The sequence below is a fragment of the Pseudomonas sp. NPDC077451 genome (assembly GCF_044543345.1).
Lineage (GTDB): Bacteria > Pseudomonadota > Gammaproteobacteria > Pseudomonadales > Pseudomonadaceae > Stutzerimonas.
Genome location: NZ_JBITVX010000014.1, coordinates 54,893 through 111,367, shown reverse-complemented (window position 1 = coordinate 111,367; position 56,475 = coordinate 54,893). Strand labels below are relative to the sequence as shown.

Here is a 56,475-nt window from a genome sequence, read left to right as displayed (position 1 = left end):
GCAAAAAAAGGCGCCCTGATGGGCGCCTGAAACACATCTTCAAACCAAGGGAGCAAAACTAAAGAAGATGTGGTGTTGCTCATGGTGTTTCACAAGATCGAGAGCGGGTACTCGGCTATGAATCGGACCTCATCGAGGTCGGACTCGAAAGCAGTCGCCCGCGTGGTAGCCTGGCGCACCCGCAGAGACAAATCCTTGAGAGAGCCAGTCTGTACAACGTAGCGGGCTTCGACGTCGCGTTCCCAGCGGTTCTGTCCCGTCAGCGGCGCACCGTTATCGTCTTGGCGCATGTACACCTCGTTCGCATTGCTGTAATCGGCGCCCCAACCGCGGGCGTAGCGGGTCATGAAAGTAAGCCCGGGTATGCCGTATTCCGCCATGTTCAGGTCGTAGCGCAGCATCCAGGACTGCTCTTTAGGTGAGTTGAAATCACTGTACTGGATGGAATTGTTCAGGTAGATCGAGTCCGCCTGGCGCAAGTAGTCAAAGTCGTTGTTACCGTTGTTTCGCTGATACGACGCCGTGACAGTGTGCGCGCCGAAGGCGACACCCAGGCTTGAGCTCCAGATGTTGTTGTCGAACTCGCCCAGTAATTCGCGGCCTTCGTCGGTTGCCTTGTAGTAGTTGAAACTGCCCAGCAACGCGACGACATCGGAAAGCGGATAGGTGGCCGATAGACCGAAGTAATGTTGGTTCCAGGCATCCTTGAGGCGGCTGGTATACAGGCTAAAACTGAGATTTTCGTTTACGCTATAGTCACCGCCTGCGTAGCCGAGCCAAGGGGCGTCGACGGCACCGCCATAAAACGTGACGAAGTCATCGTTCGTGTTGCTGGTATTGGGCTGGCTCATCGCGTGCAGGCGGCCGCCCTGGAGGGTGAGGTCGTCCAGCGAGTTGTTCACAACGGTGACACCCTTGAAAGACTCCGGCAGCAGCCGTGCGTCACCAAAGTGCACGACGGGAGTAGCGGGAAATACATCGCCTGCCTTGATCTCGGTGTCCAGCAAGCGTGCTTTCACCGCGCCCCCCACCCGTGTGAAGTCATCCTCAGGATCGCCGGCGCTGTCGTGGGGAAGCAGGTCGATGCTGCCGCCCGCACCGGAGCGCCCCGAACCGGAGTCGAGTTTGAGTCCGAGCATGGCGAAGGCGTCGACGCCAATCCCTACCGAGCCTTGGGTATATCCGGACTCGAAGAAGGCCATCAATCCGTGGGCCCATTCCTCGGAGTAGCCATTGCCGGTGGCACTCTCACCGTCGCGAAAATCTCGATTGAAATAATAGTTGCGATTTATCAGCGATAGCGTGCTGCCTTCGATGAAGCCGTCCGCTGTTTCCGATTGGGCTAAGACCGGGGCGCTGCCCAATGCCAGTGAAAGGGCTGTCAGTGAAAAAACGGCCTTTTTGCTCATGATGATGCTCCTTGTGTACGGCAGATCAGTGCTTGAATGACGCCTTTCGCCTTTTTGTTTTTTAGCGCTTGGCCATGTTCTCCCCCCCCGGATGACAGCAGGATTAGCGGTAAATGACTATTTTGTAATCTGAGGAATGGCATCGCTCACTCTCTCGATTACAGATTTGTAATGTTTCGGTCACTCGATCGTTATCCACTCTTCTATAAAGTCACCACCCCATAGCGTCAGCTATCTTGCCGGCTTGGCAAGGCTGATAAAAAACGCTTATGTGTATTTGTTTAAACCTAAGGCGAATCACTATCGGAGTAGAGGCGCATGTGTTTAGCGTCTTGGCGGGGGTAGTTCTTATGATGGGATTCGACATCTAAACCAGGAAGTCATCGTTTTGTCTTGGATGAGAAAAATAGTTTTGCTGATGTTGCTAGCCTTGTTTCCATTGCAATCATCATGGGCAGTTGTTAGCACGAGCTGCAGTCATGAGGATGGTTCGGCAGCAAATCATTTTGGACATCACGAACATCCGCACGAGTCTCTGGGTACTGACGAGGAAGGATCGTCAAAAGCCGCAAAAAAAATCAGTTTGGATGGAGACTGTGTCTTTCATGGCGACCATATCAAGCCGCTTATAACGAAAGGGATTTCTCCTGGTTCGGTATTATCAATAAGCTTGAAACCGTTTTTTTCTGCTAGCTACGCATCGGCTGAAGCCGGGCGTCCTGAAAAACCTAATTGGCGCATCGGTGCAAAGCCGGTGAGACGCCAGATTAACCAGTAGGACGCCATTTATCTGTATCTGAGGTCTCACCGAACCTTCCCTTTTCTAGGAGATTTCGGTGCGAAAAGTTATTTTACCGCTGGGGTTGACGATGTTGTCGTGCAACCTCGCCTTTGCGCAGCCTTTAGAGTTGCCGACCTTCACACAGACCTTACCTGCCAGTGTGGCAAATACCTTCCCCGTTGAGTCTGTCGACTCCATAAGCTTTCTACGCGCCTTGGAGCTCGCTAGCTCTGCAAGCCCTGAATTGGCTGCTGCAAGACGTGAGCTGGCTGCTTCTCGCGCATTGATTAGCCAAGCCGGAGCGCGTCCGAATCCAATATTGTCCGCTAGCCAGGAGGGAATCCGAGGTGATGCCCCCGAGACGACGCTTGAGCTGAGCCAAGAAATAGAGCTGGGTGGTAAACGTTCGGCTCGTATTGAGGCAGCGCAACGCGCCATGGACGTAGCGGCCGCCGACCTACAGGACGCTCAAGCTCGACTGAGGGGGGCAGTGATGGGCGCATACTACGATGTGCTTACTGCTCAAGAACGGCTGGAGCTCGCTCAGGCTGCTTCAAAGCTTGCGAAGCAAGCAGTGAACGTGGCCAATCGGCGTGTGAGGGCCGGCATGGTTTCTCCCGTAGAGGAAACCCGGGCGCGGGTTGCGGCTACTGGAGTGCAAGTGGAGCTTGCCCAGGCCACAGCTGAACTCGAAGCTGCGCGCACTCGTCTGGCGGCCAACTGGGGAAACCCACAGCCACGCTTTGAGCGAGTACTAGAGCCGGCAGAGGCAGTACCTCCGCTTCCCGAACTAGCTGAGCTTTATAGCCGCTTGAGCGATTCCGCTCAACTAACCCGCGCGCGTCGGGAAGCAGAAAGACGTCGGGCTGCGTTGGAGCTGGAAAGGACGAATCGCTTTTCTAACGTGACGGTTAGCGTAGGTGCCCAACGCTCAGATGAATATAACGGCACGCTGGGACTGGTGAGTATCTCGATGCCCCTGCCGTTGTTTGATCGAAACCAAGGCAACATCGGAGCAGCGCAGGAACGGGCCTACCAGGCGCAGGACGAGCTCAACGCCGTCCATATACGCCTGAAAAGCGAACTTTCCCAAGCGCACATGCGGCTGCGCACTGCCCGCCAGCAGTTTGAACTGTTGCGCAACGACATGCTCCCCAGTGCCCAAAGCGCTTATGAAGCTGCCAGCAAGGGGTTCGAACTTGGAAAGTTCACGTTCCTTGACGTACTGGATGCTCAACGCACGCTTTTCCAAGCCCGATCTCAGTATCTGTCTGCGCTATCACAAGCTAACCAGGCGGCGGCAGAAATCTCGCGAATTGTCGGCGATGGGTCGGCCGTTATCACCTCGGCCACTCAGCCATAAGGAATCCATATGAAAAGTAAATCGAACACATCTTCCTTGGCTGTTCACAAAAAACAGATTTTTTGGATCGTCGTCATATTAGGCGTGGCACTGGTGCTTGGTGGATTACTTCTTAGCAGTAGTCCTGCCGTGCCCAATGCGAGCGACGCGCATGGCGAGCATGGTGGCGCTTCGGAGCATGAAGATGAAGGGCATTCGGATGAGAATACCGAAGCCGAAGGAGGTCATGGCCATGATGAAGAAGGCGCCGATAGCGATCACGAGGTCGGTGCGGCAGAGAAAGATGAGCATGACGATGGCCCTGAGGGAGCGGCGCACGCTGAAGCAGCAGAGGTTGAACTCTCTGAGACCCAAATCCTAGCCGCGGGCATCTCGCTAGCAACCGCTCAGCCTGCGCAGATAAAAAGCGCAATCGAGCTGCCTGGCGAAATTACATTCAACCAAGACCGCACAGCGCAAGTTGTGCCTCGTCTCTCAGGTGTCGTTGAAGCGGTCAAAGTCGATTTGGGCGAACAGGTGAAACAGGGGCAAGTGCTTGCTGTGATCGCGAGTACCGACCTGTCGGAACGTAGAAGCGAGTTCTACGCGGCACAAAAACGTCTTGCATTGGCTCAGAAAACCTATCGACGCGAAAAGGAGCTGTGGGAAGAGCGTATTTCTGCAGAACAGGATTATTTACAGGCACAACAGGCTCTACGGGAAGCAGAGCTGACGGTTGCGAATGCAAAAGCACAGCTACAAGCGCTTGGTAGTGATGCTGGCAAGCCAGACGCATTGAGCCGCTACGAACTCAGGGCGCCGTTCGATGGGATGATCGTTGAGAAGGACATCACGCTCGGTGAGTCAGTCAATACCGACGACCAGATATTCATCATTTCCGATCTCTCTACCGTTTGGGCAGATATCAGCGTTCCTGCCAATGCACTCAGCGCGGTACGAGTCGGCAGCAACGCGGTTATCGAAGCCACAGCATTCGAGTCCAGTGCCAATGGCACCGTTTCTTATGTCGGCTCACTTGTTGGTCAGCAAAGCCGCGCCGCTACCGCCCGGGTCACGCTTCCGAACCCGGAAGGTGTTTGGCGTCCCGGCCTGTTCGTCAAAGTGCGGGTAGGCTCTGGCGGAGTGTCCGTGCCGGTTGCAGTCAAGCCCGATGCGATCCACACGTTGGAAGATAATCCGGTGGTGTTTGTACGGACCGACCATGGCTTTGCTGCTCAGCCAATCGTGACTGGTCGCGGCGATAGTGAAGCGGTTGAAATCAAGGAAGGTCTTCAGGCCGGAGTGCGCTATGCCTTGGCCAACAGTTTCATCATTAAGTCCGAGCTTGGCAAAGCCAGCGCCTCGCATGCTCACTGATACGGAGTTATAGACTGTGTTCGAACGTATCATTCGCTTTTCTATAGAGCATCGCTGGCTGGTTTTGCTAGCCGTGCTTGGCATGGCAGCGTTAGGAGCTTACAGCTACCAAAAGCTGCCTATCGATGCTGTCCCTGATATCACCAACGTACAGGTGCAAATCAACACTGCGGCCCCAGGTTATTCCCCGCTGGAAGTGGAGCAGCGCATTACCTACCCGCTCGAGACGGTAATGGCCGGGTTGCCCAAGCTCGAGCAGACCCGTTCCTTGTCTCGATATGGACTTTCTCAGATCACAGTTATTTTTGAGGAAGGCACTGACATCTATTTTGCCCGCCAACTTGTGAATGAGCGCTTGGGAGGGGCCAAAGATCAGCTTCCGGAAGGCGTCACTCCAACACTTGGCCCTATTTCCACTGGGCTTGGCGAAATCTATTTTTGGACGGTTGAAGCTGAGGACGGTGCCACCAAATCGGACGGTACGCCTTATACCTCTGCTGACTTGCGTGAGATTCAAGATTGGATCATCAAACCGCAAGTCCGCAATGTACCAGGCGTAACTGAGATCAATACGATCGGAGGATATGCAAAGGAATATCAGATCGCCCCCAATCCAGACACTTTGCGGTCGTTTGGACTGACATTACAAGATCTGATCGAAGCGGTTGAGCAAAACAATAACAATCTAGGTGCCGGATATATTGAAAAACGCGGCGAGCAGTATCTTGTTCGTGCTCCAGGACAAATGCAATCAGTAGAGGACATCCGCAATACCCTTATTAGCAACGTTGACGGTACCCCAGTACGTATCCGCGACGTTGCGACGGTAGAGGTTGGAAAGGAGCTCCGTACTGGCGCAGCCACCGAGAATGGCCGCGAAGTGGTTCTAGGTACGGCTTTCATGCTTATCGGTGAAAATAGCCGGGTAGTTTCTAGGGCTGTCGATGACAAGATGAAAGAGATAAACCTTTCGCTTCCAGAGGGCGTAAAGGCGATTACTGTCTACGATCGAACTGTACTCGTAGACAAAGCTATATCCACCGTTAAGAAGAACCTCACTGAGGGTGCCATTCTTGTTGTGGTTATACTTTTTCTCTTCTTGGGCAATATCCGTGCGGCGATCCTAACCGCACTTGTTATACCGCTGGCGATGCTCTTTACGTTCACCGGCATGGTAGCCAACGAGGTCAGCGCCAACCTGATGAGCTTAGGCGCATTGGATTTCGGCATCATTATCGATGGTGCCGTGGTGATTGTTGAGAACTGCGTGCGTCGACTTGCTCACGCTCAGTCCCATCACGGGCGGGCATTAACGCTGTCCGAACGGCTTCATGAAGTGTTCGCTGCGGCAAAGGAAGTGCGTCGGCCTCTACTCTATGGGCAGCTGATCATTATGATCGTATATCTGCCGATATTCGCCCTTACAGGGGTAGAAGGTAAGATGTTCACGCCCATGGCGTTTACCGTAGTGACAGCGCTATTCGGGGCGATGATTCTCTCGGTGACGTTCGTCCCGGCAGCCGTTGCGCTCTTTATCGGCAAGCGTGTTACAGAGAAGGAAAACTTTCTAATCCGCAATGCTAAACGGGCCTACGCACCTGCATTCGATGCGGTGATGTCCAACAAGCCAGTAGTGCTCACCTTTGCCGTTGTTGCAGTTGTACTTTCCGGCCTCGTAGGGGCACGTATGGGCAGTGAATTCGTGCCTAGCCTCAACGAGGGGGACTTCGCTATCCAAGCCCTTCGTGTACCGGCTACCAGCCTTAGTCAGTCTGTCGAGATGCAGCAGCAGCTGGAGCGAAAGCTCATGGATGAGTTTCCGGAGATCGAGCGGATTTTTGCGCGCACAGGCACTGCGGAGGTGGCATCCGATGCCATGCCTCCAAACATCTCTGACGGGTACGTCATGCTGAAGCCACAAGAGCAGTGGCCGGATCCAGGCAAGTCGCGCGACGAACTCTTAAGCGAGGTCCAAGCATCCGCCGCTGAGTTACCGGGCAATAACTACGAGTTTTCCCAGCCTATTCAGCTGCGTTTCAACGAGTTGATTTCCGGTGTTCGTGCCGCTGTAGCCGTGAAAATCTATGGTGATGACATGGAGGTTCTTAACAGCACGGCGGCGGAAGTGTCCGAGGTGCTAGGACAAGTACCAGGCGCCTCCGAGGTTACGGTCGAGCAAACGACTGGCCTTCCTATGCTCACGATTGATATCGATCGCGATCAAATCGCACGATACGGCCTGAGTTTAGATACCGTCCAGCAAGCGGTTGCAGTAGCCATCGGGGGCCGAGAGGCAGGCACCTTGTTTCAAGGAGACCGGCGTTTCGATATCGTAGTTCGTTTACCGGACGAGATACGAAGCGATCTCGCCGCAATTGAGAGGCTCCCAATTGCCCTTCCAAGGGAATTAAACAGCGCCATAAGTTATATCCCCCTCGGCGAGGTGGCCACTCTGGATTTGGCCCCCGGTCCGAATCAGATCAGTAGAGAGGAAGGGAAACGGCGAATTGTCGTTAGTGCAAACGTCCGTGGTCGGGACATTGGATCATTCGTATCTGAGGCAGAACAGAAAATCCAGGCCCAAGTAGATATCCCGGCAGGTTATTGGATCGACTGGGGCGGTACCTTCGAGCAGCTTGAATCGGCAACGAAGCGGCTGCAGATCGTCGTCCCCGTGGCGCTGCTCCTGGTGTTCATTCTGCTTTTCATGATGTTCAACAATGTCAAAGACGGCTTATTGGTCTTTACAGGGATTCCATTTGCGCTCACCGGAGGCATTGTTGCGCTGTGGCTGAGAGATATCCCGTTGTCCATTTCAGCAGGAGTTGGCTTTATTGCTCTGTCAGGCGTCGCCGTTCTAAATGGCCTGGTAATGATCTCCTTCATCCGTAGCCTACGGGAGCAAGGTTTACCTCTGGACACCGCGATCCGCGAGGGAGCTCTGACCCGGCTACGGCCGGTATTGATGACAGCCTTGGTGGCTTCACTCGGGTTCGTTCCGATGGCCTTGAATGTGGGTACCGGTGCAGAGGTACAACGTCCCCTTGCGACAGTGGTAATCGGAGGGATTCTCTCCTCAACGGTGCTAACGCTATTAGTGCTACCGTTGCTCTACCAGCTGGCTCATCGGCGCGAAGACGAATTGGAGGAGCAAGAAATTGCGCTAGCCGCTGACAGAACTAGCTAGAAAATCGAGTGGCGGCACACAACGCCCCGTTCTTGCTAGCTAGCGAGAACGGGGCGTGTTGGTTTCGGAGTGCTAAGATTCAGCTGCGGCGCAGCGGGCAGCAAAGCCTTTATAGCGTAGGTCTAATGCATCTAAGCGGTGAATAGAAAGGGTGCTCAGCGCTTAGTGCGTATGACTCCGCGCTACATACGCCTCCTCGGCTGATGGCTTTCACCCACGGTGAGCTGACGAAAAAAGATTATGCAAGCAGCGGCTGAGCTGCCCCGGGCGGCAGCACGGGCGATAGCTACGAAAACGCCCTGGCTGGACCGATCAGCGGGCTTTACAAGGCCGAGCTGACACCTTCAATCATGGACGAACCGCGAGGCCGTTGAGAGGGCGACCCTGACATGGATGCGTTGTACGCCACCAGCGTCTGTTCAGCCCAATCGGATATGCTCTTGCGAACGCTAATAACAAACAGATCAGGCGATAGCGGCCTGACTTAACGAAACGGCCTATAAAGGCCAGGGCGATTCGCTGGTAGCGATTTTGCGTGCAAGTGATGGACACAAAAAAGCGCCCCGAAGGGCGCTTAGAGTACAACTGCTACCAACGGAGCTTGGAAGCTGGCGGCGGCGGATATCGTTCGGATATTAAGTGGTTAGTCAGCTTTGGTTTCTTTTTTGATTTCCATGTTGTTCTGATCCTGGCGAATATCATTAACCTTCAACTCGCCTGCTTTTTTTTCGGCGGATTCGGTTCCGTGAATTCGCTTTTGATCTGCTCGGAATTTTTCATTAAATTTAATCGAGCGGTCGTAGCCATCTTCTGCATAAGACAATGCGGAGCCGAATATTACCGATCCAACAACAATAGCTTTCAACAGATTCATAGGGCAGTCCTCGCTAAATTCAAAGGTGTCTTGCTGAGCTTTATCGGTGAGCTCTACAGGTTCGAATGAATTTTGCGTGACTGAAGCTAACAGCAGCATGAGCGAAGCATTACATTATTGAAATGTAATGCTCCCATTGTGCAGTGACATGATCGCCTTGCTTCGTCATTTCAGCACCGAGGCGCACCAATCTGCAAGGGGCTTGAGCCTACGGCAAGAATGGTCGGAAGATTACATTATTGTCATCTTCAGGGCATGGCACCGCATAATCCATATCATTAGCGAGCAACGTCGTTTAGCGTCTGAGAGAGATCGACCTGTTATCGGCAAGTTAAAGACGATAACGCACGAACTTGCTCGAGAGTGGTCGCATTTTCTGTCAGTGTGGCTTGGAGGGCCCGATGGTATAGGCGCTAGTATTTTTATTATCTCTTATGGGCGGTCGTTTGGCTCCCCTATTTTTCTTACGCTAGTTTTTAAGGAGCGGTAAAAATATGGCTCACGAACATAACCATAACACCGAAGCCATGGGTGATAAGCGTTTAATCGCAGCTATTGGCGTTAATACTGCATTAACTCTGGCACAAGTTGTTGGCGGAATACTTTCTGGAAGTTTATCGCTCATAGCTGATGCGCTACATAACTTGAGCGATGCCGCATCACTGGTTATTGCGCTCATCGCACGTAAGATCGGCCGCAAACCGCCAGATGCTTTTAAAACCTTTGGCTACCGACGCAGTGAAACCATAGCGGCTTTGATTAACTTGGTCACGCTGATTATCGTTGGTCTCTACCTCATCTACGAAGCTATAGGTCGGTTTTTTGCCCCGCAGCCCATTGAAGGATGGACAGTGGTCGTGGTGGCGGGAATAGCCTTGATTGTAGATATCGCTACGGCTTTGCTGACCTACACAATGTCTAAGGACAGCATGAATATAAAGGCGGCATTCTTGCACAACGTGTCGGATGCGCTGGCCTCCGTCGGCGTCATTATTGCCGGAACATTAATCCTCCTGTATGGCTGGTATTGGACAGATACTCTCCTGACACTGATGATTGCTGGGTACGTGCTCTGGCAGGGCTTTAGCATGCTGCCTAAAACCATTCACTTGTTAATGGAGGGCGCACCAGAAGGAGTTTCCATCGCCGATATAATCAACGTCATGGAACAAGTAGACGATGTTGAAAGTGTGCACCACGTGCATGTTTGGGAAATCGCGGAACACACAACTGCATTGGAAGCCCACGTTGTCATAAATAAGGCTAATCTGCCTGATATCGAACGGGTGAAGACCGATTTAAAACGAGTACTCCATGAGCAATTCAAAGTCAGCCACTCGACACTTGAAATGGAGCTAGACGGCAGTGTTTGTATCGACACCAGGCAGGCCGACAGTCATCGCAGCGAAGCATAAGCCTGCTTTGCGCTCAACGCTGTTGCTAGGTAGTTAGCTCGATATCAACGGAGTGAACTTGCGACATCACTATTGGCGCTATGTCCTCTACCAGAGACATGTTAGCGGCATGTGGCCAAATCAGCTCTCACGAGGAGATTAGGCTAGGTCGTGGCTCCTTCGGCGGGCTGCAGCGACGAGCAAGCCCCGCCAGTCGCTACCGCCGCGGACGCTCAGAGCCAGCGGCGAACTCGTGCACGGTAGCGGGCAAATGATTCGCCGAACAATGCTTCCAGCGCCCACTCTTCAGCTGCGATCTGGAAACGGTTCATGTACAGCACGAAAGCAACCACGCCCAGCAGTGTTAGAGGTGAGGCCAAGGCCAGCGCCCAAGCCGCCAGAATAATGGCGAAGCCTAAGTACATGGGGTTGCGGCTGTAATGGTAGATGCCAGCCTCCACCAATGCCGAAGCCTGCTGCGGCTGCAATGGATTGACAGTAGTACGTGCGCGGCGAAACGACAGTACGCCGGCGAAACACACGCCGAGCCCCAGGAACAGTACCGGCAAAGCGAAGGTCAGACACGCGGTCCATGCCAGTTCGATGCTCGGCAATCTGGATCCCGACAACCCCATCAGCAGAGCGATCAGGCCCGCTACGAGCAGCGGTGGCACGCGGTTCTCCAGCGCGCTCATAGTGTCATTCCCGTGCCTTGGCCACTTCGCTGCTCACTAATCGGCGCAGCGGCTCCGGGCCGAACTCGCTGAGCGCACGACCATTTACAAAAAAGGTCGGGGTGCCACGAATCCCAACGGCCTTGACGTCCTGCATGTCCGTTTCAAGCACGGCGTTGACGCTAGGCGTATGCATGTCCTGGCGGGCCTGCTCCAAGTTCAAACCGACGCGCTCGGCAGCAGCCCATGCCTGCGTGACTTTGGGGTCGTCGTGCCAACCGGGCTGGGCCTCCAGCACGGCCTCCAGCACTTTTTCATGAAGATTTTGCTTACGCGCCGCCTCCAGCATCCGTGATACCTCTTCGGAGCCCTGATGGAATAGCACATAGCGCAGCACCAAACGCACATCTTCCGGGTTCTCGGCGAGTATCTGCTTCACATAGGGATGGAATGCGCGGCATGCTTCGCAGGAAGGATCGAAGAATTCGACGATGGTCACTGGAGCCTGCGCCGGACCAAATACTGGTGAGTGGAAGCGAACCAGTTGGCCGCCGTTCTGTTTGGGTTGTGTCCCGGTCTCTTGGGCGGTCGAACCGGGAGCCTGGGCCTGTTGAGGCGACTGCGACGGGGAATAGAAGAATGCGGCGGCAGCAAACACGGCCAGGACCACGACACTGGTGATCAAGACCACGGAACGGCGATTCATGAGGTGGTTCTCCGACGGATGAGAATGAGCAGGATGGCGATAAGGATAAAAGCGAACAAGGCAAGTGCCGGCAGGGGCACCACGCCGAAGAGGGTCATTCCGGCGCCTGAGCAGGATGGACCAGTGGCCGTGCAGGGCTGGATCGGCTGTGGAATCAGCCCTGCATAGAGCAGCGTGTGAACAAATGCCAGTGCCGCACCGATAGCGGTCAGCGGCAGGGCATAGCGCCAGACAGTAAAATCCGAGCGGTAGCAGGCGATGGCCAGGATCACCGCCAGCGGAAACATAAAGGCGCGCTGGAACCAGCACAAAACACAGGGTGGCTGGCCCATCACCTCGCCAATGAACAGCGCGGATAGGGTCGATACCAGTGCGACCAGCCAGGTTAGCAGTAGTAGATTCCAGGCCATGCCTGACGGTTGAGGCTTCATTGCGGTTAACTCCTGGCGATGGCGAGCACTTGCCTCAGACCCGCCATCCAGTTATTTCGAAACATCATGCATCCTCTTATCGGCAGGACTTGTTAGGACCGTTGCGGACTTCGCCCAACGGCAAAGCGAAAAGCAACCAGCCTCAACGCTGGGTTAAATCCGATGCCAGTGGGAGAATGTCGCCCTTGCGCAACAAGGGAAGATATCAGATGTCGCGGGACTGGCTGGAAGAACACCAGATAGCATTTTATTTCGCGGCGGTGGTGGCCGCTGCCATTGCAGGCCTGAGCTCTGCGCAATTCACCGGACTGACGGCCATGGCCATCACACCGGCGATTGCCGTGCTGATGTATGCCATGTTTCTGCAGATTCCTTTTTTGGAGCTGCGAGAAGCTTTTGCCAACCGCCGCTTCGTCGGTGCCTTGTTGCTGGCCAACTTCCTATTGGTGCCATTGATGGTGTGGCTGGTGACGTGGCCGCTCTCATCGAACAAGGCCTTGTTGGTCGGCGCGCTGCTTGTCCTGCTGACGCCTTGTATCGATTACGTGGTGGTCTTCACCCACCTGGGCAAAGGGGACTCTCGTCTGGTGCTCGCGGCGACGCCATTGCTGCTGTTGCTCCAGCTTCTGCTGCTGCCCCTCTACTTGCGGCTAATCCTTGGCCCCGAAGCCGGCACAGTGATCGAGCTGTGGCCCTTCGCAGAAGCCTTCCTGTTACTGATCGTCCTACCCTTGGTAGCGGCTGTGCTCACCGAATTTGGCGGACGCCGATCTCTGCTGCTTCGCGCATGGAGCGCAGGTTGGGCCTGGCTGCCAGTGCCTGCAATGGCCCTGGTTCTAATCGTGGTGGTGGGTTCGCAGATCGCGGCTGTCGTGTACCAACTCGACATCCTGGCGCCGTTGCTTCCGGTATACGGAGCGTTTCTACTACTCGCTCCGGCCCTCGGCGTACTCAGCTCCCGGCTATTTGGCTTGGAGGCTTCTGCCGCACGGGCAGTGGCCTTTAGCTCAGGCACTCGCAACTCGCTTGTAGTGCTTCCCCTGGCCCTAGCGCTCCCGGAGTCCATTCGCGCGCTGGCCGCGGCGGCTGTGATTACTCAGACACTCGTAGAACTGATTGGTGAATTGATCTACTTACGGGCGATTCCAGCCATGGTCAGAAACAGTTGAGCCTCGTCGAAATCGGCGAGAGCGCTCATGCCTCGTGCTGTGGAGCAAGATTGATCAGCGGCGCAATGATGAGCTGAGCGGAGCGCGCCCAAGAAACCAGTGCCTCAAGATCCATCTGTAGAGATTGGGCTTCTGTCCAGATACAAGCACTCTCGGCAGGCACCGTAAGAGCGATGCCCTCAACTATCGTCAGAGCCATCGCATGCAATCTCAGTAGCTCGTCGCGAATGGAGGTGATTCCACCAAGTTCCACCAAGCAGACGTCCAAGCGATCAACCAGCCGGAGCAGTTGAGAGGTGTCGAAGCTGTCGCGCAGGTTTTCCAACGCCACGGCGTCCACTTCGCCGTACGGTGTAAGGCGGAAGGATGCGGGAGGAATGTTGATCATGGCGTTTTCTCGGTATCTAGCTGGCTAGGTCTGATCACCCGCAGCGAGCCGGCAGCTTGTTGGAACACCGAGTCCTTGATCCAGGGCTCCGGTGGCCGGTTTAGCTTGAGGTTGAATTCGCCGAAGCGCTTGAGGTTGCTGGTCAGGTAGAGTGGTTGGGCCCCCTTCAGCATACATAGCGGAACTGGTGTAGACGACTAGCCCTGAGCTAGGCCTTGGGCTTTCAAGCAGCTCCAATGATCGGCACTGAAGTGCTAGGGAGCGGATTACTTCTAAAATTCTGGCTAACACGCTCACACTTAAAAACGCTTCTGGATATGCTGGAAAAAGGCAAGCCAAGCAGGCGAAAAATTGACACTAACTACTTTCAATACAATGGTTATTTCTTGGGATATAACTCTTCTAAAGATAATGCCGGTAAATACGGATTTGAAGAAAGCCCTGCTGAAATCAAGCAAAAAGTGAAAGAGCTTTTACTAATCTAGCTCGGTCGAACAAACTAGGTCTATTGCTCGTTGAGTGATCGTCTCTGAGCATTTTAACTGCTGCCGTTGCTGGCAGCCATGAGTCAAAAATTGCACTCAACGACAGGCAGCTTTTGGCCGGTTGTAGCCGGTCAGACGTCTAGCTCGGTCTGTTACATCAGCGTAGGTTCTGAACCCTTTCGAGATGAAACGCATGGTAAAGATAGCCGGTGCAGGCAGCAGATCTACGATCTGCCTTCCACCGCGCGGAAGGTCAGCTTGCGAAGTATTTATTCCTTTACCTCACCACCCGAGGTGCGTAGTGATCGCTTAGTGCGGCCTCGTACCGCCCTAAGCAAATTTCGCAAATTTATTTAGGTAAATTACTCAGAACCCAGACGTTGAGAGCTTGCCGCAGTTCTTCATTCATATTTGAGTATGCCTGCTGCAGCATAGCTATTAGTCTTTCTTTATCAGACATTTTGGGTAGCCAATCATCAATGCATAGATGATCCACATTACGCCCAATGCGGATTGCAGCGATAACTAGGTCCGCTACAGCTCGTGTGTGGTTTGCAGAGTATGCCGCATCGCCTACGAATTCTATATCCAAGCTCTTTAACAGCTTAGAGCATTCGAACACACCGACATCACCTAGAAAGGCTGTCGTATCTATTTCGCAACCCAAGCCACATATGAAGCCAGTTGAACGTCTAGACCTCTGTACAAAGAAAGTTTGTAGGAAGTGCCAGTCCCCAGTTCCTGCGGCAGACGGAAGGTTTAGAGCGGCAATCCCACTGAGATACCTGTTCCGCGTGGTTTGAGGGATAACAATGCTAGACATAAGATCGAATCCATCACTAGCGTCATGTTCTGATCAATGAAGCCTTGCGCATGGCGGTCACGGCGGGTTTGATCCCGTAGAACAGTCCGGCCACCACCGGCACATCCCCAAAAGCGATGTAGACCCATGACAGAGCGATCAGGATAAACAGCGAGGGCAGTACAAACAGTACCCCAGCAATCACGCCGCCCCAGGTACGGTGCATCAGCCAGCCGATATAGGTGGCCAACTGCTGGGCTTCCGGCCCCGGCAGCAACATGCAGTAGTTCAGTGCATGCAGAAAACGCCGCTCAGAGATCCAGCGCCGACGCTCCACCAGCTCCTGGTGCATGATCGAGATCTGCCCAGCCGGGCCGCCGAAGCTGATAAAGCCAAGTTTTAGCCAGAACAGAAAAGCCTGGAGCAGGCTGACAGGTTCAGCACGCGGCAGATCCTGCTCTGCAGGCGACAGTGTGGTCTCATTCATCAGCGGTCTCGTCTTTTACAAATGCCGCCAGCAACCCATCGAAGATACCGCATGCGGCCGTTAGCAGGCGGTCATCGTTAAGGATGGTTTCGCGCCGCCCGGCCAGTACACGTTCGATGCTGGCAGCCTCGGAGGGTTGAACACCACCAACATCCAGGTAATGCACCAAGGCCGCGACGCGGGCGTTAATGCCATCTAGGAAGTGAACGGAGGCTGCTTTTTCGCGGCTTTGTTCCTCCATCTCCGCAACATGAGAAGCATCACAATCAGCGCTACGAGGCGTAGCTGATCAATCCAGTCCCTTTATGCGAATCCATGTCGACGCACTGCCTTATAACGCATACGCGGAAATGCCGCCTTCCTAACAGCAAGTCGCCCTTAAGTGCCCGGCAAGCTTACAAAAATGTAATCAGCGCATCAGCTTTAGGTCAGGACGCTTTTCATATGGTGGCTGTCAGACTCAGCAAGACTGGAAGAATACTCCGTAACCGTCGGTGTACTTGCCACGTTCGCTGCTAACTAACTCATCCAAGGAGCTCGCATGTCCTCCTCGCATTGCCACCATCAGCCTGACCAAACGAAAGGATCAGCACCGCTCACAGACCCGGTCTGCGGGATGAAGGTGAAAGAGAACAGCGAGCATGAGCAGGATTACCAAGGAACCACTTACCGCTTCTGCAGCCAGGGGTGCCGGACCAAGTTCCGTTCTGACCCTGCTAGATATCTTGCTGCACAGCAGGCTCATGGGTCATCGCCTCAGGCATCCACGCCGCCCGCACAGAAGGCATCCGCCGGTGATGCAACGACCGAGTACACCTGCCCGATGCACCCTGAGATCCGCCAAATGGGTCCAGGTGATTGCCCTATCTGCGGGATGTCATTGGAACCTCTGATCCCTGAACTCGACGAGGAGGAGAATCCCGAACTCAAGGACTTCTCGAAGCGATTCTGGTGGTCTCTGCCCCTGACCGTAGCAGTAACCCTGTTGGCAATGGCGGGACATGCGATACCGCTGTTTCACGGCGCTAGCCAGAACTGGGTTGAACTAGCCCTTACGACCCCGGTTGTCTTGTGGGCAGGTTGGCCATTTTTCGTGCGCGGTTTCGCATCAGTTAAGCATCGCAGCCCAAACATGTGGACGTTGATCGGGCTTGGCACAGGGGCTGCGTATATTTACAGCATCGTAGCAACCGTCTTACCGAGCATATTTCCAGAGTCATTCACTGTGGGCGGCCGGATAGGCGTTTACTACGAAGCCGCAGCGGTCATCATTTCACTGACGCTTTTAGGTCAGCTGCTCGAACTGAAGGCCCGCTCTCAGACATCTTCCGCAATCAAGTCCCTGCTTGGCTTATCACCCAAAACAGCTCGCCGTATCGCCAAGGATGGTTCCGAGGAGGACATCCCGCTCACACATGTTCACGAGGGCGACCATCTGCGCGTTCGTCCTGGTGAAAAGGTACCCGTTGATGGAGAGGTATTAGAGGGCGAGAGCGCCGTCGACGAGTCCATGCTTACGGGCGAGCCCGTCCCAGTGACGAAGCGAGCAGGCGATGCGCTCATCGGCGCGACGATGAACACGAGCGGCTCGCTTGTCATGCGAGCCACCAGGGTTGGCTCCGGGACTATGCTTTCACAAATCGTCCAGATGGTTGCGAATGCGCAACGCTCCAAAGCACCCATGCAGCGAATGGCGGACACGGTTGCGGGTTATTTCGTGCTGACGGTCATTGGTATCGCCTTGCTGACATTCTTTGCATGGGGCCTGTTTGGACCCGAGCAGGGCTGGGTATTCGGCCTGATCAATGCAGTTGCGGTTCTGATCATTGCTTGCCCTTGCGCACTTGGCCTTGCAACGCCTATGTCGATCATGGTTGCCACAGGCAAAGCGGCTGGAAGCGGAGTGCTTTTCAGAGACGCAGGCGCCATCGAGAACGTCCGTAAGGTAGACACGCTGATTGTCGATAAAACAGGAACCTTGACCGAGGGCCGACCTGTCTTCGATCGGGCCATAGGCGTCACGCCGTTTGACTCGCAGGAAGTCATCCGTTTGTCTGCCAGCTTGGATCAAGGTAGTGAGCATCCCCTAGCCCACGCGATCGTAGACCATGCCAGAAGCGAAGGTATCCAGCTGGCGAAGCCAGAGACCTTCGAGTCAGGGTCAGGTATCGGAGTCCGTGGTCTGGTGGAAGGCAAGCAGCTACAACTAGGCAACACCGCGCTTATGGAAGATGCGGGTGTGAGCGTCGAGCCGTTGAGAGATCAGGCAGAAAAAATGCGCGAGAGCGGTACCAGCATTGTGTACCTGGCTGTTGATGGGGCACTTGCCGGCTTGCTGGCCGTATCGGACCCAATCAAACCGACTTCCAAGGAAGCTGTAGCGCGGCTCCAAGCGGAGGGCGTGCAAGTCATCATGGCCACCGGCGACGGGCTTACCACTGCCCGCGCGGTGGCTCGTGAGCTATCGATCGATGAGGTGCATGGCGAAGTGAAGCCGCAGGACAAGGAGGCGCTGGTGGTTAAGCTACAAGCCCTAGGTAAAGTAGTCGCCATGGCAGGCGACGGAATAAATGATGCGCCGGCGCTCGCCAGGGCTGATGTCGGCATAGCGATGGGCACGGGCACTGACGTCGCCATGAACAGCGCCCAAGTTACGCTCGTTAAAGGTGACCTGATGGGGATACTGCGCGCGCGCACGCTTTCGGTGGCGACGGTTCGCAATATGCGTCAGAACCTTCTGTTTGCCTTTATGTACAACGGGTTGAGCATCCCGATTGCCGCAGGTCTGCTCTATCCGTTCTTCGGACTGTTGCTGTCTCCGATGATTGCTGCCCTGGCCATGAGCCTCAGCTCAGCATCGGTTGTGTTCAACGCACTCCGGCTCCGTCAAACGCGTGTAGTTTGAAGCCTGTCGGCTTAGGCTTAGGCTTAGGCTTAGGCTTCGGTTGCGAAGCGACCGAAGCCTCATTGATTGCTCATGAATTGCCCCGTAAGCTGGAAATATGAAGTCCTACATGCGCTCCTTCCTTGTCCTGCTGCTAGTGCTCGCGCTTCCGATCAACGGGATGGCGCAATTGCTCATGCCGGTTGGGTCGTCAGCGCATCACGTAATGCCTGATAGGGTAGGCATAGAGGCTATGGCAGCCAGCCACGCGTCGATGGCTGGCGTCAGCGGCGCTGAGCCCGAGTGCTGTGAAGCGAATGAGCATGGAACGGCGACCGTCTGCAAGACGGGCCAAGAATGCAAAACTGCAAGTATCCTTCAGCTTGTCTCAATAAAAGCCCAGCTGATGCCTGCTGCTAAACCCGTGACCACTCCCTATAACGGCCTGATCCCCTCTAGCCTTTTAGACGCCGTCTGGCATCCACCCCGCGTCTAATTCCGATCAAATTATAGGAACCGCCCGAGTGAGCATTCGGGCCGGCTACCGCGCGCCTTTGGCTCGCATGAAAGATCAGGAATCCTTCGCAAATGAAACCCCGTATTTATTGGGCGCCGCCGTACGTGGCCGCCTTGATCATGGGCGCGCTCTCGTTTCCAGGGTTAGCGTCCGCTTTGACCTTAGAACAAGCTCTGAGCGTGGCCGAGCAAGACGCGCCTTCGCTGCATGCGCAAGCCGCCAACCTGGTGGCCGCACGCAGCGCTGCAATCCCTGCCGGCGAGCTTCCTGACCCTAAACTTAAGCTTGGACTGCAAAGCGTGCCCATCGAAGGTGACGCTCGCTGGCAGTTGGAGCAAGAGGCCATGACCATGCAAATGGTTGGGGTCATGCAAGATGTGCCAAACCGAGCGAAAAGGCGCGCTCGTGTCGAGGCCGCGCAGGCTAGTGTTGCGCTCGCAAACGCCCAGCAAACGGTTGAACGTCTCGGTGTGCGCCAAGCAACCGCCGAGGCATGGATCGCTAGCTTCGCGGTCGAGCAGAAGCTAAGCCTTTTCAAGCAGCTTTACAGCGAGAATCAGCTCCTTTCGCGGGCTGTTCAGGCCCGCATTGCTGGCGGCAGCGGACAAACCGCAGACAGCGTACTTCCGAGGCAAGAGGCAGCATTGCTGGCTGAACAAGAGGATGAGCTGCTGCGTAACCAGGCTGTTGCGCGGGCCGGCCTCCGGCGCTGGATAGGCGAGCTAGCAGGCCAGCCGCTTACAGGTGACTGGCCGCAATGGCTTGCCGCCGTTGATAACTATCAGCACAACCTGAACCGGCACCCGGCGTTACTCGCCTTCGACCCGATGACTCGTGAAGCGGAGGCAAAGGTTCACCAGGCCATCGCAGAGAAAACACCGGATTGGAGTTGGGGGGTCGACTACCTGCGACGTGGCCGTGAGTACGGCGACATGGTGAACCTCAGCGTCAGCTTCGACCTGCCGCTGTTTACCAGCTCTCGGCAGGATCCGAAGATCGCGGCCGAACGAGCTCGCCTTGCCCAGATCGAGGCTCAGCGCCAAGCGACCTTGCGCCTGTACAACCAAGAGCTGAGTACTGACCTCGCTGAGTATCAGCGTCTGGACCGCGCACTCATCCGCCTCGACAAAACCTTACTACCCCTCGCTGAAGAGAAGGTCCGCCTTGCCATGGCCGATTACCGCTCCGGAAGCGGTGAGCTGACCGCTGTGATCGAAGCGCGACGACAGCTTGTGGAGACCCGGCTACGGCGTATTGACGTCGCCCGCGATCGATCGTTGAGCAATGCCCGCCTGCATTTCGCCTTTGGAGATACCCGACCATGACATTCCAACACAAGCGGCTGGTACTCGCCTTCAGTCTGCCTCTGATGATTAGCGCTGCAGCGCTAATCGGTCTGCCTACCGCAGCCTTCGGACAATCGCCTGCAGAAGAAGACAAGGAAGTGCTCTATTGGTATGACCCTATGGTACCCCAGCAAAAGTTCGATAAGCCGGGCAAGTCGCCATTCATGGATATGGAATTGATTCCACGCTATGCAGATGAGGGAAGCGACGGGGCATCGATCAGTATCGACCCGAGCGTGACGCAGAATCTCGGCGTGCGCTTGGCAACCGTAACGCGTGAATCGATCAGCCAGTCGCTCGAAGCGACAGGCGCGTTGATGTTTGACGAGCGAGACGTGGCGGTTGTGCAGGCGCGTGCCGGTGGCTTTGTCGAGCGCGTTTACGACCGAGCACCGGAGGATGTCATCGAAAAAGGCGCGCCGTTAGCCGATCTTTTGGTTCCCGAATGGGCTGCCGCACAGGAAGAGTACCTGGCGCTCAAAGGGGTCGGCCAACCCCAGCTGCTCGCAGCGGCTCGCCAGCGGTTGCGCCTTGCTGGCATGCCGCCAGAAGTCATAGTGCAGCTAGAACGAACTGGTAAAGCGCGCCCCGTTTGGACAGTGACGAGTCCAATAGGCGGCGTGCTGAACAGCCTCGACGTTCGCGAGGGCATGACCGTACCCGCCGGCGCTACTCTTGCGCGCGTCAACGGGCTGGACACGGTTTGGCTAGAAGTTGCAGTACCAGAGGCGCGGATCGCAAATTTAGCGCCAGGGCAATCAGTAACAACGCGCCTGCCCGCTTTTGCGGGTGAAACGCTGGAAGGAACGATCCAGACGGTACTATCGCAGGCCAACCTGGATAGCCGCACTGTGCGTGTCCGGGTCGAGCTACCTAACCCGCAACAACGGCTTCGTCCCGGCATGACGGCCGAGGTGACGTTGAGTCGCAACGTCGAAGATGTCTTGGTCATCCCGTCCGAGGCGGTCATTCGCACCGGTCGGCGCGCATTGGTGATGCTGGCCGAGGATCAAGGCCGTTACCGCCCGATTGAGGTTCGCACAGGCCGGGAATTCGATGACCAGACAGAGGTGCTTGAAGGGCTGGAAGCCGGTCAGAAGGTCGTGGCGTCCGGTCAGTTTCTCCTGGATTCAGAGGCGAGCCTACGCGGGCTGACCGCTCAGGGTTTGGAGGAGCCTGCAACTTCTACAGAACCTGCGCTGCACGAGGCTGAAGGTACGATCGTCAGCCTGGAAGATGGCATGGTTGGCCTGTCGCATGGGCCGTTCAAGACGCTGAACATGCCTGGGATGACAATGTCCTTTCCGGTTGCAGATCAATCGCTCCTAACAAAGTTGCAGACCGGCGATCACGTCCGTGTCGGCGCGCGTGAAAGCGAAGAGGGCCTGGTCATTGAGCACATCGAGAAGCTGGGGGGCCAGCCATGATCGCAGCCATAATTCGCTGGTCAGTGGCCAACCGCTTTCTGATCCTGCTGGCTACTGTGTTCGCGGTGGCTTGGGGTGTCTGGTCGGTCAAAAACACCGCTGTTGATGCATTGCCAGACCTTTCCGACGTTCAGGTCATCATCCGCACGCCATACCCCGGGCAGGCGCCCCAGATCGTTGAGAATCAGGTCACCTACCCACTGACGACGACCATGCTGTCTGTCCCCGGCGCGAAGACAGTCCGTGGCTACTCCTTCTTCGGGGATAGCTACGTGTACGTCCTGTTTGAGGACGGCACCGACCTCTATTGGGCCCGTTCTCGGGTGCTGGAGTACCTGAGTCAGGTGCAGAGTCGGCTTCCCGCCGCCGCCAAACCCGCTTTGGGCCCTGACGCCACAGGTGTCGGCTGGATCTACCAATATGCTTTGGTAGACCGAACGGGCAAACATGACCTCTCGCAGCTGCGCTCTTTGCAAGATTGGTTCCTGCGCTATGAGCTCAAGACACTGCCCAACGTGGCGGAAGTCGCGCCCATAGGCGGGATGGTCAAGCAGTATCAGGTCGTACTGGATCCCGTGCGCATGGCAAGCAGGGGCGTGACGCAGCAGCAGATTGCAAAGGCGATCGATGAAGCCAACCGTGAAACCGGCGGGAGTGTTCTGGAACTCGCAGAAACCGAGTTCATGGTCCGTGCGACCGGGTATCTCAAGACACTCAAAGACTTTCGAGCCATTCCTTTGCGTCTCGACGGCGGCGTGCCAGTGACGCTAGGGGACGTTGCGCATATCCAGCTCGGCCCGGAAATGCGCCGGGGCATCAGCGAGCTTGACGGTGAAGGTGAGGTAGTCGGCGGCGTGGTGATCCTGCGGAGCGGCAAGAACGCTCGGGAAACCATCGCTGCCGTTCAGACCAAACTGGATGAGCTGAAAGCGAGCCTGCCCCAAGGCGTCGAAATCGTCACGACGTACGACCGTAGCAAGCTGATCGACAGTGCCGTTGAAAACCTCACGCACAAGCTCATCGAGGAGTTCATTGTCGTTGCGTTGGTTTGCGCGATTTTTCTGTGGCATCTGCGCTCGTCGTTGGTCGCCATCGTGTCGTTGCCGATCGGCATCCTGATTGCTTTTGTGATCATGCAGCGGCAAGGCATCAACGCCAACATCATGTCGTTGGGTGGCATCGCGATCGCCATCGGAGCGATGGTCGATGCAGCAATCGTCATGATCGAAAACGCCCACAAGCACATTGAGGCCTGGCACAAGCGGCATCCTGACTCCACCTTGAAGGGCCAGGAGCACTGGAAGGTCATTACTGACGCGGCTGTTGAAGTGGGGCCGGCATTGTTCTTCAGCCTGCTGATCATCACGCTGTCGTTCATTCCAGTGTTCACCCTGGAGGCGCAGGAAGGCCGGCTGTTCGGTCCACTGGCGTTCACCAAAACCTATGCAATGGCAGCCGCCGCGGGCCTGTCTGTCACGCTGGTTCCGGTGCTCATGGGGTATTGGATCAGGGGCAAAATCCCTGACGAACACCGTAATCCACTCAACCGTGGCCTCATCTGGATCTACAAGCCGGCCCTGGACGCGGTACTGCGCTGGCCCAAGATGACTCTGCTGGTGGCTGTTCTGGTCTTCCTGACAGGCTTGTGGCCGGCCTCTCGCCTTGGTGGGGAGTTCTTGCCCCCGCTGGATGAAGGTGACCTCCTTTATATGCCCACTGCGCTTCCAGGCCTCTCCGCTCAGAAGGCTTCTGAGCTACTGCAGCAGACGGACCGGCTCATAAAAACGGTTCCAGAAGTTGCACACGTGTTCGGTAAGGCTGGTCGAGCCGACACCGCTACCGATCCCGCCCCGCTGGAAATGTTCGAGACGACCATTCAGTTCAAGCCGAAGGATCAATGGCGCCCTGGGATGACGCCTGACAAGCTGGTTGAGGAGTTGGATCGCACCGTACAGGTACCTGGATTGGCCAATCTGTGGATCCCGCCGATTCGAAACCGTATCGATATGCTGGCGACGGGTATCAAGAGCCCGATCGGGGTGAAAGTGTATGGCACTGACTTGGCACAGATCGACAAAGCCACCCAGGCAGTGGAAAAAATCGCCAAAACGGTGCCTGGGGTCAGTTCGGCGCTTGCTGAGAGACTGACCGGCGGCAGGTATATCGATGTGGATATCGATCGTGTCGCCGCCGCACGCTACGGCCTGAATATCGCGGACGTGCAATCGATCGTGGCCGGTGCCATCGGTGGTCAAACCATTGGTGAAACCGTGGAAGGGCTCGCCAGGTATCCGATCAACCTCCGCTATGGCCGCGAGTGGCGCGACTCGATATCCGATCTGCGCAACCTACCGATCTACACGCCGCAAGGCAGCCAGATCACGTTGGGGACCGTGGCCAAAGTACAGGTGACCGACGGGCCGCCAATGCTTAAAAGCGAAAACGCAAGGCTGTCGGGCTGGGTTTACGTCGATGTTCGTGGCCGCGACATGGCGGCTGTGGTGGGCGATCTGAGGGAAAAGATCAGCAAAGGGGTCCAGCTCGAATCCGGCATGAGCATCAGCTATTCCGGCCAATTCGAATTCATGGAGCGAGCTAACGCGAAGCTGAAGCTCGTCGTGCCGGCTACCTTGCTCATCATTTTTGTCTTGCTCTACCTCACGTTTGGGCGCTTTGGGGAGGCGTTGCTGATCATGGCCACGCTGCCATTCGCCCTAACCGGTGGCGTCTGGTTCCTCTATTTGCTCGGGTACAACCTATCCGTAGCGACAGGAATCGGTTTCATCGCACTGGCAGGCGTTTCTGCTGAGTTCGGCGTCATTATGCTGCTGTATTTGAAGAACGCATGGACAGATCGGGTTAACGCTGGAGCCCATGGCGAAGGCGTACTGCTCGACGCAATCCGCGAAGGCGCTGTGCAGCGGGTGCGCCCCAAGGCCATGACCGTAGCAGTGATTATCGCCGGTCTGCTGCCCATCCTCTGGGGTAGCGGAACCGGCAGCGAAATCATGAGCCGCATCGCCGCGCCCATGGTGGGCGGGATGATCACCGCCCCTTTGCTCTCCCTGTTCGTTCTGCCGGCAGCTTACCTGCTGATGCGCCGCCGGCAATTGCGAGTTACCACCCAGCAAGCAACCAACCCCACTGGAGAACATCCATGAACATTAAGCACATCACCCTTGCCTCACTCTTCCTGGTGCCAGTCGCCTATGCCGCCGACAAGGAGCCAATGGACGGCATGCCGATGGATCACAAAGGCATGAACATGCCAATGGACCAGAAGTCGGCGGGACAGACCGCTACAGCCATCGGCACAGTCAAGAAAGTAAACACCGAGAGCGGCACCGTGACCATTGCACACGGCCCGGTCGAAGCGCTGGGTTGGCCTTCTATGACGATGGGCTTCAAAGCGAAGCCTGATCAGCTCCAAAAGTTGAAAGAAGGGGACCAGGTCGAATTCGAGTTCTCCTCGAAGGGCATGGATTCCACCATTACGCGTATCGAAAAACGGTAAGCACAGAAAGCGACCGCCGCAGACGCGGCGGTCGTACCAACAAAAAAATGAGCGATTACAGCTTTGTAACCTTGGCAACAGCTTCTTGTAAGTAGCAAGCCTTTAATCTACAGGCATCAACTAACCAAGAGGTGCAAACCATGAACCGTATAACCAAAGTAATCGTTCCTTTTATTCTGACCGTTGCGTCTTCTCTTGCAATGGCCGAAGGCGGAAGCGATCGGACAATGCATCGCCTAAATGATCCTGCAGGATCCAATCTCACTCTTAAAGAGCTTGTCAAAGAAGGCAAAGTGCTGAGCATCGCACCTGCAGGGGCGACCGGTACGACTGAAATGATTCAGAACTATCGGACTACTGCAAAAGTTCAGACATATGAAATGAAGGTAAAGACCCCAGACGGGGAGATTCATACGGTGGAATTTTTGAGCGCACCGGTAGGCGTAAACAACGGCTAACCTGCAAATTAAATATTCGAGGGTAATGATATGAGCAGCCTGTTTTCGAGAATGAAAAGTGTACTGCAGCGCAATCCGATCGTGACCGGTCTAACCGTAGCTGTGGTTGGCTACATGCTCCTGAACCAAAGCACTGGGGCGTTGGCAACGACGCTGCCAAGCCTGCTCTTTCTCTTGCCCTGCTTGTTGATGATGGTCGTATGCATGAAGCATATGTCTAGCGGTAAGTGCGACAAAGCCCAAGGAGCCCAACGTTGGCGAAAGCACCTTGTTAAGCAAGAGCGAATAACCCACTGAACTTGGAGATTTAACATGCGAAACACCATTACAGTAACAGCAATTGCAATCACCCTGGCGAGCGGACTGAGTTTCGCAGCGGCAGATAAAGCGGACCAAAGCCATTCAGAAACCGGCATGATGAGCGGCGACAAGCATATGGAAATGATGGGCGACATGCGTGGAATGATGAAAGAGTGTCGTGAAATGATGGAGGCGGCCAAAGCCGGCCACTCGCAAAATGGGGAAAACCCAGACGCTGCCTAGGATACGAGAGTGCGAGCAACTATGATCGAAGCAGGTCGGGCACCTTTTCTGGGTGCCCACCTGCTTTTTTGTGCGTGATGGCCTAACCAGGACCGTACTGATGGGAAAAGTGTCACTGACGAGCAGAATGGCGATAGCTTTCATGTTCGTGGTTACGGTTGTGCTGTTGGCCGCCGCAATCAGCTTCAATTATTTTTGCCAGCTCCATTTCGAACGCAAAGACGCACAGGTGCTGAATGAAAAGGCTGCTGCAGTAGAGCGTATGCTACGCGGCAGTTCAGAATTCGGGCCTGAGACCGCTTCAAGGATCGATGCTGTTATTGAGCACTCCTTTGGCTTCGCAACTGCGGTTGTAGTAGACGGTAAGACGGTTTACTCCCATCACAATCTGTCTGAGAGCTTGCTACCTCTTGTCACGGACATCCAAGAGGAACGCTGGACGGTAAGTTTCGGTGGCCACCAGTACAGCGGCATCACTAGAAAAGTAAACCGGTGGGTAGAAGGGCAGGACACTGTTATCTATTTGGCATTGGATGTAACGCACCGAATCCACTTCTTCGATATGATTCAGCAGTGGTTTGCTTATACGCTTGTCGTTAGTGCACTTCTGAGTGGCGCGTTAGGTGTTGTTCTGATCAGGAAGGGTTTAAAACCGATTGATGAGCTCTCTAAGACCTCTTCTACAGTAACTGCCAATTGTTTGGATACCAGAATTCCAACCGAATCAGTGCCAGGCGAGCTTCATGAACTCGTAGACAACTTCAATGAAATGCTCTCGCGCTTGGATGACTCTTTCATCAGGTTGTCAGGTTTCTCAGCGGACATCGCGCATGAGCTAAGAACGCCGCTGAACAGCATGCTGACCCAAATGGAGGTCGCGCTCTTGCGCGACCGCGAAAATACCGACTACAAGGATATCTTGTATTCCGCCCTCGAAGAACTTAGGCGCATGTCAAAGATGGTCGATGACATGCTGTTCCTCGCCAAAGCGGACAACGGGAAGATTACGCCCAGTGCCGAAGGGACCAGCATGGCTGAGATTACCACGAGTGTCATCGAATACTACGAGCTCGCAGCCGAGGACAAGAAGGTCGAAATCACGCTTTCAGGCGATGGGTCGGTACATGGCGATAAATCAATGCTAAGAAGGGCCATCTCAAACATAGTTTCGAACGCAGTTCGGTATGCAGAGGAAGGAAGCATTATCAGCGTTGAAATAAGCCAGAGTGGTAACTCGGTTTCGACAGCTATAACCAACCGCGGTATTACTATTCCGGCCGAGCTTCACACTCGAATATTCGACAGGTTCTACAGGGTGGATACCGCAAGGCGCGAAGGTACTACCCTGAATGCGGGCCTCGGCATGGCTATCACACGGTCGATTGTTGATGCCCACAAAGGGCGCATCGCTTGCGAATCAGCTGAGGGGCACACGACTTTCACACTGACGCTTCCAAGGCTGATGTCTAGTTAACGGCGCATTGGCCGACAACGGCCCTGACCTAAGCTTATCGCAAATGCCCTGCTGAACCGAAAGAGGCCAAGGCTTTCGAAACTGTATGTTTGGTTCTGGAGGTTCCCGTGCAAGCGACCTCATCAACAAAATGCGGTTCGACAGTCGCAGCGCTTAACGAAGCGTGCTTCTGCGTAAGCCTAGATCAAGCTGCGCTCGTAAACGTATTGGCTGAACAGCTTGGGGATTCAGAGCTGTCAGATCTGTTGAAGTCACGTTGCCCCCATGTGTTTGCTGCGCGACCGGTCTTTGTATCGCCTTCGCGGCTGCGCCAGGTTAGTGAGGTTATTCAGGCCATCGAGCAGACCGTGAGCTCGCCCGGTTGGCGTGAGCATGCTCTGAATTCTGCACCTCCTATTGCACGACACGATCCTCGGGGCGCGTGGGGCGTCTTCTTTGGCTACGATTTTCATCTGTCTGAGGACAAGCTTGGGCTTATCGAAATAAACACAAATGCCGGCGGAGCGATGCTAAACGTATTGCTCGCCCGCGCTCAGCGCAGTTGTTGCAGCGGCGTAGTCGGGCTATCGCCGGGGCAGGAAGGGCCCGGAGGCTTCGAGCAGTCGATACTGCATATGTTCGCCCAGGAATGGTCTGCAAGCGGCGAGAAACGACCGCTCACGCGCGTGGTGATCTTGGATGAAAGCCCACAAGCCCAATACCTGTATCCGGAGTTTCTTCTTTTTCAGCGGTTATTCGAGTCAGCAGGAATCGACTGCATAATCGCAGACCCAGCCGATCTGGCCTTTCACAACGATTGCCTCTTGGTCGACGGAAAGCCTGTGGATCTCGTCTACAACCGACTCACCGATTTCTATCTGGAGGGCGACAATTGCAGCGCGCTGCGCAGCGCTTATTTAGCGGATATTGTGACGGTAACCCCACACCCTCGGGCCTATGCCCTTTACGCCGACAAACGCAGGTTGGTTGATCTAACCAACTCAAGTTTTTTGGAAGAGATTGGCGTCGATCAGCAAGTCCGAGCCGTGTTGGCCCAATACGTCCCGCTTACTGTCCCGGTCGAGCATCGCAATGCGGAGCAACTCTGGGAGAGACGCCGCAGCCTCTTTTTCAAGCCTGTTAGCGGTTTTGGTAGTCGCGGGGCATACCGAGGAGACAAGCTCACCAAGCGTGTGTGGGAAGAAATCGTTGGCGGAAACTACGTGGCCCAGTCCCTCTTGGCTCCTGGCGAGCGTAGAACTATCGCTGACCCTCAGGTACGACCAATGAAGTTTGACCTGCGCGCATACGCTTATGCTGGCAAGGTGCAGTGGAACGCTGCCAGGGTCTACCAAGGCCAGACAACCAACTTCCGAACAGAGGGGGGCGGTTTTGCTCCTGTGTTTACCTTAGGTGAGGAAGAGGAGCGAACCGGTTCCACAGAGCAGCGGTCGCACGCCTCGTTCACGTTCTTGCTTGACGAAACCGGCGCCGTAGATGAACTGCCGCACCCACAATATCTGGCGTTGGTTCGAGCTGAAAAGGCTACCTCAACGCTTGCCGGTAAACGTTTCCGATTGGCCGACTGGTATGTGGCAATAGAAGATGGCCGTCCTTCCAAAGTCATCCGAGAGTGGTACGGGTGGGTAGCGTTCGACGCAGCTGGTGGTTACCACCCTGAACGCGGTTCGCCGAAAAACGACGAGTCGGATAGTGATGACAATATAGATTCAACCGCTCTACCGACACGGGAAGAACACGATCGAATTGAGGAATTGTTGTTTAAAAGCGAGTGAGAGCCTGTCTCGCACAGCCCAGAGGTTCCTTCCGGGGCGCAGAGCCAAAGGAAGATTGCCTTCTCACTCACCTTTCAGGGCCATCATTAAACCCTTGAAAGCGCCGTTCAGCCGAGTAAATGCAGCCTGGAAACGAATCGAATTTTCCGCATATTTTGCTTGTTCAACCTGAACGTCGACTGTGTTCTGATCAAGTGATGGTTGATTGGGAACCCTGTAAAGTAGGGCCGCATCGCTAAGAGTAACCTCCAAGCCACCAGTATTCATATGGTTCTGGTTAGTTTTGGCCGGTGAAAACTCAGCGTTCATTGCCTGCTTGTTTTGAGCGGCAAGCACCGAGGCAAAATTCACATCCCTGGCTTTGAAATTGGGTGTATCAGCATTGGCTATATTGTTGCTCAGCACCTCTGCCCTTTTGGCAGTGTAGAGGAGCGCTTTTTCTGGCCCGCCTAGAGCCTTTTCGAAACTAATCCTCATCAACGATCCTATCAAGTTTGAAAAAAACAGTGCTGATCAGAATTACGTCGATCAGCCTGTAGGATTTACTCCCGACCTGGCACTTGGTCGGGCGGTGCAAAGCCAGAGAGCGTCCGTAATCGTAATGGCTGGAAGAGTAGCGATTTATTACGGATGACACTCCCTATTAGCCGTCATCAGCTTATGTTCGCGAATCATTTGTTTTAGTACATCGTCTACCAATTTGTCGTGCTTCTCCATCCAAGCCAAATGCTCCTCGGTAGAGACGTCTGGCCCTGGATGATCTTTATGGAGCTGGCTCATCATTTCTTCGAGCATTCCCATATGTTCTTTCATATGCACTTGGCGCTCGCAGACTGGCGCTTTCTCTGCTTGAACCAAAACCGCTTCAGCTTTATCGCGCAGTTGCTGAAGGCGCTCGAGAGTGCGGTCGCTTCCTCCTTCAGCCCAAGCTATGGGAGACAGCATCATCGATCCGACAAGGTAAAAAGGTATCAACAATTTCATAAAGGTGATCTCCGTATTAAAGATTCGGCCGCTGCTACTGAGCCTGTTTCGATGGGCTAGGACCATACTTATGCCGCCTCTCAGACCATCTATTTCTGCAAATTAGTTCATATACCCTGTCATGAAGCTGAGCTAGTGATTACATTTTTGTAAGCATTTGGCTTTTCGACCGAGCGAACCGCGCACCCGGCATAAGCTGTCCATCATTAGGGTTAATAAAGCAGGCTTACCTCGGGTTGCTCTTCATGTCAGCTCCGAGGTATTTATAAACTCAACGCGAGCCTGCCGCTTTGAAGCAGCAGTCTAGACTGGCCTTTGAATCGCCTGTAAGCGCACCGACATGAAGAGAACTATGAGAATTGATCAGCAGCTGACAGCTGGAAAGGCAGAATATCCAATGATCGCTTCGCTGGCGGCCGTCGGTGATGGTCGCTCCATGGCATTGGTCGGCCCAGATGGCAACGTGGAATGGTTCTGTCCCCGGTGCTTCGATGGCACACCGCTGATTTGGCCGCTGCTCGATCGCGATCGTGGTGGGCGCCTGCAGCTGTCGACACCGGGTGACCTCAAAACGCATTATCTGGACGATTCTGCAGTATTGGAGTTCGAGGTGCACAGCGCGTCCGGGTCCGCCCGTGTCACGCTTTGTATGGAGTGGCCTGGATCAGACGATCAGCAAAGCTTGCTTTGGCAGGTAGACGGACTAGCTGGCCGTTGTGAGTTCACGCTGATGTTTGAGCCCCGTCCAGATTTCGGAAGCGTAGCCGGTGAGGCAAGCCTTTCGGCCGAAGGTTTAATCTATTCGTATCAGCGGCAACAGCTATTGCTTCAAGCGGACTGCGCACTGTATCCAGACGGTGAAGGCTGGCAGGGAGTCCTCTCAGTAGATGCAGGAGGGAGTGCCGGAATTTGTCTAAGCGTTTCCTTAGAGCAAGATGCCCCACCCGTTCCTGTATCGATTGAATCAGTGCCAGCTCGGATTGCGGCGACGTTGAAAGCGTGGCGTGACTGGTGTGCAGCGCTGGATTGCCCCGCTAGTTATCGGGCCGACGTCGTGCGTAGCGCTATCACTCTTAAGTTGCTGACATACGAACCCAGCGGGGCGGTTGTAGCTGCTGGAACGACATCCCTACCTGAACGCTTGGGCGGCGAGCGTAACTGGGATTATCGGTATACCTGGTTCCGAGACGCGGGGCTGACACTTGGTGCTCTCTTCGGCCTCGGTTGTCGAGATGAGGCACATCGTTGGGCCCAGTGGATGCAGCGAACCATTGAGCAGCATGGGACGCCGCTGGCCGTGCTATACGATGTAAACGGTGCTGCGCCGCCGCCAGAACGTAATATCGAAGGGGTTGAAGGCTATCGCGGCTCGCGGCCGGTGCGTGTAGGTAACGCTGCCGACGGCCAGTTTCAGCTGGATGTTTATGGCGAGTTGCTGGAGTGCGTGAGCATCTGCGATAGCATGGGTGACGATGCGATGCGGGCGCACTGGCCTCATATGCGCGCCGCTGCTGATTTCATTGCCGCGCACTGGCAGGAGCCTGACCAAAGCATTTGGGAGATGCGCAGCGCGCCGCGCCACTATGTGCACTCCAAGGTTATGGCGTGGGCCGGCCTACAGCGTGCGCTTTGGCTGAAGCGCCGCCATGACCTAGATGGAGATGAGGAAAGCTGGGTCAATCAGGCCGAGGCTCTACGTCAGTTAGTCCTGCGTCGTGGTGTCAGCGCCGACGGCAGCCATTTCATCCGGGCCTTCGATGACGATAGGCTTGACGCCAGCCTTCTGCTGTTAGCACGTGTTGGTTTCATCGAAGGCAGCGACGAGCGTTTCATCAATACGGTCGATGCGATCCGTAAACAACTGGACGAAGGCGGCGTCGCGCTACGGCGCTACCCTGCTGAAATTTCGGATGGGCTACAGGGCCGAGAAGGCGCCTTCTTCATATGCAGCTTTTGGCTCGTCGAGGCATTAGTGCAAACCGGCCGGCCTCGAGAGGCAAAGGAATTTTTCGAACAGCTGCTGCAACGCAAGGGTGAGCACGGCCTGTTCGCTGAGGAGTTCGACACCCGAAGCGGCCAGCATCTAGGCAACATACCGCAGGCCTTTTCTCATGTGGGTTTGATCAATGCCGCACTGAGCCTCGGTTCTTTTGATTAACGTGCCCGCGTTCAACGGGCGCTTTTGCCTGATCCAATTGATGCGACCCGGCTAGCTGGCAATAGCAACAACTACCGCTACGCCAAACACCATTACCAACGCCAAGGCACCCGCAGCCAGCTTGCCCACGGTTTCGGAGCTTAGGCCCAGTGCCTTTCCTTTTGTCTGGTCGCCGAAGCGCCCTTCGAGGCGATGCAGCCCAACTACCGGCTGGAACAAGTTGTCCGGCTGTTCATCGCTAGCCGGTTCGTCGGTCATCTGCCCGTTCCAGGCCTGCTTGGCCATCATCCGATCAAGCAGGCCGGGCATGAACATATTGCCAATGATGGCCTGGAACGAGGCGCGCCCCAGCCAAAGTTCGCGGGGTGCGTCGGTCGCTGCACGGAGGATGGCGCGCGCGGCGACCTCTGGCGTATGGATAGGAGGGACTGGCTGCGGACGCTTTTGCATCTTGTTGCGCGACCAGTCGAACTGCGGCGTGTTGTGTGCCGGCAGCTGCACCATGGTCAGCCGTACGCGGCTGTTGGTATGGATCAGCTCGCAGCGCAGCGAGTCGGTAAACCCGCGGATGGCGAACTTGGCGGCGCAGTAGGCCGATTGCAAGGGAATCGCGCGATAGGAGAGGGCCGAGCCCACCTGGACGATGGTGCCTCGGTTGCGCGACTCCATATAGCGCAGCGCTGCCAGCGTGCCGTGAACGAAACCGAGATAGGTCACCTCGGTCACCCGCTTGTATTCCGCCGCGCTGGTTTTGTTGACCGGGCCGAACACCGTAGCCATCGCGGCGTTGACCCATATCTCGATCGGACCCAGCTCCGCCTCGATACGCTCGGCTGCCTTATCGACCGCCTCGGCGTCGGCCACATCCGCTGAAATCGCCAGCGTCATGGTGCCCTTTTCCTCCAGTTCAGCACGGGTATCGGCTAACCCCTCTTCGCCGCGGGCGATCACTGCGATGCGAAAGCCAGCTTGCGCGAACGCATGAGCTGTCGCTCTTCCTATGCCTGCGGTCCCGCCACAAATCACGGCGGTTTTTGCGCGGTCGGTCATGTTCGACTCCTGTGCTGGTTGGATTGCATTGGCTTAGCGCAACAGCGCGTTCCAGCCGGCATAACGGTGGTTAATCACCCCCTTCGGAAGGCTCAGCACTATTACCAGCAGACCAGCGATCAGGCTGCCGATCGTGGCGGCGAATCCTGCCCCGTCTAGGAACGAGGGCGCGGCGATCAACCAGGCGCCGATGGGAAGATTCAGAAACCGCAGCGGGCGAGCTACTTCTGCAAAGGCCAGCACCGAGACGGTGATCAGCAGCGAGCCCATCAGATGATCGCTGTTGGCCATGGCACCCTCGGTGCCGAAGATCAACCGGGTCGACATCAGCCAGACGCCTAGAATGCACAGCAGCGCGAGCCCCCAGGGCAGGTTTACTCCGCGAAGGCCTTTGAGGGTCATTGAGGAGAGGCTGCCGTCGAACTCCGGCGTGTTGTCCTCGCGGGCGCCTTCCATTGCATCGCCCATGAAAAAGGTCTTCCAGAACGGCTTGCCGCGACGTCGCGCGTCTTTCAGAAACTGCCCCATGGCGACCAGCTCATCCAGTGCGTAAGGCATCATCACCAGCATGGCCAAGGCCTGAACCAGGCACAGCGTGCACCAGGTGTCGATGAAAATCGGCTGGGCGATGATGAAGAAGATACTCACCGCGCCAAGGGGCACGACCACCACGCCGAACGCTGCGACCATCCACGGCATGGTGCGCCAGCGCCGGGCATCGCCCATAACCGCCATGAGCAGCTCGATCATATAGGCCATCACACCGATCCCTGCATCGGATACCGGCCAGGCGCGCGACATGTCCGAGGTAATGATGGTCTCGGTGCCGTTAGGTTCGGTGCCGAAAAAGGGATCCCAGGCGTTCGAGGTATGGCCAAGCTGATAAGCGGCCAGATAACGCGCGAGCAGAATGCCGATCACGGCGAGGATGGCTATTGGCAGGCGTTGCAGCCAAGTCGAAGGGTTGTAATCCCAGCCCGGCGGCACTGCAGCCTTTTGCATCATGCCCTGCATGCTCATGCCGGGCATCATCGGCACCAGAGTAGAGAAGGCGATCACCAGCCCACCGACCAGCAAGGCATTGCCGTAGCTCGCCGGGGATGGAGTCCAGAACAGCAGCGGCGCGAACATCAACCACAATCCCATGACCGTGTTGGCCCATTGCGCCCAGCTAATCCGTTTGAGCGAGAGGATGGCGAACAACACGATCAACGCGCCGCTGATGACGTCGTTCCAGGTCATCAGCAACGCGCGGGTGGCGACTTCAGGCAAATTACGTTCGGCTGCCAGGCGTGGCAGATCAAGGTCACCCGGCGCTACGTTCATGTAGCCGAAGATGAAGGGCGCACTCAGCACCCAAAAGCCGAGCAATACATTGACGAAGTGGCACCACAGCGTCGCGAGATGGCGTCGCTCCATCATCTGCATATGCGCATCCATACCCATATCGGACGACGTGGCGCCTTGGCGTAGATATTCTCCTTGATGCTCCATAGATCTAGTCCCCAGCACTGTAGTATCGGTTACTTTGCGGCAAGAGAAAAAAGCGTTACGGTGTTGCGACCGCGCGCAGGTTTGGGTGAGCTAGGCCAGCGGATATCTAGGCTTTTCTGCTAGCAAGTCAGCTGGCTGAGCTTCTGCACATGCTGGGATATAACGGTCAATCCGGCGAAGCGGCTCTGGCAACGAGATATGAGCTTTGCCAGAGCAGCAAGTCGAGATTGTTACGCAGCCATGCGCTCGCATTCTTCAGCGCACTTCATGCACGCTTTGGCACACTCTTGGCAGTGATCCATCTGATGTTTCGCGCATTCCTCACCGCATGCGCGGCAGATCTTGGCGCAAAGGGCACAGAACTCCTTGGCGTACTCACTTTCACGGCTCATCAGTGTGGCGGCCAACCTACAAATGTCTGCGCAGTCACGGTCCAACTCGATGCAGCGAGCCATCATTTTTACGTCATCCTCACGCAGGCAAGCAGAGGCGCACGTTTCGCACACTAGGGCACAGTTCGAACAAGCTTGGATACAGGAAGCGAACATTGAGTTTGTCATTGCGTTCTCCAGGGTTCGATAGTGGTATGTCGTCGGTGCCTACTAGCCAAATACCTCATAAGCGTATTAGCAGGCACTGAATTACGACACGCTCCTACCGAGCCCGTTTCGACCAACTTCATTACAATGCTGTAAGGTGCGCAACGGTACCGAATATGATGTATGCGGCGACAGTTGGAGACGATGAGCCAAACTTCCGATGGCTTAGCCGGCTTCGCTAGTCTGTTCTAGATAACCGGTGGGGTATGGGGAGCTCCCGGTCGCCACGACTGGGAGCATCCAATGGGGAACGGCCGGAGCGAAAGCCCTTAACTATGAGAGTCACTAGACCTGCGGCCTAATGGTTGTGAAAAGCCCTCCGGTACCGTTGCGTCGAATTAGGATGGCCTAAGACCGACCCCCTTTGCTTGTGCCGAGGCGTCTTTCTAAGAGCCTGGTCAGAACCGCTTAGGTACAGACATACCGGATGTTAGTGGTCGTGTTGCTTCCCGTCTGCGTGTACATGGTTTTTTGAAGGAGATTTGCCTTCCGCATCGGCGTTGTCACCGCCATTGCCATTGCTGTGTTTAACCGCCTGGGGCTCCTCTGACGCATGATGGTCATCGCTTTCATTATTACCATGGTGACCAAAGTTTGATTGGCCGGCTGCATCACTTGAGCTGCTAGAGCCATGGTGATCCGAGTCGCCACTGTCGCCCTGATGGTGGTCGTCCAAGGCCACCTCACCATGTTGTTGACCGTGCCCAGCTGGGGTCTCCCCACCACCATGCTGGTGACCACCGCTAGACGCAACGAGTGCTCGATACGCTCCTTCATCTAACTCAGGAAGCTTCTGCAGAAAAGCCACCATTCCCCAGATGTACGGGTCAGCCATGCTTTTACCCCACGCAGGCATCCCAGTGGCCTTGATGCCATGCTTGATGACCCAAAATGTTTTTGCTGGGTCACCGTATAGCCCCGCTTCAGCCAGGCTGGGTGGTGCGGGATAAAGGCCATTGCTTAGCTCGGTCTCAGCCATGCCTGGCGCCAAATGACAACCCACACACATCGAGTCGTAGTTCCCCGCCCCGGCGCGGATTTGGTCTTCATCGTCGAGAGATGGCACGACTATGTCTTCGGAACGAACCTCAATCGAGCGATTGCGAGCAGTTTCCAGGAATGCGTGCACGACTCCCGTATGAGGATCATCCGCGGCAACGCTAATCAGTCCTGAGAAAACAACTCCGGCCACTACCAACAGGCCCAGAGCACAGAAGGCAGCGAAGCTAATAATTATTCTTTTCATCGAAGGTCCTTAAAACCAAAGCCTGATGCCAGCAACGAACCGCGCCTCATCTAGGTCTTCGCCCTCATCTCTCGCCATATCAGCGGTATTACCGTATGCCCGGCTCCACGTGACGCCGATGTACGGTGCGAACTCACGAACGATTTCGTATCGGAGGCGGAGCCCCACCTCTGTATTTGCTAGACCAGCGCCCACTCCGCGTGCAGGATCGTCCTTGCCATAGAAATTGAGCTCGGCAGTCGGTTGGAGGATGAGCCGGTTAGTTAGGAGAATGTCGTACTCGCCTTCAAAACGTGCTGCTGTCTGTCCACCTTCACCGACGAAGGCGGTGGCTTCCGCCTCAAACCCATACAGCGCCATCCCCTGGACGCCTAAAGCCGCCCACGTCTGCGGCGACTCGGGCTTAAAGTCCTGGCGAACACCTGCTACTACATCCCACCAGGGACTGATTGCACGCCCGTAAAGCGCCTGAATTTCCGCGTCTTCAGTAACGCCATTCGTTCGCTCACCTTCCGAGCGAAACCAGAACCGATTGATATCGCCACCAACCCAGGCAGTAGCTTCCCAACTGAGGGTGCTACCTTCATTTGCGTCCTGGTACTCAAGTTGATCTAGCAGAAGGAACCAGGCCAGATACTTGTCATGGACCGTATGACCTTGAAGACCAGGGAAAGCCGCTTCTCTATCCGCATCGGTCAATACTGGAATGAACGAGGGATGAACCATGCCGGGCATTTCGAGCGTATCGTCATGCTTCATTTGGCCATGGTTCATCTTGCTATGGTCCATCGCACCATGACCCATTGCAGAATGGTCCATTTGCCCACCGGAGCCATGATTCATTGCCGCGGGCTTGGCAGAAGATGCAGGGGCTTGAGCTGCCGGAATAGGAGGGGTTTGATGCATCGAGTGATCCATCATCTCGGCGGCGTTGGCTATCCGTCCAGCCGCTGCGCTCAACGAAACTCCGAGCGCAATAAGAGCAAAGCGAGAAGATCTAGTGGTCATGGTGCGAATCCACCTCAGTACCAGTAGCCTTCGGGTCATGATCCATCTTGCCATGGTCCATTTCACCATGGTCCATCGAGCCATGACCCATGTCGCCGTGGTCCATTTCTGAGTTAGAGGAGCCTTGTGTCTGAGATGCCGGCTTGTTGCCTGAATTTTGCGACGAAGCCGATGGTTGCTTGTGCTGATCATGCGTTTGCTCTGCAAACGCAGCTGATATATTCATTACGCCCAGCAGACTGAACATTAACGCGCTGCCGATAAGAGTTTTACGCTTCATAAAATTTCCCATATAAAGTTCCTCTTACTCGTCCACTCGGACTTCACGAAACATGCCCATTTCCATGTGAAGCAGTAGGTGACAGTGATAAGCCCAACGCCCGAGTGCATCGGCTGTCACGCGGTAGCTGCGCTTCGAACCTGGAGGCATGTCGATCGTGTGCTTGCGAACCATGAACTTTCCATTCTCATCCTCAAGATCGCTCCACATACCATGCAGATGAATCGGATGGGTCATCATGGTGTCGTTGACCAAAGTGATGCGTACCCGCTCGCCATATTTGAGCCGCAGGGGCTCCGAATCAGAGAACTCTATGCCGTCAAATGACCAGGAGAACTTCTCCATGTGGCCGGTGAGATGGAGTTCGATCGTCCGACTGGGCTCACGGCCGTCCGGATCGGGGAAAGTGCTTCTCAAGTCGCCATAGGTCAGGACTCGGCGGCCGTTGTCTCGTAAGCCAATACCGGGATCGTTCAGCCTATGAGTTGGGCTCATGGTCTGCATGTCCACCAGTGGGTTATTGGACTCTGAGGGCGGGTGCGATTGCATACCTGCGCTCATCCCAGCCATTCCAGAGTGGTCCATCCCGGACATCCCACCCATTTTGCTGTGATCCATGCCGGCCATTGCGCCTATGTCGCCCATCCCTTGCATGTCACCGTGGTTCATGCCGGACATGTTGCTATGGTCCATCGCGCCCATGTCGCCGCCATGGTCCATGCCCGCCATACCGCCCATGCTGCCGTGATCCATCCCCATGTCGTCCATGGTGATTAGTGGTCGAGGATCGGTTTCTGGAACAGGAGCGCTCAGCCCTTCGGCAACCGCTAGCGTGCCACGGGCGTATCCTGTGCGATCCATCGATTGGGCGAAGATCGTGTAAGCCTCCTCGGTCGCAGGCTCGACAATCACATCGTAGGTTTCTGCCACGGCAATGCGGAATTCGTCGACGCTAACTGGGTTGACGTATTGGCCATCGGCTGCGACTACAGTCATCTTCAGCCCTGGAATGCGGACATCGAAATAGCTCATGGCCGAGCCATTGATGAACCGCAGGCGAAGCTTCTCGCCGGGCTTAAAGATACCGGTCCAGTTCCCGTCTGGTGCTTGGCCGTTCATTAGATAGGTATAGGTGTAACCGCTTACGTCGGCGAGGTCGGTGGGACTCATCTTCATCTGAGCCCACATTTTCCGATTCGCAATCGTAGCGGCCCAGCCGTCTTCGCTCACGTCGTTAATGAAGTCTCCGACGGTGCGCTTGTGGAAGTTGTAATAATCTGACTGCTTCTTGAGCTTAGAAAGGATTCGAGCGGGATCCTCATCGGTCCAATCGGTCAGCATGACGACATAGTCGCGGTCATAGCTGAACGGTTCGGGATCCTTAGCATCAATGACCAACGGGCCATAGACACCAACCTGCTCTTGTAGGCCTGAATGACTGTGGTACCAATAAGTACCGTTTTGTTTAACCTGAAACTTATATACATACATGCCATCGGGAGCGATGCCGTGGAAGCTCAATCCAGGCACGCCATCCATGTTGGCCGGCAGGATCATGCCGTGCCAGTGAATCGATGTATCTTCGCTCAGCTTATTCCTGACGCGCAGCGTGACGGTATCCCCTTCACGCCAACGTAGAAGCGGCCCTGGGATGGTCCCATTGATAGTCATCGCTGTCCGGGCCGCGCCGGTGATATTGACCGGCGTCTCCCCAATCAGCAGATCGAACTCCGTGCCGGTTAGTACGCTGGGCTGGCCTGGGCTACTCACTGCCCAGACCGGAGCTCGCCACAAGCCAAGACCGCCAAGGAGGCCTGCGGCAGTCAAGCCTTTAACAAAGGTTCGCCTAGAGGTTTTACGTTGCATGTGTACGTTCCAATCAAGCTAAGGAGCCAAGCCGAAACCAGCCTTTAGGGTTGGTGTTGCCAGCGTTAATCGATCTTAGAAGCTCGCGCACGGTCTGTCTTATCAAGCGACTCGCCATTATTCGTAAATATGGCATGCCGAAGAAAAACGCGTAATTACATTTTTGTAAGCTTAAAGCGCCCCGAAAACGTCTGCGATCAGAGTTCCGGTCACTTTAGCTGGCTTTACTTAAACCGCGGGCTGGATAAGAGCCGCTAAAAAGGTCCGGCCATAATCTAGCAGTTCATTAGCAGTTTGTTGCTCATTCACTGCTTTTCAGCGGATCTTTCCAGGCTGTGCGGGCAATTTAGAAGGCCTCATGAGATTGGATAATTATCAAATCTTAGCCGCTCAAGAGGGTTGTAACCTACTAGCCAGTATAAACTTGGTCTGCTCGGTGCGAAGATATTAGGTTAGGTTTTTGACGAGCCATGGTTCGAAGTAGCTATAACGGCTTCGCCGGTTCTACAAACATTTCTGCCTATACCAGCACCGTGGCAGCTATAACATCGCAGAAGCTGCCACAGTTAAGAGCTGCGCAGTCAAATCTGCGTACGGTTTCGCTTCAGCAATTAGCATGAGCGTGCTTCGCTGAAGTTTCCTTCGCGGCTAGCTCCTGGGCTTGGTCGTTCTGGTCAGCCTGATAACTAGCGATCGCTACTTGGCGAGCCTGCTCCATACGAGCAAAGGTACGATCACCACCACCTTCTGCCATTGCATAGGAAGAGCTTGCTGCGATGGCGAGCAGTACAGAAAGGGATTTGAAAAGTTTCATTACTTTTTACCTTTGTTTACGAAGATACGGGAGACCCAGCGCAGCTCCATTAACAGAGGCTTGGGCTTGTGTGTAAGCTAACCGAGTGTCCCTGTCAGAAACCTGATCGAAACATTACGGTTTCGTCAGTAACGCAGAAGAAGTGAGTACAAGCGAAAGCGCAGGTTGCGTGTATGGCATCTTTACCTGCTGTAAATAGGTTCTGTTCCAGCATGCAAAAAAAAAAGGCGCCATCAAGGCGCCAATAGGCCAAAGGAGCATGGAAATGGCCAAAAAGCAGAGTGTGGGGGCAACTGCTGGTGTAGACGTTAACGCTAGAAGCTGTCAGACAGATGATGCGAGCATTACGTTTCTGTAAGGTACTGGATGCAAGGACCGACAACCGCCACACTGTTCTAAATGCTTGCAGGAGTACCTTATGAAGCTTCTTGTTGCTGAAGACGAGCCGAAAACAGGCACCTACCTACAGCAGGGGCTCACGGAGGCCGGCTTCACTGTCGATCGAGTAGAGAACGGGACTGATGCTGCTCAGCATGCGCTTCACGGGGAATACGACCTGCTCATCTTAGATGTGATGATGCCTGGCTTGGATGGGTGGCAGGTTTTAAAGAATGTCCGCGCTGCCGGTAATGACGTTCCAGTGCTATTCCTTACCGCCCGAGACGGGGTTCAGGATCGAGTAAAGGGATTGGAGTTGGGCGCTGATGATTATCTCATCAAGCCGTTTGCTTTCTCCGAACTGCTTGCCAGGATACGCACGCTGCTTCGCCGCGGCAGCCATGCTCCCAACCAAACGATACTCAAGCTCCTCGACCTTGAGATGGACTTGCTGAGACGACGGGTTACGCGATCGGGGAAACGCATAGACCTAACTGCAAAGGAATTCGCACTTCTTGAGCTATTGCTTAGGCGTCGCGGGGAAGTGCTCTCAAAGTCACTTATCGCCTCCCAAGTATGGGACATGAACTTCGATAGCGATACCAATGTAATCGAGGTGGCGGTACGCCGGTTAAGGGCAAAGATTGATGATGAGTTCGAGCCGAAGCTGATACAAACTGCTCGCGGAATGGGCTATCTGATCGAGGCGCCAGGCTTTTAAAAATCACGCTATTTAGCGATTTGCGATATGGCCAATATAACTAGCGGGCCACCTCTGCTAATCCGTGGCGTACTGCTTTGTGCTGCTCGGCGGATCGGCCAATGCATATTCATGCGTAACTTAAGAGGCCTTAATTAGACCTCTTATTGAAACCAGAGGGATCTAAGCTATCACTGGATCCAGCTTTCGACCTCATCCGTTCCATATTCTGCTTTCCAGCCTTTCAGGACCTTGTGATTGCCACCTTTGGTCGCAACTATTTCACCGCTGTGAGGGTTCTTGTATGTCTTGACCTGACGAGCACGGCGTGGTGTCGGGCCTTGCTGAACCGGAGCGCGACGAGTCCCAAACTGCGGGTCAAGAATATTGATCAAGCTAGGTAGAGTAATGCTGTATTCACCCATCAGCGAGCGAAGCTTATCTTCAAATTCCATATCCTTTTTAAGGCTCTTGTCGTTTCTCATGGCCTCAAGTTCGGCCATTTGCGACTTCAATTGCTCTTCCAGTTTACGGTACTCTGCCAGTCGGGACATTTATCATTACCTCTAAGGTCAGTGTTTAGACATTTTGGTCCATATGATATCAATACTTTCAACTTCAAGCATGGCGAGACGAAATTCGGTGGGATGTTTGCGTACCCCGAGGCTGCGGGAGGAATGAAGGAGGTCCGCAGGTCTAAGCCCGAGCTCCTGAGTGACCAGCAAATCGCCATGACATGGGTCGGTATGTGTACAGCGAAGGCCTGTGGAGTAACAGACGCTAGAATATTCAAGTGATGCGAGGAAGCAGCCTTCGAAGCGTGGCCCTACGATGACAAAATCTGCAACGGTGGAAGGTTTATCATCCGGCGCGATTCCGAAGAACAGACCCAGCAGACGATTTGCGAGCTGATCGTAAACACTCGCTGGCCTCAGAGCGGGTGCATCCGAATCCCGCGAAACTGCTTACCGTAGTGAGCTTACTCTGGCGGAAAATTCTGGTAGCCAACCGTTTACGCTCTTTGGGTGTTGAGATTTGTCAGAATATTTTGGCAAAAATCCTGCATCTAATCGTTCTCAACATGCGAATTGTCGAAATATTATTATCTCAATGCTAACTTCAAAGCGGGCCCAGCCCCTGATCCAAGGGGCTGAAATTGTCAGAATTATTTGTAAACCACCATGTAAGCAGAAAAGCCCGAAAGGGCTTTTCTGCTTTAAGACCTGTTCGACCGGGCGGCGCTCAGGAAGCGTTCGAAGGTTGCATGCGCACCGGCCAGCACCTCTGACCAACCGCAGGCCGCTGCCTGCTGTTCCAGCTCATGCAGAAAGCTCGGCCAAAACGGCGTTGCGTTGCCGTGACTTAGATAGCGTAGCGGGGCAGAGGGGTTGGCTTCTGCTACGCGTCGCGCCAGTACACGTCCACCCAGGCGTGACCCTTCAACGACGTACGCTGCGCCCCAGCACCAGCCGGATGACGGTGCTGTGTCAGGCTGCGCTGATGTGGGTTCCGTACAACCCAACGCCTGCAGATCTGCAAGCAATGCCTGACGCCTGCTGCGCTGGGACCAGTCATTGAGCATCGTTTCGATGCCCGCCTGCTCCAGCGTGAGCTCTAACGGGATGAGCGCTAGCGCATGGGCCTGTAGAAAGGCTCGGTAGCCATCGGTCTGATCCAGCTGATAGGCCGAAAAGGCAGCGTCGATGCGTTCATGCTGAAGCGCGGTGGCTGCGCGTAGGCGATTTCGCACGCTGTCCATCAGGCCGAGCTGCTTTCTTTCAGAACCATGCTCAGCTTTCGCACCAATTGTTCTTCACGAAAGGGCTTCTGGATGATGGTCGAGCTGCCCATACCCAGTTCGCCGAGCTCGGCGTACCCGGTGATGAACACCACGGGCAGCTTGGGATAGCGAGACGAGACTGCACGGGCGAGTTCACCCCCGTTCATGCCTGGCATGGCGAAATCTGCGAGCAGCAGATCCACCGCCGCGCCCTGTTCGAGCATCTCCAAGGCCATACGACCACCGTCGGCCTGAACCACTGCGTAGCCCAGATTGCTTAGCATCTGTGCGGTTACTTCGCGCACGGCGTGATCGTCGTCGACCAGCAGTACTCTATGCGAGGCGTCGTCGACGGGCGTGCCCAGCTCATGGTCCGGGACGCCGAGGCTGCGTTCCGGTGCGGTCACTCGAGGCAGATAGACCATCACTGTGGTACCGACGCCCAGCTCAGTCTCGATGCGCGCTCCGCCACCGGATTGCTTGGCGAAACCGAACACTTGCGCCAAACCGAGCCCTGAACCTTTACCCACTTCCTTGGTAGTGAAGAAAGGCTCGAAAGCTTTTTGCAGCACCTCATCGCTCATGCCTGAACCGGTGTCCTTCACCGAGAGGACGACGTACTCGCCTGGCCCAGGTTCTTCGGCCCGCTCCGCTGGTGCTGTGATCACCGCGTTGTCGGTATGCAGTGTGAGGCAGCCGCCGGAGCCCATGGCGTCGCGTGCGTTGATGGCGAGATTGAGGATGATCATCTCGATTTGTGTAGGGTCGACCAGCGCGTGCCAGAGCCCTGCACGGGTGTCGGTTTCGATGGTCACGGAACCGCCCAGGGTGCTGTGCAACAGGCTCAAGAGACCGACCAGAGTGTCGTTCAGATCCACAGCTTTGGGGGCGAGTTGCTGTCTGCGAGCGAACGCAAGCAGCTGACTGGTCAGGGTTGCGCCGCGTTCGCCGGATTCCTGAATGTACTGCAGGCGGCTGAGCGATTTGGCCAGTGGAGCGCCTCGTTCCAGATCATTCTTGAGGAAGCTGGCGCTGGTAAGGATCACCGTCAGCAGATTGTTGAAGTCGTGTGCGACGCCCGCCGTGAGCTGGCCAACCGCCTCGAGCCGTTGCATCTGCTGCAGGGTGGCTTCGATGCGCTCGCGCTCTTTGATCTGTTCGGTCAATTCCCGGTTGGCCGCCGCGAGCTTGTCCACCGCTGCGATTTCGCTGGTGATGTCGCGCGCGGCGGCATACATCATTCCCGCCTCCGGTACCGCAGTCCAGGACAGCCAGCGGTAGCTGCCATCGCAATGTTGCATGCGGTTGACGAAGCGGTCGGTGACGTTGCCGCTGCGAATCCGTTCGGTTTCTGCGTGAGTCGCTGTGAGGTCATCGGTATGAACCAGCGACCACAACGGCGTGTTGAGCAGCTGTTCACGCGGCCAGCCAAGCGCTTGTTCCCAGGCGGGGTTGAGCGCCACCACGGTGGTGTCGAACCGCATGACGGCCAGCAGGTCTCTGGACAGCTCCCAGGTGCGGTCACGTTCCCGGGTGCGCTCTTCCACACGCTCACCCAAGGTTTCGTTCATGCGCTTGAGCGCTTCGGTCGCCAGCCGCTGCTCGGTGACATCCATCACCACCCCAATGAAGCGCTTGCACAGGCCATCTTCGAAGAACGCCTGACCGCGGGTCTCGAACCAGCGGACCTGGCCGCACTCAAGCATGATCCGATAGTCGGTGGTGTACTCCTTGTCGCCATCGTCGGTGCTGATGGCGTCCCAGATATGCTCGCGCATACGCTGCAAGTCGTCGGGGTGGCACAGCGACTCGAATACCTGGATGTCCACCGGCGCTTCGCCCGGTAAGCCGAACATGCTCCGACAGCGCCGGTCCAGGATCATCGTGCCGTTTTGTGGTTCGTAATCCCACATGCCGAGCCCGGCAGCGTCGATCGCCAATCGGGCCCGCACCTCGACCTCACGCAACGCTTCTTCTGCGCGCAGACGCCCTCGCCGTTCCTGCACTTCGCTGAGGGCTCGCTCGACAGCCTTCGGCAGAAACCCAAGGTTCTGCTTGAGCACATAGTCGACTGCACCTGAGCGCATCATGTTTACAGCATGCTCTTCACCGAATACGCCGGACAGAAAGATAAAGGGAGTGTCGGGTGCGAGCTGCCTGGCTTCCTGCAATACCAGGCTGCCGGAATAACCGGGGAGGATGAAGTCGGAAAGAATCAGATCAAAGGCGCGACGTTGCAAGGCTTCGACAACACCTGCGTGGTCGAAAACCACTTCGCTATCGACGGTGTAGCCGCTCCTTTCGAGCGTGACGAGCGCTAGTTCAGCGTCGTGCGGGCTGTCTTCAACAAACAGGATGCAGATAGGTGTTGTCGCCGGCATAACCATCCTGTCGCGGATACCGCACTACTTGAAGGGGAGTTCTGCTTTGGAGCGTTAAGCATGAGCGTTCTAGCTCGGCTCCTCACTGCTCTTGCGATCCCGAAGTTGGCGCTGCAACCGCAGCGATCCGGGTGGCGGCTCGTTTAGCACGGCCCAGAAAATCCCCAAATCGGAGATGGCGGCGACGAAATCTCGGAATTCGACCGGCTTGACCACGTAAGCGTTCACTCCGAGTTCATAAGCCCTGACCAGATCGGGCTCTTCACGGGACGAGGTGAGCATCACAACAGGAATGCTGCGCAATTCTGGCGTGTCGCGTACGGTCTTCAGCACCTCCAGGCCATCGACCTTTGGCAGCTTCAGGTCCAGCAGGAGCACGGCTGGGTTGCCATCGGCGCGGCTCACGTGGTCGCCGCGGCGGTGCAGGTAATCCAGCGCCTCGGCACCATCACGCATGACAATCACGTCATTGGCCAACTGGCTGCGCTCGAGCGCTACCAAGGTCAGTTCGAGATCGTGTGGATTGTCCTCGACCAGCAGAATCGGTTTGAGCATTTAGAGTCCCGTACTAAATGGGTGACGCGTAGGTAAGTCTGGGGAGCGAAAAGAAGAAGGTTGCGCCCTGGTTGACCTCGCCATTGGCCCAGACCTGACCATCATGGCGTTCGATGATGCGGCGCACGCTGGCCAGACCAATCCCGGTGCCTTCGAATTCTTCCATGCGATGCAGGCGCTGAAAAACGCCGAACAGTTTGTTGGCGTATTGCATGTTGAAGCCCACGCCGTTGTCCCGAACGTAGACGATGATCTCTTCAGCGCGTTCTTCGGCGCCGATTTCGATGATCGCGCGCTCGCGTTTGCGGCTGTACTTGATCGCGTTCGAGATCAGGTTGCGCAACGCCATGTGGATGAAAGCAGCGTCGGCGACCACGATAGGCAGGGGATGAACCTGCCATTCTATTTCACGGCCGTCGCAGTCCGGTGCCATTTCCTGACGAATGGATTCAACCAGCGCGGAAAGATTCACATCGGACAAGCGCAGCGCGGCGCGGCCCATCTGGGAAAAGCTCAGCAAGTTGTCGACGAGGGTTCCTGCAAATCGGGCCGCATCGCCGATATTGTCCAGAAAGCGCAGGCCGCGTTCGCTGAGCTTGCTGCCTTCAAGCTCTCCGAGTAGCTCGGCGTACCCGGCGATATGCCGCAACGGCGCCCGCAGATCGTGCGAAACGCTGTATGAAAACGACTCCAGTTCCTTGTTACTTTCGCGCAGCTCGCCCGCCAGCTGGGCCATCTCTTCTGCCTTGCGCAGGACGATACCGAGCACCGCGGTACGCAGCTCCAGCGCGCCCTCCAGTTCGACTTGCTGCCAGGGCGACGCATAGCCGCGTACCGTCTCTTGCCAGCTTTCAAAGCTGTGGCGCGGAGACAGGCTGCCCTGACTGTCGATGTGCTTCTCTGGCTGGCCGGCCCAATTGACCGTCTTGATCTGTTCGCGTCGGAACCAGATCAGATAATGCGGATGCAGGCGGGAGATAGAGATGGCCAGCAAACCGGCGCAATGCTCGGCCAGTTCAGGAATAGCCGGTACATCTCGGCTGACGCAGTCGGTGCTGAACACCAGCTGGTCGTGCTGCTGGGACAGCCAATGAGTGAGTCGCACCAGTAAGGCTGCCGGCGGCGTTTCGCCCACCGGTTCGGAGTGTTCGCCCGAGACGATGGCGCTACCGACCGCACCGGCGAAATCCAGTACGACCTTCGGCAGGCACTTGAAGCCTTCAATAACGCTGTCGCGGTCGGCCATTGACGAGAGCATCTCGACGATCTGCCGTCGCAGTTCGAGCTTGCGCTGCGCCAGGGTTGCTGCTTCCTTGGCTTCGATTTGCAGCGACATGATGCGTCCAAGGAGTTCGCAGGCCGTTCGGGTTTGGTAGTTGACCTGGCGAGGCCCGGCATCGTGGCAGGAGATCAGACCCCACAGGCGCCCCTGAATGACGATGGAGATCGACATCGAAGCCAGCGTGCCCATGTTGCGCATGTATTGCAGGTGAACCGGCGACACGCTGCGCAACGAGGCGAAACTCAGGTCCAGCGGCTCTCCGTCGGGGGTGAGCGTGGGTACGACCGGAGAGGGTTTGTAATTGGCGTCCTGGATCACGCGGATCAGGTTGTTGCAGTAGAGTTGGCGTGCCTGCGGCGGGATATCCGAGGCGGGAAAGCACAGGCCCAGATAATGCGGATAACCTTCGTCAGCCTGTTCTGCCAACACATGGCCGTTGCCCTGGGCGTCGAACCGATAGGCTTTGACCCGACCGAACCCGGTGATGCGCTTGACCTCATCAACGGCCAGTTGGCAGATGTATTGAAGGTCTTGCGCCTCCTGCAGCTGCACGACGAAAGTGCGCATCAAGGGGTATAGCTTGTCGTATGCCGCTCCTGGGCTGCCGGCTGATTCGAATTCGACGATCAGCTTGCCGTGGTAACGGTGCGCCATAAGAGCCAGCGGCGGATGGTTGCTTCGGCCAGGCAGGTTGAAATTGATGTCTCGCAGATGAAAGGGATTGTGGTCATCGTCAGTCAGACTGGCGAGCCCTTCGGCAAAGCCGCAGTCACCGATGAGTTCCGTCAGAGGCTGACCCAGCAGCATTTGCGCATCGACGCCAAGCCATTCACGAACGTTTTCGCTGGCCTGGGTAATCGTCAGTTTTGGCTCGCTGAGCACCAGCAGAAAGCCGTGGGGCTGAATGCTGCCGGGGATATGGATGGGCTCATCGCCGCATTGGGCAATGGCCTTGGCGAGCATGTCTTGGTCTTCGATGGATGCCACAATTTCTCCTGTCCGCCCCGGTACGGGCAATGGCGACGAGCAGGCACCAATTGCGGTTGCTACCTTATGGTCTGAGACTGCAAGACGGATTAATGATTAGCTGCGAAACCTGCCAGTGCGACATTTTTTCCAAACGGCAAATACTTTAGCGCGACTGGTACTGGCTAGCCAATGCGCGGGCTTGTATAAACGGCGCATTCTTAAGACCGTCGAAGGGGGACCGTCATGGAGGAAGTGATCGAGCAGCTGCGTGAGCTAAACGAGCCGGTACCGGTACCGCTCGAGCTGCCAGACGATGACCGGTTGGTCGAGGTCGAGGAGGAGTTGCTAATCAACTTACCCTTTGGTCTGCGCGAGTATCTGCTCACCGTCAGCGATGTGGTTTACGGGCGTCTGGAACCGGTAACTGCCGTCGATCCGCAATCGCACACCTATCTGCCCGAAGTGGCCGCGAGCGCCTGGGACGCAGGCGTGGAGCGAGACCTGCTACCTCTCTGCCAGGACGGGCCGGACTTTTATGTAGTCGATCTTGAAGGCGAGGTCATGCTGTTTAATGGCAGCGAGCATGAAATGACGGACGAAAGCTGGGAGTCGGTCTGGCACTGGGTGCGCGACGTTTGGCTGGAGAGTTGATGGACGTCTCGGCCATCACGCCTCGGCCGTGCGCCGGCCGCTGGCTGCCGCACGCATGATGACCCTCGGTAACCTGTTCGTCTTTCTCCTGCTGCTCTCCGCTGGCGCCTGGCTGTGGCACTCCCATGGCATTCGCGAACGGGCGCTCATCGCGGTGCGGCAGCATTGTAAAAAGATGGATGTAGAACTGCTCGATGGGAACGTAGCCTTTCGCCGCCTGGGGCTGATTCGTGATGTGCGCGGTCATCGCCGCTTCGCGCGGGTCTACGGTTTCGAGTTCACAGTGACGGGCGAGCAGCGCCATCAGGGCAGCATCGTGATGTTTGGTGCACGCCCGGGCCCCATCGAAATGGAGGCGCATCCGTTTCCGGCACGTCAGGACTCAGAACAGATCATTCAGATGGACGAATGGCGCCGTCGCGGCGAGTAGGCGTACAGCTCATAGACGACAGGCGATCATCGCGTCATTTAGACGTTTTTCATCCTGAGGCTCTGCGAAGATCAGTTCGAGGCGAGAGTCCTTGCGCCATTCGCTGGGCCTGAAGATCAGGCTTTGGCCAGCCAGTGCGTTGAGTGATTGCCAGCCCAGCGAACCCTGTATAACCAGCTTGGCGCGGCGCCAGTTCAGCGATTCCAGCCATGCTGTTACCCGCTCCAAATCAAAACGCTGGCTGGGATGCCAACGCCAGCCAATGCTCCAGCCTTCGGCATTTCCCTGGCTCTGGCAGAGCGGTTGCCGCGGGTCGAGCCAGACACTGCCAAGGGTGGCTATAGAGGAGGGCAACGCAGGCATGGCCACCGTGTTCCCAGCGCGCTGACCGATGCCTGGCAACTCCGTGATCGGTAGCTGCCCCTGTTGCGTCCAGTAGATCGGTATCGCTGGCAGCAGCGCTTGCACTGCCCGTCGTTCGGCCTGCCCTAAATCTTCGCTCTTGTTTATCACCAGCAAGCCACAACACTGCAGCGATTGCGTCTGACTCACCGGGAGCTTTTCGCCACGCAGCAGCGCCGGCCCGTCAATGACCGCCACGCTGGGCTGCAGCGCTAACACGTCTCGCCACGGTGGGCCTGCCAGTTGATCGAGCAGTTCGGCAGGATGGCCCAGGCCAGAGGGTTCGATGAACAATCGGTCTGGCTTTGCTTTGCGCAGGAGTCGACCCAGACCCACCTGGAAGGGCACGCCGTTCACGCAGCACAGGCACCCACCGGCGACTTCCGTCAGGCTCACGCCTGCATCGTCGGTGCTCAGCAGCGCTGCATCGAGCCCGATCTGGCCGAACTCGTTGATCAGCACCGCCCAGCGCTCGTTGGTTGGCCGCTGCTCCAGCAGGGCGCGTATCAGGCTGGTCTTGCCAGCACCAAGTGAGCCGCTGATGAGATGTGTCGGGATATGGGAGAGCATCGCGCTATGGTGCGCATTCTGCTGAACGGAGGAAAGCGGTTTTCAGACCTGCATGCTAGAGTCGCGACGTCCTATCGGGAGGAACCGGTGATGCGTTCGCTGTACGTGCTGCTAATGATAGTGGGGCTTTGCGCCGAGGCGTTTGCAGAAGGCTGCATTGTTCGCAGCCAGGATGATCGGGTTGAAGTGAAGGTCTGCCAGCAGAATCAAAGCATTCCTGAAACGCTGTTCCGCACCGGATTTTGCAATCCTGCTCTCAAAGACAAGAAGGTTGAAGTGACCTTCGTCGAGCAATGCCCAGCTGGATCCTTCGGTATCTGCCGTAACGCTCAGGTATCCAACATGCCGTATCGCCAGGACATTCATTATTACGGCGTGGCCAGCGATGCACGTTTTTTGAAGCCCGCCTGCGAGCAGAACAGCGCCGGCGAATGGGTGACTGAATAACCACCTAGCTCTGGGCGTTGCGTTCCACGTGAAACGTCCGCGTTAGCTAGCTCTGAGGCTTCAGCGTACCGCAGTCCTCGCCGAGCCACTGGCCGCGCGACTGCATCCGGCTGGTGCCCTGCTGTTCACCCACGGCGTACGTCGTCTCGATCATGTTGGCCACTTCCCGATTGCTGATGATCTTCGTCTCGCCCTGGCCCTTCGCATCCGGGCACTCGAAACGGAATCGCCACAGGCTGTCGGTCTGCTCAAGCACTTCCTGCGTGCAGCCGGGCTCGTCCTGGAAGGGCAACTTGCGTGATTCGACCTGAGCTTCGCTCAGGCAGAGTCGAATGCCACCGGAACCCAGCTCAACGCCTTGTTCGGCGAGCATGCTCTCCATCATCTTGCGCTGTTCGGGTGGCAGCTCTTTCATCTGCGCCAGCATTTCGGCCATGCCCGGCATTTCCATGCTGTCCACGACCAGCTTTTCACTGGTGAACTCCCATAGACCCGGCAGCAGCTGCTCAGCCTGAGCGGGCAGGGAGGCGGCGGATAGTGCAGCTAGGGTGAGCCAGGCAAAGCGGATCATGGGGGATCTCCTGCAATCAGATGTCCGATAGCCTAGTCCAGCCATCCAAAACCCGCGATTGAAACAGCAAAGAAGAAAAACCCCGTGGTCTTTTGTTTATGAGAAGCGTTAGCATTAGCGTCCTCGGGGTGAAAGGCGGCGAAACATGGCAGCTGACGGGTTGGTCAGGCAACAACTGGTGCATCGGCTCTATGTCGACCATCAGGGCTGGCTGAACGGTTGGTTGCGCCGCCAGCTCGGCTGCAGCCAGCGGGCCGCCGACCTGGCTCAAGACACCTTCGTACGGGTGCTGAGCAAGGATCAGGGGCTGGATGCGATCCGTGAACCGCGCGCCTACCTGCACACAATCGCCCGTGGCTTGTTGATCAACCATTGGCGTCGGCGGCAGATCGAGCAGGCGTACCTGGATGCCGTAGCGCTGCAGCCGGAAGCGGTCGCGCCGTCACCGGAATCCCAGGCGCTAGTGGTCGAAACGCTGTTGCAGGTCGATGCCATGCTGTCACGACTTCCGGAAAAGGTGCGCCGAGCGTTTCTTCTGTCGCAGCTGCATGGCCTGACTTACGCAGCCATCGCGCTGGAGGTGGGCGTGTCCGAGCGGATGGTCAAAAAGTACATGGCGCAGGCCATGCTGCACTGCCTGACCCTGATCGAGGACGACGCGTGAATCTCGATTACCAGGTACTGCAGGCAGCTGCCCAGTGGTTCGCTGTACTGCAGTCGGACACGGTCAGTGATGACGACCGCCAAGCCTGGCGGCGCTGGCTCAGCGATCCGGAGCACGCTCGGGCGTGGCGGCGCGTCGAGCAAATCAGCGGCCGTTTCGAGCCGCTCTCCCGCGATCCCTTTGGCGCCAAGGCGAGCAGCTTGATGCAGCGTCGGCAGCCGACGCGACGGCAGGCGCTGAAAACCCTGTCCGTCGTTTTCGGTGGTGGTGTTCTGGCTCTGGCGGGTGGCGCCATGCCCTGGCGTAGCTGGACGGCCGATCAACGCACGGCGGTGGGCGAGGTGCGCGATTGGCAATTGCCCGAGGGTTCGCACCTGTGGCTGAACACCAACAGCGCCGTGGACGTCGCGCTCAATGATCAGGTTCGCCAACTGTCGCTTTACCGGGGCGAGCTGTTGCTGCAGGTGAGCCACGATCGGCGTCCCTTGTTGCTGCGCACCGCCGAGGGCAGCGTGAAGGCCGAAGCTGCTGCGCGGTTTTCGGTGTTGCAGCGCAACGGGCATACCCGGCTCAGCGTTTTCGATGGCGCTGTCGAGGCCCGGCCCGCCAGCGGCCGATCGCGCATGGCGCACCAAGGACAGCAGCTGGACTTCACCGACCTTCGCATCGAGCCTGAACGTCCGGTTCAATCGGGTCGGCAGGCCTGGGCGAGCGGGGTACTGCTTGCCGATAATCTTCGTCTGGACGCGTTCATCGCCGAATTGGGGCGCTATCGGCAGGGTTACCTGGGTTGTGATCCTCGAATCGCCGGCTTGCGTGTCGTCGGCGCCTACCCGCTGGCCAATACCGACCGAGTGCTGGATGTCGTTGCCAGCACGCTGTCGCTGCGCGTGAATCGCCGGCTGCCCTGGTGGGTGAGCCTGGAGCCGGCATAGCCGCGCTAGTGGAGCCAGAGCAAAAAAATTCGTTGGGTGGTTCCCTTTTCTCTGCTCTCGCTGGGCATAACCGCATCGATCCCGAATTTGCCTTCGCAGAAAGGATGAATCATGCGCTCCAATGCCTTGCCTCCCCGCCGTTCCAATCCACTGTCTCGGGCCGTCCGTGCCGCGCTGCTCTGTTTGCCACTGACGGCGATTGCCGTTGCGCCCGTGGCGCTGGCGCAATCGGCCACTGAGCAAACTGCACGGCGCTATGACATTCCAGCTGGTTCTCTATCCAGCGCATTGAGCCGTTTCGCGGGCGAGGCGGGGGTGATGCTGTCCGTCGATGGCAGCCTCGTGGACGGCCGCGACTCCAGCGGTTTGCAGGGCCAGTACGGCGTGGATGAGGGCTTTCAAACCTTGCTGCGCGGCAGCGGTTTGCAGGCGGTCCGTGACGAGCGTGGGACCTATTCTCTGGTGCCGGCTCGCGAGCAAGCCGGAGCCGTGGAGCTCAAGCCCATGGTGGTCGAGGGCTTCGCGCTGGGAAACGCACTGGGTGAGATGGACGGCTACAAGGCGACGCACAGCAGCGTGGCGACCAAAACGAGCATGCCCTTGGCTGAAACGTCCCAGACCGTGTCCGTGGTCACGCGCCAGCAGATGGAGGACCAAGGCTCGCGCTCCATCGCGCAGGCGGTTCGATACACGCCAGGCCTGATGAGCACGCCCTATGGCGCGACGACCCGTTACGACTACGTTGCCATGCGTGGAATCACCGACGGCTCTGTGGATAACCTTTACCTCGACGGCCAGAAGCTGCTGGGTGATAGCGGCACCTACAGCAGCCTGCAGGTCGACCCGTATTTCATCGAACGTATCGACATTCTCAAGGGACCGTCCTCAGTGCTCTACGGACGCAGCCTACCGGGCGGGCTGGTGGCGATGACCAGCAAGAAGCCGCAATACCAGACGAGCCGGCAGATACGCCTGTCCTACGGCAGTGAGGACAACAAGCAGGTCGCATTCGACTTCACCGGGCCGCTGGAAGACGAGCGCATTGCCTACCGCCTGGTCGGTGTCGCGAAGGATGCCGACAACCAGGTCGATGGCATCGAGGAGCAGCGTTACGCCGTGATGCCCTCGCTGAGCATCGACTTCACCGAAGACACCCGGCTCACGCTGCAGGCAATGCTGCAGCGCGATCCTGAAAGCGGATATCACGGGGGCCTCCCAGCCGACGGCACCGTCACCTCGCACAACGGCCAGCGCATCTCACGCAGCTTCTTCGAAGGCGATGAGGATTACGAAAAGTTCGAGCGCGATCAGCAGATGATTGGCTATCAGCTGGAACACCGTTTCAACGATACGGTGTCGGCGCGGCAGAACTTCCAGTATCTCGATTCGACGGTCGAATCCGGCCAGGTCTACCAGTACGGCTACGCCACACAGGACGAGCTGGTGCGCTACTACACCGGCGCCGATGAGGCGTTGCATGCCTGGACCCTCGACAACCAGCTGCAGTTTCTCTTCGATACGGGAGCGCTCAGCCATACGCTGGTGACCGGTCTCGATTATCAGCGCCGCAAGGCGAAAGTCGACTATGACGCAGGGTACGGCCTTTCGGTGATCAACCCTTACACCGGAAGCGTTGGCGCGGCTAACCCGACGTTCTACCACCAGTACGACGAGACGCGTGAGTTGGAGCAAACCGGGCTCTACGTGCAGGATCTCATCAGCCTCGGCAACTGGCGGTTCTCGCTGGGCGTGCGCCAGGACTGGGTGGATGTCTCGTTCGACCACACCGAGGACGCCTCCTACGGCGATCAGTCCGATGCCGCCAAGCTGGAGCAGTTCACCGGCCGTGTCGGTGTGCTCTACGCCTTCGATAACGGTCTGTCGCCCTATGTCAGCTATTCCGAGTCCTTCAACCCCAACGCTACCGCGGCCTACAACGCGAATAGCAGCGGTGGCTTCGACATCACGCTGCTCGACCCGACCGAGGGCGAACAGTACGAGCTGGGCCTGAAATACCAGCCGCTAGGCACTGATGATCTCTACACCATCTCTTATTTCGACCTGAAGCAGTCGAACCTGGCGAACAAGGATTCCAACGAGAATTTCTATCGTGCAGTCGGTGAGCTCACGTCCAAGGGCGTGGAGTTCGAGGCGCGTTTGCGCCCGCAGGACAACCTCAATGTGATCGCCAGCTATACCTACATGGACGTGGAGTATTCCAAGGACTTCACCGGAGCTGCCGGGGTCAACAACCGCGGCAATACGCCCAACGCGGTGGCGCGCAACATGGCGTCGCTATGGACTGACTACACCTTCGAGCAGGGCGCCATCGCGGGTCTACAAATCGGTGGCGGCGTGCGCTACTTCGGCAAGAGCTGGGCGGACGCAGAGAACACGCTGCGCATCCCGTCCTACACGCTCTATGACGCCATGCTGGGCTATGACCTGTCGCGGGTGGGTCTGGATGGGCTTGGCGCGCAGCTGAATCTGAACAACCTGACCGACGAGAAATACGTCGCGGCCTGCAACAGCCTCAGCCAGTGCTATTACGGCGAAGCGCGAAATGTCATGGCCACGCTGACCTACGACTTCTAAGAACCGGCGAAAGCCGCTGGCCTTCATCGGCCGGCGGCTTTGTGCTTTCTGCAATACGGACACTGACCATGCGTTCGATCCTGGTACTGCTGCACCGCTATATCGGCCTGGCCACGGCGCTGTTCCTGTTTCTCGCAGGCATCACCGGCAGCGTGCTGGCCTTCCATCATGAACTGGATGAGTGGCTCAACCCCGCGTTCTACCACACCGCCAGCGAAGGCT

49 protein-coding genes and 3 pseudogenes (1 of these 52 running past the window's edge) are annotated in these 56,475 nt (G+C 56.5%); 26 read left to right on the top strand and 26 right to left on the bottom strand.

Annotated features, from left to right (window positions below; all coding sequences use genetic code 11):
* Window positions 1–89: 89 nt before the first annotated feature.
* Window positions 90–1,409, bottom strand: coding sequence for an OprD family porin (locus tag ACIGHL_RS19000; protein WP_021210271.1), 1,320 nt, complete (start codon window positions 1,407–1,409; stop codon window positions 90–92).
* Between the two features lie 388 nt (window positions 1,410–1,797).
* Between ACIGHL_RS19000 and ACIGHL_RS18995 the strand changes: the two genes are divergently transcribed.
* The 5 genes and pseudogenes from ACIGHL_RS18995 to ACIGHL_RS18975 all read left to right on the top strand — a co-directional run.
* Window positions 1,798–2,187 (top strand): hypothetical protein, encoded by a 390-nt coding sequence (locus ACIGHL_RS18995; protein ID WP_128119964.1) that lies wholly within the window; start codon window positions 1,798–1,800, stop codon window positions 2,185–2,187.
* A 58-nt stretch (window positions 2,188–2,245) separates the two neighbouring features.
* The gene (locus ACIGHL_RS18990; protein ID WP_014822256.1) at window positions 2,246–3,553 is read left to right on the top strand and encodes a TolC family protein; all 1,308 of its coding nucleotides are present in this window, start codon (window positions 2,246–2,248) and stop codon (window positions 3,551–3,553) included.
* A 9-nt stretch (window positions 3,554–3,562) separates the two neighbouring features.
* On the top strand, window positions 3,563–4,909 hold the full coding sequence (locus tag ACIGHL_RS18985) for an efflux RND transporter periplasmic adaptor subunit (RefSeq protein ID WP_128119963.1): 1,347 nt from the start codon (window positions 3,563–3,565) through the stop codon (window positions 4,907–4,909).
* A gap of 16 nt (window positions 4,910–4,925) precedes the next feature.
* A complete protein-coding gene (locus ACIGHL_RS18980) occupies window positions 4,926–8,096 on the top strand; it encodes an efflux RND transporter permease subunit (protein ID WP_014822258.1) in 3,171 nt (1,056 codons plus the stop codon).
* Window positions 8,097–8,356: 260 nt separating this feature from the next.
* Window positions 8,357–8,492: pseudogene (locus ACIGHL_RS18975) on the top strand (IS3 family transposase); the annotation flags it as partial.
* A 247-nt stretch (window positions 8,493–8,739) separates the two neighbouring features.
* Here the strand turns inward: ACIGHL_RS18975 and ACIGHL_RS18970 are convergent.
* On the bottom strand, window positions 8,740–9,069 hold the full coding sequence (locus ACIGHL_RS18970; protein ID WP_080583081.1) for a hypothetical protein: 330 nt from the start codon (window positions 9,067–9,069) through the stop codon (window positions 8,740–8,742).
* 395 nt (window positions 9,070–9,464) lie between these two features.
* Here ACIGHL_RS18970 and ACIGHL_RS18965 point away from each other — a divergent pair, with 395 nt between their 5' ends.
* Entirely contained in the window at window positions 9,465–10,385 is a 921-nt protein-coding gene (locus ACIGHL_RS18965; RefSeq protein ID WP_014822259.1) for a cation diffusion facilitator family transporter, read from the top strand.
* A gap of 212 nt (window positions 10,386–10,597) precedes the next feature.
* On the opposite strand, the gene ACIGHL_RS18960 is transcribed toward ACIGHL_RS18965, so the two are convergent.
* Genes ACIGHL_RS18960 through ACIGHL_RS18950 form a run of 3 tightly spaced genes read right to left on the bottom strand, consistent with a single transcriptional unit; the run spans window position 10,598 to window position 12,175 of the window.
* Window positions 10,598–11,059 (bottom strand): methyltransferase family protein, encoded by a 462-nt coding sequence (locus ACIGHL_RS18960; RefSeq protein WP_014822260.1) that lies wholly within the window; start codon window positions 11,057–11,059, stop codon window positions 10,598–10,600.
* Between the two features lie 4 nt (window positions 11,060–11,063).
* The gene (locus ACIGHL_RS18955; RefSeq protein ID WP_074858845.1) at window positions 11,064–11,744 is read right to left on the bottom strand and encodes a DsbA family protein; all 681 of its coding nucleotides are present in this window, start codon (window positions 11,742–11,744) and stop codon (window positions 11,064–11,066) included.
* Window positions 11,741–12,175, bottom strand: a complete 435-nt coding sequence (locus ACIGHL_RS18950; protein WP_181689983.1) for a disulfide bond formation protein B — start codon at window positions 12,173–12,175, stop codon at window positions 11,741–11,743. The genes ACIGHL_RS18955 and ACIGHL_RS18950 overlap by 4 nt, the downstream gene beginning before the upstream one ends.
* 209 nt (window positions 12,176–12,384) lie before the next feature.
* On the opposite strand from ACIGHL_RS18950, the gene ACIGHL_RS18945 reads away from it, so the two are divergent.
* Complete coding sequence (locus ACIGHL_RS18945) at window positions 12,385–13,344, top strand: arsenic resistance protein (RefSeq protein ID WP_003292675.1); 960 nt, start codon at window positions 12,385–12,387, stop codon at window positions 13,342–13,344.
* A gap of 25 nt (window positions 13,345–13,369) precedes the next feature.
* Here the strand turns inward: ACIGHL_RS18945 and tnpC are convergent, their stop codons facing one another.
* Window positions 13,370–13,732, bottom strand: a complete 363-nt coding sequence (gene tnpC / locus ACIGHL_RS18940; RefSeq protein WP_003292676.1) for a Tn3 family transposase post-transcriptional regulator TnpC — start codon at window positions 13,730–13,732, stop codon at window positions 13,370–13,372.
* Window positions 13,729–13,905 carry a hypothetical protein gene (locus ACIGHL_RS18935; protein WP_003292677.1) on the bottom strand — a complete coding sequence of 59 codons (177 nt, stop codon included), beginning with the start codon at window positions 13,903–13,905 and terminating at the stop codon, window positions 13,729–13,731. Before ACIGHL_RS18935 ends, tnpC begins: the two co-directional genes overlap by 4 nt.
* Before the next feature lie 63 nt (window positions 13,906–13,968).
* On the opposite strand from ACIGHL_RS18935, the gene ACIGHL_RS18930 reads away from it, so the two are divergent.
* Entirely contained in the window at window positions 13,969–14,217 is a 249-nt protein-coding gene (locus tag ACIGHL_RS18930) for a hypothetical protein (RefSeq protein WP_101153433.1), read from the top strand.
* An 872-nt stretch (window positions 14,218–15,089) separates the two neighbouring features.
* Here ACIGHL_RS18930 and ACIGHL_RS18925 read toward each other — a convergent pair.
* Window positions 15,090–15,506, bottom strand: a pseudogene (locus tag ACIGHL_RS18925) (chromate transporter); the annotation flags it as partial.
* Window positions 15,499–15,699: pseudogene (locus ACIGHL_RS18920) on the bottom strand (chromate resistance protein ChrB domain-containing protein); the annotation flags it as partial. The pseudogenes ACIGHL_RS18925 and ACIGHL_RS18920, both read right to left, overlap by 8 nt.
* 348 nt (window positions 15,700–16,047) lie before the next feature.
* Between ACIGHL_RS18920 and ACIGHL_RS18915 the strand changes: the two are divergent.
* The 9 genes from ACIGHL_RS18915 (at window position 16,048) to ACIGHL_RS18875 (ending at window position 29,444) form a co-directional block, all read left to right on the top strand.
* Window positions 16,048–18,411, top strand: coding sequence for a heavy metal translocating P-type ATPase (locus tag ACIGHL_RS18915; RefSeq protein WP_045423031.1), 2,364 nt, complete (start codon window positions 16,048–16,050; stop codon window positions 18,409–18,411).
* Window positions 18,412–18,978: 567 nt separating this feature from the next.
* Window positions 18,979–20,232, top strand: a complete 1,254-nt coding sequence (locus ACIGHL_RS18910; RefSeq protein WP_014822248.1) for a TolC family protein — start codon at window positions 18,979–18,981, stop codon at window positions 20,230–20,232.
* Window positions 20,229–21,680 (top strand): efflux RND transporter periplasmic adaptor subunit, encoded by a 1,452-nt coding sequence (locus ACIGHL_RS18905; protein WP_014822247.1) that lies wholly within the window; start codon window positions 20,229–20,231, stop codon window positions 21,678–21,680. Before ACIGHL_RS18910 ends, ACIGHL_RS18905 begins: the two co-directional genes overlap by 4 nt.
* Complete coding sequence (locus ACIGHL_RS18900; RefSeq protein WP_045423040.1) at window positions 21,677–24,841, top strand: efflux RND transporter permease subunit; 3,165 nt, start codon at window positions 21,677–21,679, stop codon at window positions 24,839–24,841. Before ACIGHL_RS18905 ends, ACIGHL_RS18900 begins: the two co-directional genes overlap by 4 nt.
* Window positions 24,838–25,194, top strand: coding sequence for a copper-binding protein (locus ACIGHL_RS18895; RefSeq protein WP_045423044.1), 357 nt, complete (start codon window positions 24,838–24,840; stop codon window positions 25,192–25,194). Before ACIGHL_RS18900 ends, ACIGHL_RS18895 begins: the two co-directional genes overlap by 4 nt.
* A 140-nt stretch (window positions 25,195–25,334) precedes the next feature.
* The gene (locus ACIGHL_RS18890) at window positions 25,335–25,652 is read left to right on the top strand and encodes a co-regulatory protein PtrA N-terminal domain-containing protein (RefSeq protein WP_045423048.1); all 318 of its coding nucleotides are present in this window, start codon (window positions 25,335–25,337) and stop codon (window positions 25,650–25,652) included.
* A 312-nt stretch (window positions 25,653–25,964) separates the two neighbouring features.
* Window positions 25,965–26,195: a hypothetical protein gene (locus ACIGHL_RS18885; protein WP_041015593.1), complete on the top strand. Its 231-nt coding sequence runs from the start codon at window positions 25,965–25,967 to the stop codon at window positions 26,193–26,195.
* A 100-nt stretch (window positions 26,196–26,295) separates the two neighbouring features.
* Window positions 26,296–27,669, top strand: a complete 1,374-nt coding sequence (locus ACIGHL_RS18880) for a heavy metal sensor histidine kinase (protein WP_045423051.1) — start codon at window positions 26,296–26,298, stop codon at window positions 27,667–27,669.
* A gap of 107 nt (window positions 27,670–27,776) precedes the next feature.
* Window positions 27,777–29,444, top strand: a complete 1,668-nt coding sequence (locus ACIGHL_RS18875) for a hypothetical protein (RefSeq protein ID WP_045423053.1) — start codon at window positions 27,777–27,779, stop codon at window positions 29,442–29,444.
* Between the two features lie 63 nt (window positions 29,445–29,507).
* Here ACIGHL_RS18875 and flgB read toward each other — a convergent pair whose 3' ends face one another.
* Both flgB and ACIGHL_RS18865 read right to left on the bottom strand, forming a co-directional pair.
* Entirely contained in the window at window positions 29,508–29,921 is a 414-nt protein-coding gene (gene flgB, locus ACIGHL_RS18870) for a flagellar basal body rod protein FlgB (protein ID WP_045423055.1), read from the bottom strand.
* Between the two features lie 147 nt (window positions 29,922–30,068).
* Window positions 30,069–30,428, bottom strand: a complete 360-nt coding sequence (locus tag ACIGHL_RS18865; protein WP_026006590.1) for a co-regulatory protein PtrA N-terminal domain-containing protein — start codon at window positions 30,426–30,428, stop codon at window positions 30,069–30,071.
* A gap of 397 nt (window positions 30,429–30,825) precedes the next feature.
* Between ACIGHL_RS18865 and ACIGHL_RS18860 the strand changes: the two genes are divergently transcribed.
* Window positions 30,826–32,586 (top strand): glycoside hydrolase family 15 protein, encoded by a 1,761-nt coding sequence (locus tag ACIGHL_RS18860; RefSeq protein WP_045431454.1) that lies wholly within the window; start codon window positions 30,826–30,828, stop codon window positions 32,584–32,586.
* A gap of 51 nt (window positions 32,587–32,637) precedes the next feature.
* Here ACIGHL_RS18860 and ACIGHL_RS18855 read toward each other — a convergent pair whose 3' ends face one another.
* The 8 genes from ACIGHL_RS18855 to ACIGHL_RS18820 form a co-directional block, all read right to left on the bottom strand.
* On the bottom strand, window positions 32,638–33,636 hold the full coding sequence (locus ACIGHL_RS18855; protein WP_017245520.1) for an SDR family oxidoreductase: 999 nt from the start codon (window positions 33,634–33,636) through the stop codon (window positions 32,638–32,640).
* A 33-nt stretch (window positions 33,637–33,669) separates the two neighbouring features.
* Window positions 33,670–35,130: a vitamin K epoxide reductase family protein gene (locus ACIGHL_RS18850; protein ID WP_241509097.1), complete on the bottom strand. Its 1,461-nt coding sequence runs from the start codon at window positions 35,128–35,130 to the stop codon at window positions 33,670–33,672.
* 230 nt (window positions 35,131–35,360) lie between these two features.
* A complete protein-coding gene (locus tag ACIGHL_RS18845; protein WP_017245518.1) occupies window positions 35,361–35,690 on the bottom strand; it encodes a four-helix bundle copper-binding protein in 330 nt (109 codons plus the stop codon).
* Window positions 35,691–36,159: 469 nt separating this feature from the next.
* Entirely contained in the window at window positions 36,160–36,975 is an 816-nt protein-coding gene (locus tag ACIGHL_RS18840) for a c-type cytochrome (RefSeq protein WP_017245517.1), read from the bottom strand.
* A 9-nt stretch (window positions 36,976–36,984) separates the two neighbouring features.
* Complete coding sequence (locus ACIGHL_RS18835; RefSeq protein WP_037000667.1) at window positions 36,985–37,983, bottom strand: copper resistance protein B; 999 nt, start codon at window positions 37,981–37,983, stop codon at window positions 36,985–36,987.
* A complete protein-coding gene (locus ACIGHL_RS18830; protein ID WP_014822233.1) occupies window positions 37,973–38,275 on the bottom strand; it encodes a hypothetical protein in 303 nt (100 codons plus the stop codon). The genes ACIGHL_RS18835 and ACIGHL_RS18830 overlap by 11 nt, the downstream gene beginning before the upstream one ends.
* A 12-nt stretch (window positions 38,276–38,287) precedes the next feature.
* Entirely contained in the window at window positions 38,288–40,129 is a 1,842-nt protein-coding gene (locus ACIGHL_RS18825; RefSeq protein WP_045423062.1) for a copper resistance system multicopper oxidase, read from the bottom strand.
* Window positions 40,130–40,733: 604 nt separating this feature from the next.
* Window positions 40,734–40,943 (bottom strand): co-regulatory protein PtrA N-terminal domain-containing protein, encoded by a 210-nt coding sequence (locus tag ACIGHL_RS18820; RefSeq protein WP_023444727.1) that lies wholly within the window; start codon window positions 40,941–40,943, stop codon window positions 40,734–40,736.
* Between the two features lie 418 nt (window positions 40,944–41,361).
* Here ACIGHL_RS18820 and ACIGHL_RS18815 point away from each other — a divergent pair, with 418 nt between their 5' ends.
* A complete protein-coding gene (locus tag ACIGHL_RS18815) occupies window positions 41,362–42,042 on the top strand; it encodes a heavy metal response regulator transcription factor (RefSeq protein ID WP_014822231.1) in 681 nt (226 codons plus the stop codon).
* Window positions 42,043–42,212: 170 nt separating this feature from the next.
* Here the strand turns inward: ACIGHL_RS18815 and ACIGHL_RS18810 are convergent, their stop codons facing one another.
* The 5 genes from ACIGHL_RS18810 to ACIGHL_RS18790 form a co-directional block, all read right to left on the bottom strand.
* Window positions 42,213–42,575 (bottom strand): histone-like nucleoid-structuring protein, MvaT/MvaU family, encoded by a 363-nt coding sequence (locus tag ACIGHL_RS18810; RefSeq protein ID WP_014822230.1) that lies wholly within the window; start codon window positions 42,573–42,575, stop codon window positions 42,213–42,215.
* A 662-nt stretch (window positions 42,576–43,237) separates the two neighbouring features.
* On the bottom strand, window positions 43,238–43,780 hold the full coding sequence (locus tag ACIGHL_RS18805) for a biliverdin-producing heme oxygenase (RefSeq protein WP_128119962.1): 543 nt from the start codon (window positions 43,778–43,780) through the stop codon (window positions 43,238–43,240).
* Entirely contained in the window at window positions 43,780–46,182 is a 2,403-nt protein-coding gene (locus ACIGHL_RS18800; protein ID WP_128119961.1) for a hybrid sensor histidine kinase/response regulator, read from the bottom strand. The genes ACIGHL_RS18805 and ACIGHL_RS18800 overlap by 1 nt, the downstream gene beginning before the upstream one ends.
* Window positions 46,183–46,251: 69 nt before the next feature.
* Complete coding sequence (locus tag ACIGHL_RS18795; RefSeq protein WP_128119960.1) at window positions 46,252–46,737, bottom strand: response regulator; 486 nt, start codon at window positions 46,735–46,737, stop codon at window positions 46,252–46,254.
* Between the two features lie 13 nt (window positions 46,738–46,750).
* Window positions 46,751–49,006, bottom strand: coding sequence for an ATP-binding protein (locus tag ACIGHL_RS18790; protein ID WP_128119959.1), 2,256 nt, complete (start codon window positions 49,004–49,006; stop codon window positions 46,751–46,753).
* Between the two features lie 225 nt (window positions 49,007–49,231).
* Here ACIGHL_RS18790 and ACIGHL_RS18785 point away from each other — a divergent pair, with 225 nt between their 5' ends.
* Together ACIGHL_RS18785 and ACIGHL_RS18780 are read left to right on the top strand one after the other, a co-directional pair.
* Entirely contained in the window at window positions 49,232–49,639 is a 408-nt protein-coding gene (locus ACIGHL_RS18785) for an SMI1/KNR4 family protein (protein WP_128119958.1), read from the top strand.
* Window positions 49,640–49,694: 55 nt separating this feature from the next.
* Window positions 49,695–50,069, top strand: coding sequence for a DUF3301 domain-containing protein (locus tag ACIGHL_RS18780; RefSeq protein ID WP_128119957.1), 375 nt, complete (start codon window positions 49,695–49,697; stop codon window positions 50,067–50,069).
* A gap of 9 nt (window positions 50,070–50,078) precedes the next feature.
* Here the strand turns inward: ACIGHL_RS18780 and ACIGHL_RS18775 are convergent, their stop codons facing one another.
* On the bottom strand, window positions 50,079–51,041 hold the full coding sequence (locus ACIGHL_RS18775; protein ID WP_128119956.1) for a CobW family GTP-binding protein: 963 nt from the start codon (window positions 51,039–51,041) through the stop codon (window positions 50,079–50,081).
* A gap of 90 nt (window positions 51,042–51,131) precedes the next feature.
* Between ACIGHL_RS18775 and ACIGHL_RS18770 the strand changes: the two genes are divergently transcribed.
* Complete coding sequence (locus ACIGHL_RS18770) at window positions 51,132–51,488, top strand: NADH:ubiquinone oxidoreductase (protein WP_128119974.1); 357 nt, start codon at window positions 51,132–51,134, stop codon at window positions 51,486–51,488.
* A 46-nt stretch (window positions 51,489–51,534) separates the two neighbouring features.
* Here ACIGHL_RS18770 and ACIGHL_RS18765 read toward each other — a convergent pair whose 3' ends face one another.
* The gene (locus ACIGHL_RS18765; RefSeq protein ID WP_181689982.1) at window positions 51,535–52,059 is read right to left on the bottom strand and encodes a DUF3617 domain-containing protein; all 525 of its coding nucleotides are present in this window, start codon (window positions 52,057–52,059) and stop codon (window positions 51,535–51,537) included.
* 145 nt (window positions 52,060–52,204) lie between these two features.
* Here ACIGHL_RS18765 and ACIGHL_RS18760 point away from each other — a divergent pair, with 145 nt between their 5' ends.
* The 4 genes from ACIGHL_RS18760 to ACIGHL_RS18745 all read left to right on the top strand — a co-directional run.
* Window positions 52,205–52,723 (top strand): sigma-70 family RNA polymerase sigma factor, encoded by a 519-nt coding sequence (locus ACIGHL_RS18760; RefSeq protein WP_128119954.1) that lies wholly within the window; start codon window positions 52,205–52,207, stop codon window positions 52,721–52,723.
* Window positions 52,720–53,658, top strand: coding sequence for a FecR domain-containing protein (locus tag ACIGHL_RS18755; RefSeq protein ID WP_128119953.1), 939 nt, complete (start codon window positions 52,720–52,722; stop codon window positions 53,656–53,658). The genes ACIGHL_RS18760 and ACIGHL_RS18755 overlap by 4 nt, the downstream gene beginning before the upstream one ends.
* A 111-nt stretch (window positions 53,659–53,769) precedes the next feature.
* Window positions 53,770–56,253 carry a TonB-dependent siderophore receptor gene (locus ACIGHL_RS18750; RefSeq protein ID WP_128119952.1) on the top strand — a complete coding sequence of 828 codons (2,484 nt, stop codon included), beginning with the start codon at window positions 53,770–53,772 and terminating at the stop codon, window positions 56,251–56,253.
* Between the two features lie 68 nt (window positions 56,254–56,321).
* Window positions 56,322–56,475, top strand: the beginning of a protein-coding gene (locus ACIGHL_RS18745; RefSeq protein ID WP_128119951.1) for a PepSY-associated TM helix domain-containing protein. It continues 1,034 nt past the right edge of the window; the window shows 154 of its 1,188 coding nt (coding positions 1–154); its start codon is at window positions 56,322–56,324; its stop codon lies beyond the right edge, outside the window.

What these genes read in the sequence shown, in the direction of transcription:
- ACIGHL_RS18800 (WP_128119961.1), bottom strand. Translation starts at nt 46,182, where the DNA reads ATGCCGGCGACAACACCTATCTGCATCCTGTTTGTTGAAGACAGCCCG.
- ACIGHL_RS18895 (WP_045423044.1), top strand. Translation starts at nt 24,838, where the DNA reads ATGAACATTAAGCACATCACCCTTGCCTCACTCTTCCTGGTGCCAGTC.
- ACIGHL_RS18905 (WP_014822247.1), top strand. Translation starts at nt 20,229, where the DNA reads ATGACATTCCAACACAAGCGGCTGGTACTCGCCTTCAGTCTGCCTCTG.
- ACIGHL_RS19000 (WP_021210271.1), bottom strand. Translation starts at nt 1,409, where the DNA reads ATGAGCAAAAAGGCCGTTTTTTCACTGACAGCCCTTTCACTGGCATTG.
- ACIGHL_RS18950 (WP_181689983.1), bottom strand. Translation starts at nt 12,175, where the DNA reads ATGAAGCCTCAACCGTCAGGCATGGCCTGGAATCTACTACTGCTAACC.
- ACIGHL_RS18910 (WP_014822248.1), top strand. Translation starts at nt 18,979, where the DNA reads ATGAAACCCCGTATTTATTGGGCGCCGCCGTACGTGGCCGCCTTGATC.
- ACIGHL_RS18845 (WP_017245518.1), bottom strand. Translation starts at nt 35,690, where the DNA reads ATGACAAACTCAATGTTCGCTTCCTGTATCCAAGCTTGTTCGAACTGT.
- ACIGHL_RS18935 (WP_003292677.1), bottom strand. Translation starts at nt 13,905, where the DNA reads ATGCTGAAGGGGGCCCAACCACTCTACCTGACCAGCAACCTCAAGCGC.
- ACIGHL_RS18855 (WP_017245520.1), bottom strand. Translation starts at nt 33,636, where the DNA reads ATGACCGACCGCGCAAAAACCGCCGTGATTTGTGGCGGGACCGCAGGC.
- ACIGHL_RS18825 (WP_045423062.1), bottom strand. Translation starts at nt 40,129, where the DNA reads ATGCAACGTAAAACCTCTAGGCGAACCTTTGTTAAAGGCTTGACTGCC.
- ACIGHL_RS18750 (WP_128119952.1), top strand. Translation starts at nt 53,770, where the DNA reads ATGCGCTCCAATGCCTTGCCTCCCCGCCGTTCCAATCCACTGTCTCGG.
- ACIGHL_RS18805 (WP_128119962.1), bottom strand. Translation starts at nt 43,780, where the DNA reads ATGGACAGCGTGCGAAATCGCCTACGCGCAGCCACCGCGCTTCAGCAT.
- ACIGHL_RS18930 (WP_101153433.1), top strand. Translation starts at nt 13,969, where the DNA reads ATGATCGGCACTGAAGTGCTAGGGAGCGGATTACTTCTAAAATTCTGG.
- ACIGHL_RS18965 (WP_014822259.1), top strand. Translation starts at nt 9,465, where the DNA reads ATGGCTCACGAACATAACCATAACACCGAAGCCATGGGTGATAAGCGT.
- ACIGHL_RS18775 (WP_128119956.1), bottom strand. Translation starts at nt 51,041, where the DNA reads ATGCTCTCCCATATCCCGACACATCTCATCAGCGGCTCACTTGGTGCT.
- ACIGHL_RS18970 (WP_080583081.1), bottom strand. Translation starts at nt 9,069, where the DNA reads ATGCTGCTGTTAGCTTCAGTCACGCAAAATTCATTCGAACCTGTAGAG.
- ACIGHL_RS18860 (WP_045431454.1), top strand. Translation starts at nt 30,826, where the DNA reads ATGATCGCTTCGCTGGCGGCCGTCGGTGATGGTCGCTCCATGGCATTG.
- ACIGHL_RS18760 (WP_128119954.1), top strand. Translation starts at nt 52,205, where the DNA reads ATGGCAGCTGACGGGTTGGTCAGGCAACAACTGGTGCATCGGCTCTAT.
- ACIGHL_RS18820 (WP_023444727.1), bottom strand. Translation starts at nt 40,943, where the DNA reads ATGAAACTTTTCAAATCCCTTTCTGTACTGCTCGCCATCGCAGCAAGC.
- ACIGHL_RS18830 (WP_014822233.1), bottom strand. Translation starts at nt 38,275, where the DNA reads ATGGGAAATTTTATGAAGCGTAAAACTCTTATCGGCAGCGCGTTAATG.
- ACIGHL_RS18835 (WP_037000667.1), bottom strand. Translation starts at nt 37,983, where the DNA reads ATGACCACTAGATCTTCTCGCTTTGCTCTTATTGCGCTCGGAGTTTCG.
- ACIGHL_RS18850 (WP_241509097.1), bottom strand. Translation starts at nt 35,130, where the DNA reads ATGGAGCATCAAGGAGAATATCTACGCCAAGGCGCCACGTCGTCCGAT.
- ACIGHL_RS18780 (WP_128119957.1), top strand. Translation starts at nt 49,695, where the DNA reads ATGATGACCCTCGGTAACCTGTTCGTCTTTCTCCTGCTGCTCTCCGCT.
- ACIGHL_RS18900 (WP_045423040.1), top strand. Translation starts at nt 21,677, where the DNA reads ATGATCGCAGCCATAATTCGCTGGTCAGTGGCCAACCGCTTTCTGATC.
- ACIGHL_RS18770 (WP_128119974.1), top strand. Translation starts at nt 51,132, where the DNA reads ATGCGTTCGCTGTACGTGCTGCTAATGATAGTGGGGCTTTGCGCCGAG.
- ACIGHL_RS18840 (WP_017245517.1), bottom strand. Translation starts at nt 36,975, where the DNA reads ATGAAAAGAATAATTATTAGCTTCGCTGCCTTCTGTGCTCTGGGCCTG.
- ACIGHL_RS18785 (WP_128119958.1), top strand. Translation starts at nt 49,232, where the DNA reads ATGGAGGAAGTGATCGAGCAGCTGCGTGAGCTAAACGAGCCGGTACCG.
- ACIGHL_RS18985 (WP_128119963.1), top strand. Translation starts at nt 3,563, where the DNA reads ATGAAAAGTAAATCGAACACATCTTCCTTGGCTGTTCACAAAAAACAG.
- ACIGHL_RS18880 (WP_045423051.1), top strand. Translation starts at nt 26,296, where the DNA reads ATGGGAAAAGTGTCACTGACGAGCAGAATGGCGATAGCTTTCATGTTC.
- ACIGHL_RS18960 (WP_014822260.1), bottom strand. Translation starts at nt 11,059, where the DNA reads ATGAGCGCGCTGGAGAACCGCGTGCCACCGCTGCTCGTAGCGGGCCTG.
- ACIGHL_RS18815 (WP_014822231.1), top strand. Translation starts at nt 41,362, where the DNA reads ATGAAGCTTCTTGTTGCTGAAGACGAGCCGAAAACAGGCACCTACCTA.
- ACIGHL_RS18890 (WP_045423048.1), top strand. Translation starts at nt 25,335, where the DNA reads ATGAACCGTATAACCAAAGTAATCGTTCCTTTTATTCTGACCGTTGCG.
- ACIGHL_RS18955 (WP_074858845.1), bottom strand. Translation starts at nt 11,744, where the DNA reads ATGAATCGCCGTTCCGTGGTCTTGATCACCAGTGTCGTGGTCCTGGCC.
- ACIGHL_RS18765 (WP_181689982.1), bottom strand. Translation starts at nt 52,059, where the DNA reads ATGATCCGCTTTGCCTGGCTCACCCTAGCTGCACTATCCGCCGCCTCC.
- flgB (WP_045423055.1), bottom strand. Translation starts at nt 29,921, where the DNA reads ATGAGGATTAGTTTCGAAAAGGCTCTAGGCGGGCCAGAAAAAGCGCTC.
- ACIGHL_RS18810 (WP_014822230.1), bottom strand. Translation starts at nt 42,575, where the DNA reads ATGTCCCGACTGGCAGAGTACCGTAAACTGGAAGAGCAATTGAAGTCG.
- tnpC (WP_003292676.1), bottom strand. Translation starts at nt 13,732, where the DNA reads ATGATCAACATTCCTCCCGCATCCTTCCGCCTTACACCGTACGGCGAA.
- ACIGHL_RS18915 (WP_045423031.1), top strand. Translation starts at nt 16,048, where the DNA reads ATGTCCTCCTCGCATTGCCACCATCAGCCTGACCAAACGAAAGGATCA.
- ACIGHL_RS18865 (WP_026006590.1), bottom strand. Translation starts at nt 30,428, where the DNA reads ATGAAATTGTTGATACCTTTTTACCTTGTCGGATCGATGATGCTGTCT.
- ACIGHL_RS18795 (WP_128119960.1), bottom strand. Translation starts at nt 46,737, where the DNA reads ATGCTCAAACCGATTCTGCTGGTCGAGGACAATCCACACGATCTCGAA.
- ACIGHL_RS18945 (WP_003292675.1), top strand. Translation starts at nt 12,385, where the DNA reads ATGTCGCGGGACTGGCTGGAAGAACACCAGATAGCATTTTATTTCGCG.
- ACIGHL_RS18885 (WP_041015593.1), top strand. Translation starts at nt 25,965, where the DNA reads ATGCGAAACACCATTACAGTAACAGCAATTGCAATCACCCTGGCGAGC.